52 protein-coding genes, 1 tRNA gene and 1 pseudogene (2 of these 54 cut by a window edge) are annotated in these 57,671 nt (G+C 56.4%); 20 read left to right on the top strand and 34 right to left on the bottom strand.

From position 1 onward, the window contains the following. Positions 1–809 carry the 5' portion of a class I adenylate-forming enzyme family protein gene (locus ACN0VD_RS06745; protein ID WP_417592935.1) on the bottom strand. It extends 901 nt beyond the left edge of the window, so 809 of the gene's 1,710 nt are visible here — the first part of the coding sequence; the start codon lies at positions 807–809; its stop codon lies off the left edge, out of view. A 79-nt stretch (positions 810–888) separates the two neighbouring features. Between ACN0VD_RS06745 and lgt the strand changes: the two genes are divergently transcribed. Next, positions 889–1,755, top strand: a complete 867-nt coding sequence (gene lgt, locus ACN0VD_RS06740; RefSeq protein WP_417592933.1) for a prolipoprotein diacylglyceryl transferase — start codon at positions 889–891, stop codon at positions 1,753–1,755. Next, positions 1,748–2,827, top strand: a complete 1,080-nt coding sequence (locus ACN0VD_RS06735; RefSeq protein ID WP_417592931.1) for a class I SAM-dependent methyltransferase — start codon at positions 1,748–1,750, stop codon at positions 2,825–2,827. The genes lgt and ACN0VD_RS06735 overlap by 8 nt, the downstream gene beginning before the upstream one ends. 45 nt (positions 2,828–2,872) lie before the next feature. On the opposite strand, the gene ACN0VD_RS06730 is transcribed toward ACN0VD_RS06735, so the two are convergent. The 4 genes from ACN0VD_RS06730 to ACN0VD_RS06715 all read right to left on the bottom strand — a co-directional run bounded on the left by ACN0VD_RS06730 (position 2,873) and on the right by ACN0VD_RS06715 (position 6,423). Next, a complete protein-coding gene (locus tag ACN0VD_RS06730) occupies positions 2,873–3,472 on the bottom strand; it encodes an ABC-type transport auxiliary lipoprotein family protein (protein WP_417592929.1) in 600 nt (199 codons plus the stop codon). A 10-nt stretch (positions 3,473–3,482) separates the two neighbouring features. Further along, a complete protein-coding gene (locus ACN0VD_RS06725) occupies positions 3,483–4,430 on the bottom strand; it encodes an MlaD family protein (RefSeq protein ID WP_417592927.1) in 948 nt (315 codons plus the stop codon). A gap of 65 nt (positions 4,431–4,495) precedes the next feature. Further along, positions 4,496–5,311, bottom strand: a complete 816-nt coding sequence (locus ACN0VD_RS06720; protein WP_417592925.1) for an ABC transporter ATP-binding protein — start codon at positions 5,309–5,311, stop codon at positions 4,496–4,498. Then, positions 5,311–6,423 carry an MlaE family lipid ABC transporter permease subunit gene (locus ACN0VD_RS06715; protein WP_417592923.1) on the bottom strand — a complete coding sequence of 371 codons (1,113 nt, stop codon included), beginning with the start codon at positions 6,421–6,423 and terminating at the stop codon, positions 5,311–5,313. The genes ACN0VD_RS06720 and ACN0VD_RS06715 overlap by 1 nt, the downstream gene beginning before the upstream one ends. Before the next feature lie 115 nt (positions 6,424–6,538). Between ACN0VD_RS06715 and ACN0VD_RS06710 the strand changes: the two genes are divergently transcribed. The 4 genes from ACN0VD_RS06710 to ACN0VD_RS06695 all read left to right on the top strand — a co-directional run bounded on the left by ACN0VD_RS06710 (position 6,539) and on the right by ACN0VD_RS06695 (position 8,666). Continuing rightward, positions 6,539–7,210, top strand: a complete 672-nt coding sequence (locus ACN0VD_RS06710; RefSeq protein WP_417592921.1) for an HAD family hydrolase — start codon at positions 6,539–6,541, stop codon at positions 7,208–7,210. Between the two features lie 146 nt (positions 7,211–7,356). Continuing rightward, the gene (locus ACN0VD_RS06705; protein WP_417592919.1) at positions 7,357–7,923 is read left to right on the top strand and encodes a DUF1993 domain-containing protein; all 567 of its coding nucleotides are present in this window, start codon (positions 7,357–7,359) and stop codon (positions 7,921–7,923) included. A gap of 65 nt (positions 7,924–7,988) precedes the next feature. Beyond that, positions 7,989–8,198: a hypothetical protein gene (locus ACN0VD_RS06700; protein WP_417593088.1), complete on the top strand. Its 210-nt coding sequence runs from the start codon at positions 7,989–7,991 to the stop codon at positions 8,196–8,198. A 3-nt stretch (positions 8,199–8,201) separates the two neighbouring features. Next, positions 8,202–8,666, top strand: coding sequence for a GreA/GreB family elongation factor (locus ACN0VD_RS06695; RefSeq protein ID WP_417592917.1), 465 nt, complete (start codon positions 8,202–8,204; stop codon positions 8,664–8,666). Positions 8,667–9,805: 1,139 nt separating this feature from the next. Here the strand turns inward: ACN0VD_RS06695 and ACN0VD_RS06690 are convergent. From ACN0VD_RS06690 to pepN, 4 genes are all read right to left on the bottom strand, one after another. Further along, positions 9,806–11,131, bottom strand: coding sequence for a cystathionine gamma-synthase family protein (locus ACN0VD_RS06690; protein ID WP_417592915.1), 1,326 nt, complete (start codon positions 11,129–11,131; stop codon positions 9,806–9,808). A 49-nt stretch (positions 11,132–11,180) separates the two neighbouring features. After that, positions 11,181–12,587 carry an SLC13 family permease gene (locus ACN0VD_RS06685; protein WP_417592913.1) on the bottom strand — a complete coding sequence of 469 codons (1,407 nt, stop codon included), beginning with the start codon at positions 12,585–12,587 and terminating at the stop codon, positions 11,181–11,183. A 119-nt stretch (positions 12,588–12,706) separates the two neighbouring features. Next, positions 12,707–13,495 (bottom strand): peptidoglycan editing factor PgeF, encoded by a 789-nt coding sequence (gene pgeF, locus ACN0VD_RS06680; protein WP_417592911.1) that lies wholly within the window; start codon positions 13,493–13,495, stop codon positions 12,707–12,709. Continuing rightward, entirely contained in the window at positions 13,461–16,058 is a 2,598-nt protein-coding gene (pepN, locus tag ACN0VD_RS06675; protein WP_417593086.1) for an aminopeptidase N, read from the bottom strand. Before pepN ends, pgeF begins: the two co-directional genes overlap by 35 nt. 103 nt (positions 16,059–16,161) lie before the next feature. Between pepN and ACN0VD_RS06670 the strand changes: the two genes are divergently transcribed. Together ACN0VD_RS06670 and ACN0VD_RS06665 are read left to right on the top strand one after the other, a co-directional pair. Then, positions 16,162–17,457, top strand: coding sequence for a M48 family metallopeptidase (locus ACN0VD_RS06670; RefSeq protein WP_417592909.1), 1,296 nt, complete (start codon positions 16,162–16,164; stop codon positions 17,455–17,457). 15 nt (positions 17,458–17,472) lie between these two features. After that, positions 17,473–18,264 (top strand): SDR family oxidoreductase, encoded by a 792-nt coding sequence (locus ACN0VD_RS06665; protein ID WP_417593084.1) that lies wholly within the window; start codon positions 17,473–17,475, stop codon positions 18,262–18,264. Between the two features lie 3 nt (positions 18,265–18,267). On the opposite strand, the gene ACN0VD_RS06660 is transcribed toward ACN0VD_RS06665, so the two are convergent. The 11 genes from ACN0VD_RS06660 to ACN0VD_RS06610 all read right to left on the bottom strand — a co-directional run bounded on the left by ACN0VD_RS06660 (position 18,268) and on the right by ACN0VD_RS06610 (position 31,541). Next, entirely contained in the window at positions 18,268–19,206 is a 939-nt protein-coding gene (locus ACN0VD_RS06660; RefSeq protein ID WP_417592907.1) for a DMT family transporter, read from the bottom strand. Then, complete coding sequence (locus ACN0VD_RS06655; protein ID WP_417592905.1) at positions 19,203–20,204, bottom strand: threonine aldolase family protein; 1,002 nt, start codon at positions 20,202–20,204, stop codon at positions 19,203–19,205. The genes ACN0VD_RS06660 and ACN0VD_RS06655 overlap by 4 nt, the downstream gene beginning before the upstream one ends. A 73-nt stretch (positions 20,205–20,277) precedes the next feature. Beyond that, the gene (locus tag ACN0VD_RS06650) at positions 20,278–21,486 is read right to left on the bottom strand and encodes a PepSY-associated TM helix domain-containing protein (protein ID WP_417592903.1); all 1,209 of its coding nucleotides are present in this window, start codon (positions 21,484–21,486) and stop codon (positions 20,278–20,280) included. An 11-nt stretch (positions 21,487–21,497) separates the two neighbouring features. After that, positions 21,498–23,507, bottom strand: coding sequence for a TonB-dependent receptor family protein (locus ACN0VD_RS06645; protein ID WP_417592901.1), 2,010 nt, complete (start codon positions 23,505–23,507; stop codon positions 21,498–21,500). Positions 23,508–23,630: 123 nt separating this feature from the next. Beyond that, positions 23,631–24,044 carry a hypothetical protein gene (locus ACN0VD_RS06640; protein WP_417592899.1) on the bottom strand — a complete coding sequence of 138 codons (414 nt, stop codon included), beginning with the start codon at positions 24,042–24,044 and terminating at the stop codon, positions 23,631–23,633. A gap of 82 nt (positions 24,045–24,126) precedes the next feature. Then, the gene (locus ACN0VD_RS06635; RefSeq protein ID WP_417592897.1) at positions 24,127–24,729 is read right to left on the bottom strand and encodes a CDP-alcohol phosphatidyltransferase family protein; all 603 of its coding nucleotides are present in this window, start codon (positions 24,727–24,729) and stop codon (positions 24,127–24,129) included. A gap of 9 nt (positions 24,730–24,738) precedes the next feature. Then, positions 24,739–26,007 carry a NupC/NupG family nucleoside CNT transporter gene (locus ACN0VD_RS06630; protein WP_417592895.1) on the bottom strand — a complete coding sequence of 423 codons (1,269 nt, stop codon included), beginning with the start codon at positions 26,005–26,007 and terminating at the stop codon, positions 24,739–24,741. Continuing rightward, a complete protein-coding gene (locus ACN0VD_RS06625) occupies positions 26,004–28,154 on the bottom strand; it encodes an FAD-dependent oxidoreductase (RefSeq protein ID WP_417592893.1) in 2,151 nt (716 codons plus the stop codon). Before ACN0VD_RS06625 ends, ACN0VD_RS06630 begins: the two co-directional genes overlap by 4 nt. 59 nt (positions 28,155–28,213) lie before the next feature. Beyond that, complete coding sequence (locus ACN0VD_RS06620; protein ID WP_417592891.1) at positions 28,214–29,047, bottom strand: sterol desaturase family protein; 834 nt, start codon at positions 29,045–29,047, stop codon at positions 28,214–28,216. A 196-nt stretch (positions 29,048–29,243) separates the two neighbouring features. Next, complete coding sequence (locus ACN0VD_RS06615) at positions 29,244–30,905, bottom strand: hypothetical protein (RefSeq protein WP_417592889.1); 1,662 nt, start codon at positions 30,903–30,905, stop codon at positions 29,244–29,246. A gap of 234 nt (positions 30,906–31,139) precedes the next feature. Further along, on the bottom strand, positions 31,140–31,541 hold the full coding sequence (locus ACN0VD_RS06610; protein WP_417592887.1) for a c-type cytochrome: 402 nt from the start codon (positions 31,539–31,541) through the stop codon (positions 31,140–31,142). A gap of 2 nt (positions 31,542–31,543) precedes the next feature. Here ACN0VD_RS06610 and ACN0VD_RS06605 point away from each other — a divergent pair, with 2 nt between their 5' ends. Then, positions 31,544–31,714, top strand: coding sequence for a hypothetical protein (locus ACN0VD_RS06605; protein ID WP_417592885.1), 171 nt, complete (start codon positions 31,544–31,546; stop codon positions 31,712–31,714). Positions 31,715–31,968: 254 nt separating this feature from the next. On the opposite strand, the gene ACN0VD_RS06600 is transcribed toward ACN0VD_RS06605, so the two are convergent. Continuing rightward, positions 31,969–32,054: transfer RNA gene (locus ACN0VD_RS06600), tRNA-Tyr, on the bottom strand. Between the two features lie 135 nt (positions 32,055–32,189). On the opposite strand from ACN0VD_RS06600, the gene rlmB reads away from it, so the two are divergent. Further along, positions 32,190–32,936 (top strand): 23S rRNA (guanosine(2251)-2'-O)-methyltransferase RlmB, encoded by a 747-nt coding sequence (rlmB, locus tag ACN0VD_RS06595; protein ID WP_417592883.1) that lies wholly within the window; start codon positions 32,190–32,192, stop codon positions 32,934–32,936. Between the two features lie 2 nt (positions 32,937–32,938). Further along, positions 32,939–33,682, top strand: a complete 744-nt coding sequence (locus ACN0VD_RS06590) for a hypothetical protein (RefSeq protein ID WP_417592881.1) — start codon at positions 32,939–32,941, stop codon at positions 33,680–33,682. 69 nt (positions 33,683–33,751) lie between these two features. Here ACN0VD_RS06590 and ACN0VD_RS06585 read toward each other — a convergent pair whose 3' ends face one another. Then, a complete protein-coding gene (locus tag ACN0VD_RS06585) occupies positions 33,752–34,069 on the bottom strand; it encodes a 2Fe-2S iron-sulfur cluster-binding protein (RefSeq protein ID WP_417592879.1) in 318 nt (105 codons plus the stop codon). Positions 34,070–34,163: 94 nt separating this feature from the next. Between ACN0VD_RS06585 and ACN0VD_RS06580 the strand changes: the two genes are divergently transcribed. Further along, a complete protein-coding gene (locus ACN0VD_RS06580) occupies positions 34,164–34,781 on the top strand; it encodes a DNA-3-methyladenine glycosylase family protein (protein WP_417592877.1) in 618 nt (205 codons plus the stop codon). 5 nt (positions 34,782–34,786) lie between these two features. Here the strand turns inward: ACN0VD_RS06580 and ACN0VD_RS06575 are convergent, their stop codons facing one another. From ACN0VD_RS06575 to ACN0VD_RS06560, 4 genes are read right to left on the bottom strand one after another with little or no spacing between them, the layout of a single operon-like run. Further along, positions 34,787–35,563: an SDR family NAD(P)-dependent oxidoreductase gene (locus ACN0VD_RS06575; RefSeq protein WP_417592875.1), complete on the bottom strand. Its 777-nt coding sequence runs from the start codon at positions 35,561–35,563 to the stop codon at positions 34,787–34,789. Positions 35,564–35,580: 17 nt separating this feature from the next. Then, positions 35,581–36,111 (bottom strand): hypothetical protein, encoded by a 531-nt coding sequence (locus tag ACN0VD_RS06570; RefSeq protein WP_417592873.1) that lies wholly within the window; start codon positions 36,109–36,111, stop codon positions 35,581–35,583. Then, positions 36,108–37,643, bottom strand: a complete 1,536-nt coding sequence (locus tag ACN0VD_RS06565; RefSeq protein ID WP_417592871.1) for an ABC transporter permease/substrate-binding protein — start codon at positions 37,641–37,643, stop codon at positions 36,108–36,110. The genes ACN0VD_RS06570 and ACN0VD_RS06565 overlap by 4 nt, the downstream gene beginning before the upstream one ends. Next, positions 37,640–38,413, bottom strand: coding sequence for an ATP-binding cassette domain-containing protein (locus ACN0VD_RS06560; RefSeq protein ID WP_417592869.1), 774 nt, complete (start codon positions 38,411–38,413; stop codon positions 37,640–37,642). Before ACN0VD_RS06560 ends, ACN0VD_RS06565 begins: the two co-directional genes overlap by 4 nt. Before the next feature lie 109 nt (positions 38,414–38,522). Between ACN0VD_RS06560 and ACN0VD_RS06555 the strand changes: the two genes are divergently transcribed. Continuing rightward, positions 38,523–39,356, top strand: a complete 834-nt coding sequence (locus ACN0VD_RS06555; protein ID WP_417592867.1) for an SDR family oxidoreductase — start codon at positions 38,523–38,525, stop codon at positions 39,354–39,356. A gap of 3 nt (positions 39,357–39,359) precedes the next feature. Here ACN0VD_RS06555 and ACN0VD_RS06550 read toward each other — a convergent pair. Continuing rightward, a pseudogene (locus ACN0VD_RS06550) lies at positions 39,360–39,665 on the bottom strand (4a-hydroxytetrahydrobiopterin dehydratase); the annotation flags it as partial. Between the two features lie 83 nt (positions 39,666–39,748). Between ACN0VD_RS06550 and ccmA the strand changes: the two are divergent. Both ccmA and ACN0VD_RS06540 read left to right on the top strand, forming a co-directional pair. After that, positions 39,749–40,336, top strand: coding sequence for a heme ABC exporter ATP-binding protein CcmA (gene ccmA / locus ACN0VD_RS06545; protein ID WP_417592865.1), 588 nt, complete (start codon positions 39,749–39,751; stop codon positions 40,334–40,336). Further along, the gene (locus tag ACN0VD_RS06540) at positions 40,336–40,983 is read left to right on the top strand and encodes a heme exporter protein CcmB (protein WP_417593082.1); all 648 of its coding nucleotides are present in this window, start codon (positions 40,336–40,338) and stop codon (positions 40,981–40,983) included. The genes ccmA and ACN0VD_RS06540 overlap by 1 nt, the downstream gene beginning before the upstream one ends. A gap of 44 nt (positions 40,984–41,027) precedes the next feature. Here ACN0VD_RS06540 and ACN0VD_RS06535 read toward each other — a convergent pair whose 3' ends face one another. The 7 genes from ACN0VD_RS06535 to ACN0VD_RS06505 form a co-directional block, all read right to left on the bottom strand. Then, positions 41,028–42,500, bottom strand: coding sequence for a methyl-accepting chemotaxis protein (locus ACN0VD_RS06535; RefSeq protein WP_417592863.1), 1,473 nt, complete (start codon positions 42,498–42,500; stop codon positions 41,028–41,030). Between the two features lie 10 nt (positions 42,501–42,510). After that, a complete protein-coding gene (locus tag ACN0VD_RS06530; protein WP_417592861.1) occupies positions 42,511–44,031 on the bottom strand; it encodes a putative bifunctional diguanylate cyclase/phosphodiesterase in 1,521 nt (506 codons plus the stop codon). Positions 44,032–44,134: 103 nt separating this feature from the next. Further along, a complete protein-coding gene (locus ACN0VD_RS06525; protein ID WP_417592859.1) occupies positions 44,135–44,989 on the bottom strand; it encodes a CheR family methyltransferase in 855 nt (284 codons plus the stop codon). After that, entirely contained in the window at positions 44,980–46,086 is a 1,107-nt protein-coding gene (cheB, locus tag ACN0VD_RS06520; protein ID WP_417592857.1) for a chemotaxis-specific protein-glutamate methyltransferase CheB, read from the bottom strand. The genes ACN0VD_RS06525 and cheB overlap by 10 nt, the downstream gene beginning before the upstream one ends. A 10-nt stretch (positions 46,087–46,096) precedes the next feature. Next, on the bottom strand, positions 46,097–46,465 hold the full coding sequence (locus ACN0VD_RS06515; protein ID WP_417592856.1) for a response regulator: 369 nt from the start codon (positions 46,463–46,465) through the stop codon (positions 46,097–46,099). Positions 46,466–46,539: 74 nt separating this feature from the next. Next, entirely contained in the window at positions 46,540–46,962 is a 423-nt protein-coding gene (locus tag ACN0VD_RS06510) for a chemotaxis protein CheW (RefSeq protein ID WP_417592854.1), read from the bottom strand. After that, a complete protein-coding gene (locus ACN0VD_RS06505; RefSeq protein WP_417592852.1) occupies positions 46,959–49,316 on the bottom strand; it encodes a chemotaxis protein CheA in 2,358 nt (785 codons plus the stop codon). Before ACN0VD_RS06505 ends, ACN0VD_RS06510 begins: the two co-directional genes overlap by 4 nt. Before the next feature lie 487 nt (positions 49,317–49,803). On the opposite strand from ACN0VD_RS06505, the gene putA reads away from it, so the two are divergent. The 5 genes from putA to ACN0VD_RS06480 form a co-directional block, all read left to right on the top strand. Then, positions 49,804–53,283: a bifunctional proline dehydrogenase/L-glutamate gamma-semialdehyde dehydrogenase PutA gene (gene putA / locus ACN0VD_RS06500; protein ID WP_417592850.1), complete on the top strand. Its 3,480-nt coding sequence runs from the start codon at positions 49,804–49,806 to the stop codon at positions 53,281–53,283. Positions 53,284–53,818: 535 nt separating this feature from the next. Then, positions 53,819–54,343: a hypothetical protein gene (locus ACN0VD_RS06495; protein ID WP_417592848.1), complete on the top strand. Its 525-nt coding sequence runs from the start codon at positions 53,819–53,821 to the stop codon at positions 54,341–54,343. A 142-nt stretch (positions 54,344–54,485) separates the two neighbouring features. Continuing rightward, on the top strand, positions 54,486–55,238 hold the full coding sequence (locus ACN0VD_RS06490; protein ID WP_417592846.1) for a hypothetical protein: 753 nt from the start codon (positions 54,486–54,488) through the stop codon (positions 55,236–55,238). A 142-nt stretch (positions 55,239–55,380) separates the two neighbouring features. Next, entirely contained in the window at positions 55,381–56,142 is a 762-nt protein-coding gene (locus tag ACN0VD_RS06485; RefSeq protein ID WP_417592844.1) for a molecular chaperone, read from the top strand. After that, on the top strand, positions 56,139–57,671 hold the 5' portion of the coding sequence (locus tag ACN0VD_RS06480) for a hypothetical protein (RefSeq protein ID WP_417592842.1). Its footprint extends 1,140 nt past the window's final position; 1,533 of the gene's 2,673 nt are visible here — the first part of the coding sequence; the start codon lies at positions 56,139–56,141; its stop codon lies beyond the right edge, outside the window. Before ACN0VD_RS06485 ends, ACN0VD_RS06480 begins: the two co-directional genes overlap by 4 nt.

Below are 57,671 nucleotides of genomic sequence, written 5' to 3'. Positions count from 1 at the left end.
GGTACCGAAGCGGTGACATGGAACAGCGGCACACAAACCATTGCGGTCGGCTGTCCTTCCGGCATCGTGCCCGCCGCGGTCATCATCTGGACCAGAACCAGCACCGTGCCGACGTAGCTCATCGCACCCTGCACGACCGAACGATGTTCGGCATAGGCGCCTTTCGAGCGACCGGTGGACCCGGAGGTAAACAATATCGTCGCATTGTCTTCGGGCGATATAGCCGGCATCGGAGTCTCCGCACCGCCACCCTTTTCCAGCATGACTTTCAGCCCTTCCAGAGGCATTTTGTCATGCTCGAAGACCAATAGTTCGGCACCATGGTTGCGTTTCGATTCGACCAGGCGCTGGGCCCGCTGATAATCGGCAAACACGTAGCGACAGCCCACATCTTCGATACCGTCCGCCAGTTCATCGCCCTGCCACCAGCCATTGAGCTTGGTCGAAACACCGCCGGCGATCGTGATCGCCATGTCGAGGATGACCCAGTTTGCCGAATTGCGCGCGGCAATACCAATCCGGTCCCCTTTCTGAACACCATAGCCCTCGACCAGCCCGCCAGCGAGAGTACGAGCGGCAGCATAGGTTTCGCCAAAGGTCAGGCGGATATCGCCATCAACGAGAAATTCCTTGTCGGCGTTCTGCTGACAGAAATAAGCAAGATAATCCGCGACATTCTGTGGCGCATTCTTGAACACCGGCAAATCGACACCGAATTTTTGGATCGTATCGAGTTCCAGCATTTGTCCTGGTTGAGTCAGCGCTGCCATCGTTTTATCGATTGCCAGGTCCAATTCAGAAATCGCCATTCTTCAAGTCTCCCGTTGTTCCCTCTTGGTAAAGGGGAATTTCCCTTTATATGGACAGGAAACCACGCGGGGAAAAGAGTTGATTGATATTATATTGGCCAATGCGGCAGAGTTTACGCGTTTTGAGGCACTTGGCCTGTCTCCCAACGCGCTTGACCTCGGCTTTTTTCAGCTCAAATGGTATTCGCTGGCCTATCTTGCCGGGATATTGATTGGTTACTGGTATTTGAGCAAACTCATTGCGCAGCCCGGATCGCCGATGGCCCGACGCCATGCCGATGACCTGATCTTCTGGGCGACACTAGGGATCATCGTCGGCGGCCGGTTGGGCTATGTATTTTTCTACAGTCCCGAAATCCTGCAGGACCCGATCCGAATATTCGAGGTCTGGAAAGGCGGCATGTCGCTCCATGGCGGCACGATCGGCGTTGTGCTCGCGTTGTGGTGGACCGCACGACGGGAGAAGCTCAGTTTTCTTAGAATGTGCGACTATATTGCCTGCGTCATTCCGTTCGGACTGTTCTTCGGACGGCTCGCCAATTTCGTCAATGGAGAACTGTGGGGCCGCGCCACTGATGTCCCGTGGGCCATCATTTTCCCGATGGGCGGCGAAGTCGCACGCCATCCGAGCCAGCTTTATGAAGCAGGCCTCGAAGGCGTGCTCTATTTCATCATCCTGTCCCTGCTCTTCTGGAAAACCGATGCGCGCTATCAACCCGGCAAGCTGCTCGGCACCGGATTGCTGGTTTACGGCTTCAGCCGGTTCACCGTCGAATTTTTCCGCGAACCGGATGCCCAGCTTACATGGCTGGTCGAGCAATCGGGCTTCAGCATGGGCCAGTGGTTGACGGTCCCGATGATCCTGCTTGGCATCTGGCTGGTTTTCACCGCGAAAGGCAGGCGCGCGCGGATCGAACCGGTGGCCGGAGACAAGAGCGTTGCCTGACGGCAGAAAAACGGATCCACCCAGTGCAGCGCATATAATCGCGGACAGGATTGACCGCGAAGGTCGGATCCCCCTCGGCGACTATATGGCGATCGCCAATGATTTCTATTATGCCAGCAAGGACCCGCTCGGCGAAGACGGTGATTTTGTCACCGCGCCAGAGATCAGCCAGATGTTCGGTGAAATTGTCGGCATCTGGCTGGCCGATCTGTGGCTTCGCAAGGGATCACCCGATCCTTGTCACTATGTCGAACTGGGACCTGGCCGCGGTACATTAGCCAGTGACGCGCTGCGTTCCCTGGCCAGGTTCGGTTGCACCCCGACGGTCCATTTCGTCGAAACCAGCCCGATATTGAAAGCCAAGCAGGCGCAACTGCATCCCAACGCGAAATGGCATGACGATATCGCAAGCCTGCCGGACAAGGGGCCGCTGCTGGTCGTCGCCAATGAATTTTTCGACGCTTTGCCAATCGAGCAATTTGTCGCGACCGCTGGCGGCTGGCGGCGGCAGATGGTCCAGCGTGATCGCAGCAAATTTGCCCCTGTTCCGAGCACGGAAACAGCAGAGGACCGCATCGGTGGCAGCATGAGCGGGTTTCCGGACGGCACGATATTGGAACGTTCCCCGGTCAGCGTCGAACTGGCGGGCAATCTTGCCAGTCATCTCGCCAATCAGGGCGGCGCACTGCTGATTATCGACTATGGCTATGCGCGACCGGGAACCGGCAGCACGTTACAGGCAGTGAAGGACCATATGCCGATCAGCCCGTTCGACAGCCCGGGAACCTCCGACCTCACCGCCCATGTCGATTTTCACACATTGGCGAATATTGCGCGGACGCGCCTGTTGGCTGTGCACGGGCCAGCGGAACAGGGACAGTGGCTGAAGTCACTGGGGATCGACCAGAGGGCCGAAGCACTGATTGCCGCGGCACCGAAACAAGCCGACAATATCCGCGCCGCGCATCAACGTCTCACGCATGTCGACGAGATGGGGCGCCTGTTCCGCGTGATGGCAGCGACCCCTATCGGATGGCCAGAACCCGAAGGATTCAGCTATGGCGAGGAATAGATAAGAGAACGCCAGTAGCGCCCTGAATGCCCGGTGTTGATGCTGTCAACCGACCCATTCGGCGACTTGGGCTGCCACTTCATTTGCTGCCTTGTTCAGACCATCCCCAACCGCCTCCGGTTCGGCGGCAAAAACCCGTCCAGCCGCTTCGAAGCGTTTTTTCTCAACCGTCTTGTCTTTGGTCATTTTGACCGCATCATAGGTGACGGTGACCGTCAGACTGGGACCGTCGAGACCAAAATTGATCAGCTCGCCGGTGATATAGGTTTCCGCATTGCCGCCCGCTTCGGTTGCGGTAAGCACCAGCCGGTTATTTCGGGCAGCGATGGTTTCGCTCAGCAGATTCTGAAACAGCCGGGCGGGCTTGTCGACCCATACCGCATCTTTCAAATAGGCGATGCCCGTACTGCTCGTCTGCACCGGCAGGCGGATGGTGTTCAGTTTCTGCGGAGCGGCGGGCAGCGCAACCACCAATGATCCGGTTTGCAATCCGCTTTGCGTCGCCCCGGCCGACAATTTCTGATCGGGAGACAGCGACAGCAGGGATGGTGGCGGTTCAGCACCGCCGAAGCTGACGCACGCGCCCAGTGCCGTGGTCGCGGCCAGCAGACCGACAGCTTTCAAAAGTTGAAACTTGCTCATCATTTCCACCTCTTCATTGCCCCGGCTCATAGTCCGGCAGCGCCGGTGCTGATAATAATGATCCGGCTCCGCCCTGATCCAGCCGTTCGGCCACATTGGTCATAGATTTGGTCAGGGCCTGCATATCTTCGACCAGCTGATCTACCTCCGGCAGGGTTTTGTTGGAGAAACGCTCTGCCCCGGGTTGTGCATTTTTCAATACGCCTTCCAGAGCAAGAAGGCTCTTGGATGCGGATTCCAATGTCGTGGCCAGATTTTTCGCCACTGGCTCGCCGTTACTGGTGAGAAATTCATTGGTATTATCCGCGACCAGCCCCAGTTTTTCTGCAGTCTGACCGGCATTGCGAATGGCGATCCGCGATTCTTCCATCAGCGCCTCCAGCCCCGGTGCCTGTTTCGCCAGACTTCCAGTCAACTGGTCCGTATTTTTCAATATCCCGGTAATCGATTTCTGATTTTCATCCGATAACAACAGCGTTAGCCGGTCGGTAAGCGTCGCCAGTCGCTCCACGACCAGCGGCGCACTGTTAAGCAATTCGCCAAGCGCGCCTGGCTTGGTCGGGATCACGGGCACCCCTTCGGGGCCGAGGTCGGCAATCGGCGGGGCACCCTTTTTGGCTCCGTCGAGCTGAATATTGGGGGGAGCAGTGAAACTGACGCTTTGGATGGTGGCAGTGGTCCCTTCAAGTATCGGCGTATCTTTGCTGACCGCGATACGAACACGCACAAAATTCGGATCTTTTTTCCACAGCTCTACCTTGAGCACCTGCCCCGATGGCACACCGGCAAACGTGACACCAGTCCCCGCCGCCAGTCCGCCGACCGACTGGGCAAAGAATATGTCATATTGCTTGGTCTCGCCTTCGCCGAAGCGGACGATCCATACCAGAAAGGCGGCCACAAGGGCCAGCATCGCCAAAGTGACAACACCGACAAGTATATGGTTGGAGCGCGTTTCCATCTATTTCACCTCTATGACGAGCGGGGCCTTCACCTGCAAGAAATCTCTGTTGGGGCTGAGCGTTCTCATCCTGTCACCTTTTTCCCGGCGGACGCCATTCGCCCCCGCGGACCATTGAAATATTCCTGAATCCAGGGATGATCGAGCGCGAGCAATTCATCGATTGTCCCGACAGCGATGACATGTTGGTCGGCGAGCACCGCCACACGGTCACAAATCGCGTAAAGCGTATCCAGATCATGGGTGATCAGAAAGACCGTCAGCCCCATTGTCTGTTGTAATTCCTTGGTCAGATTGTCAAAGGCGGCAGCGCCGATCGGATCCAGCCCGGCTGTCGGTTCATCAAGAAACAGCAGTTCCGGATCGAGCGCGAGCGCCCGCGCAATGCCAGCTCGCTTGCGCATGCCGCCCGACAGTTCGGACGGATATTTTGGCGCGGCATCAGGCGGCAACCCGGAAAGGCAGACTTTATACTTGGCGACTTCGCGGCGGAAATCGCGATCCATCTCCGGATAGAATTCGCGGATCGGTACCATCACATTTTCCGCCACGGTCAGCGTCGAGAACAGCGCGCCGCCCTGAAACAATACGCCCCAGCGTTTGCGCATTTCAATCGTCGCGGCATCGGATTCACCCAATATCTGCTGGCCGAACACGCTGATTTCGCCCTCATTGGGCGCTTGCAAACCGATGATCGAGCGCATCAGCACGGATTTACCCGTACCCGATCCGCCGACGACCCCAAGAATCTCGCCGCGGCGCACATCAAGATCAAGATTGTCGTGGACCACCTGATCGCCGAAGCTGTTGCGCAGCCCCTGAACGCTGATCACCGGGCCTTCATAATCGGGGTCGTAGACTGTGGATTGCGAATCGAGCATCAATTCCATCCGATCCAGGTAAAAAAGACCGCGAAAAAGGCATCGAGCACGATAACGAGGAAAATTGCCTGGACGACGGCCGCCGTCGTCCGCTTGCCAACATCCTCGGCATTGCCCTTGACCTGCATCCCTTGATAACAACCGGTGATCGCGATGATCGCTCCGAAGACGGGTGCCTTGACCAGGCCGACATAGACATCGGTCAGGGGAACGACTTCGCGAATGCGGGAGAAGAATGTGGCCGGCGGAATGTCCAGTTCAACCCAGCTCAAAAGACCGCCACCAATGATCGCCACGACCGACGCATAGAATCCGAGCAAAGGAAGCATGATCACGGCGGCGATGAAACGCGGCAGCACCAGCGCTTCAACCGGCGAGACGCCAATTGTGCGCATGGCATCAATTTCTTCGGTCAGCTTCATTGTACCGATTTGCGCCGCAAAGGCCGAGCCGGAGCGACCAGCGACCATGATAGCAGTCATAAGCACGCCAAGCTCTCGCATGGTCAGCCGCCCAACGAGATTGACCGTGAACACCTCTGCTCCGAACTGGCGCAGCTGCACAGCGCCCTGTTGAGCGATCACCAGCCCGATCAGAAAACTCATCAGTCCGATGATTCCGAGTGCACGAACACCGACAACGTCGAATCGCGCAATTACCGCGTTCCATCTGATCCTGCCGGGATGCAGCATCAATCGCCCAAAGCCGACAATGATCGCACCGAAAAATCCGGTCAGTCCGGCCAGCGTGGTGAAGGCTATGACGGTGGCCTCGCCCACTTCATTGAGCACGCGCAACACCGGATTGGGTGCATCCGGCCGGATATCGGTCACCTGATCTGCGTTGGCGACGGCGGCAATCAGTCGCTGAGCGTCGTCATCAGCGCCAATAATTTCGGCCCCGCTGTCCCGTGCCGTGCGGTGAATAAGCCAAGCGCCAACCGTATCGACATAATCCGTGCCAGAAATATCCAGCCGTTGCACATTGCCCAGATAATCCCGCAAACGTTCGGGCATATCCCCCATATTGGCAATCGACAGATCGCCAGAAAAACGAAGCGTAACCGCTCCATCTTCGGTCGTCTCTTCGACAAAATCACTGGGCATTGACATCGTGTCTATAGGTGACCGAAATTGCGACAAAGCTCAAGAGATTAAACCGTTCAAATATTTGGTGCATTTGTCGGGGGGCTGCTATGGAGGCCGTGAACGGACATTTCGGGACGGCATGCAGAAAATATCACTTTACGACATGGACCGGACGATCACCGTGCGCGGGACTTATACGCCATTTCTGTTTTATATGGTCTTTGCCAGAGCGCCATGGCGTCTGATTTTCCTGCCCCTCTTGCCATTTGGCTTTCTGGCTTATGGCCTCCAGCTGATCAGTCGCGGTCAGTTAAAAACCTTTAATCAGAGGATGTTGCTGGGCAGTACTCCCAAAGTTTCGGACTTGCAGCCGCTGATTGAACGCTACGCGGATCACGTGCTGCGCTCCAATCGTCATCTGAAAGCGATCGACCAGATCGAAGAGGATCGCGCTGCCGGTCGGACATTGGTGTTGGTGACGGCATCCTATGAACTTTATGCCGAAGCCATTGCCCGACGCCTTGGCTTTGACCATCTGATCGGAACACAATTGGAGGTCGATGAACAAGGACGCGTGCGACCGCACATCATCGGCGAGAATTGCTATGATGATGCGAAGATTGGCCGGATCGAGGCCCTGTTTGCGGAACAGGGATGGCAGCGTAGCGAAACCCATGTCCGCGCCTATTCCGATCATGTCAGCGATCAGGCAATGCTGGAATTTGCCGACGAAGCCATTGCAACGACCCCGACGCCCAAGTTACGGCATATGGCCGAAGCGCGCGGCTGGAAAATCGTCGACTGGCGCTAGTCGATAGAAGCAGTGCACCTTGGAACAAAAAGCATGAGACTGGTTTCGCAATGCCCGGCAATCTAATTACTATGGACAGCCGGACAACGGCGAATCAAAAGAACGAGATCGCCCACCAGCAAATTCAATTCTGGAGATAAAAAGACATGTCGCTAACGAAGCTCCTCGTCCCGACCTATACACAAATGCTGAAAGCTCTTTCGGGCTGGCTCGAAAAGGCACAGGAACAACTGCCGGAAGCAGAAGTAGCCTCACTGCTTTCCGCCCGTCTCGCACCCGATATGTTTCCCTTGCCCACCCAGATTCGATTCGCCTGCGTACAGGCGCAAGAAGCGGTTTACCGGCTGCAAGGAGAGGCCTTCCCCGCTTCGATCAGTGCGCTTGTAGATGAGGGACGCAATGGAGGAGAAAAGCCCGGGACCTTCGCGGATGCAAAGGCACGGATCGAGCAAACCATCACGTTGCTGAAGGGGCTTGCCTCCGACGCGCTCGACAAAGATCCGAACGAACCCATCGCGCACGAGCTTCCGAACGGCATGGTTTTGGATCTGACCGCAGAACAATATGCCCGCGACTGGACGCTGGGCCAGTTTTATTTCCACCTGATGGCCGCCTACGCGATATTGCGCAGCAAAGGGGTCGAACTCGGCAAAGCAGACTATATACCGCATATGTTTCCCTATATTCGGCCCGATACGATACCGAATGGCTGATGGTCCGGTTGCAGAGTGTCACCGCATGGTTGACAGTCCGGCGCATCCATCGCAAGCGCCTCGGCATGGCTATTATCGCGACCATCATGAACAGCACCACCGGTCAACCGATCCAGAAAATGACCTTTGGCCGTATGCCAAAACCCTGGATATCCTTCAGCCTGGAAACCGGCGAACGGGTCACCGCCGAGCGCATTGACGTCGGCACGCCCGCGCATGGAAAATTTGTCGTGCCGGTCTCTATCTGGGTAACGCCCAAAACGTCTGGAACCTGACCGATGAGCGTTGCGTTCCGAAGAGAAGGTGATGACGAACATCTTGAACCCAAGTTCGAGCTGCCCATTCCGGTCGGCCCCAATCTTGTCACGGCGCGTGGCTTGCAGATGATCAAGGATCGTGTGGCCAAATTACAGGCGGATGTTGCTGCGATCACTGACGAAACCGCGCTCAAAATTGCCAAACGAGACTTGCGTTACTGGAACACACGGCAATCGACAGCGGAGCTGCCGCCAGTGCCGAGCGGGGCAAAGGTAGAATTTGGCACCAGAGTGACGTTCCTGCTCAACGGCACGGAGAAATCGCTGGCCATTGTCGGCGATGACGAAGCGGATCCGGGGCGCGCGCTGGTATCCTTTTCCGCGCCGATCAGCCGCGCCCTCATCGGACTGGAACCGGGCGACTATGCTGACTTTGCAGGTCGCGAGGATGCTATTGAAGTCCTGTCGATTGATGTGCAGCAATAGCAATAAGGCAGATATTTTGGTCAAGACCGAGCCAATGTTGCGGCAGCGCAACTGATGGAACCTGACTCAAAGACGCGGATTTAATTCCGTGACGCTTGCAGCGAACATTCGATTTCCCGTCTGTTCTACCGGCGACAAGACGCTGAGTATGGCCTTTCAAGCGAGTATGAAACCGGGCGCCGCTGATTGCTGCAGTTGAGTTGTGTTCGTTCGGCAAGATGTCTGATCGGCGCTGCTCAAGGAAAGACCGAACTCTTCCGGGGACATCGGCTCTGGGTCGGAAACTTCGCGCCATCGGGAACCTCACAAGGTTGGCAGCGTTACTCGGTCGAAAAGCGACATTCCTGGCAGGAGGAAAAATTGACGGATAGATCGGATGAAAATGATGTATACCAGACGCTGGCTCCTGATGGTCAGGCGGTCCCGGAACCATTTTCAACAGTCACCAGTCATGGTGGATCCAGCAGCAACCCCGCCGCCGAGACGATGGATTCCACCGGTCTGGTCCCGCGATCCGGAAAGGCGATCAAGATAATATATCAGTGTGCCCGTATCAGGCGACAGGGCACATCAAACGGAGCAGGTCGATGGCCTTTACACAGTTGCCGGTATTCGTTGTAGACCGCGGCAATGGCCTTGCACACGGCATAATCGACTATGGTCCTGAACATAATCTAATCTGGGTCACAGCTATTGATGCCACCGGAGAAATCTGGTGCGCACCCAACCCTAAGGTGCGTATGCAGAAGAACTGGAGCATGGGCCGGGAACCTCGGTTCGACACAGCAGGCCAGCAGCGTTCGTCGGCTGACGTCACCCCTATTGGCCCTGGCCTATGAACCCCCAATAGGAAAACCGGCGATCGGGTCGTCCAGATCGTCAATACCGATTTAAATGCGCTTCGCCATTGCTGCGGGCTGCGGACAGTGAGTGACTTTTTGCAGCCTTCCTATCGTCTTTCGCTCCCCGGCAGCCTTTTTGATACGGTTTGGCCTGCTTCATCTGGGTGTCGAAAAATCTTTGCTCCGGCCAAAATCGGTGTCATTTCAACGCTTCTGTTATATCCGGGGGCACCCCGTCACGGAACAAGCATTGCTATGGATCGCACGGTATGTTCCTGCAAACGCACAGCAGAGGCTTCACACAGCCGCCAGCGCCTGATCAAAATCGGCGATCAGGTCGTCCGGGTCCTCGACGCCAATTGATATCCGCACCAGATTATCGGTGATGCCGAGCGCGGCCTTGCGTTCGTCAGGGACCGAGAGGTGAGTCATCGCGGCGGGCAGACTGGCCAGCGTTTCGGTGCCGCCCAGACTGACTGCCAGCTTGGCGATTTTCATGGCGTCGAGGAATCGGAACGCCTCCGCTTCACCGCCCTTGATGAAGACGGAGAAGGTGGATCCGGCGCCGCTGCAATGGCGATTATAGATATCCTTCTGGCCTTCGTCCGCGATAAAGCCGAGATAGCCCAGTCCCTCGACCTTGGGATGGTCGCGCAGAAACGCGCAGACCTTTTCGGCATTTTCGCCGGCGCGGGTCATACGCAGTTCCAATGTCTCGAGACTGCGCATAAGCATCCATGCGGTGTTCGGGTCGCATATCGTTCCAATGACATTCCGGATGGCGCGAATCGGGTCCATATAGGCCTTGCCGCCCAATACGCCGCCGGCAACCAGATCGCTGTGCCCCCCGACATATTTGGTCAGACTGTAAATCACTATATCCGCACCATGTTTGAGCGGTTGCTGCCAAAGCGGCCCCAGAAACGTGTTATCAATCGCTATCGGCGGCGCACCATCATCGCCGAAAACCTGCTTGCGAGCCGTAGCGACACCTTCAATATCGACCAGCGCATTGGTCGGGTTGGCCGGACTTTCGAGATAGATGATCGCCACCTTGCCGCCATTGGCTGCTGCCTGCTGCTTGGCCTGTTCGAGTATCACAGCAACTTCGGAAGGCGTGGCACCCGCCGGAAAGTCAAGGAAAGTTACACCAAAGCGTCCCAATATCTGATTGATCAACGTTTCGGTCGCGGCATAGAGCGGCCCGCTGTGAACGACGACATCGCCCTGATTGACATTGGCCAGCACGACCGTGGCAATCGCCGACATCCCACTGGAAAATACCAGTGCATCCTCGGCTTCGTCCCAGACACTCAACCGGTCTTCCAATATCTCCTGGTTGGGGCCGTTGAAACGTGAATAGACCAGACCGTCCGAACCACCGGGGCGCTTGCCGGTAATCCCTTCAAAAAACCGTTTGCCGGCGGCGGCATTTTCAAAGGCAAAGGTCGAGGTCAGAAAAATTGGTGGCTTGAGCGCGCCTTCCGAAAGTTCCGGATCATAGCCATGCCCCATCATCAACGTCGCCGGCTTCAGCTTGCGTCCGCCAATTTTTTCTATGGGTGCCTTGGGCATCCGGCGGGTGACCGGCACGGCCGCCGTTGGATCATTTTGCTCTGCCATATTCTATCTCTCCACAGCGATGAATGTCGATAAAGTCATGCCTCAAAATCTAACTGGTTACAATGGAAACCAACCATACGCATCCGATTATGATCGGGATGCCCGCGAGATCGAGCAGCAGGCCGGACTTCAGCATTTTCGGCAACTCGATATGACCGGTCGACCAGGCAATCGCATTGGGTCCGGTCCCGCTTGGCAACATGAATCCCCAGCTCGCTGCCATCGCCGCGGGCACCGCCAGCAGCACGGGATCGACGCCGGTCGCGAGGATCAGGCTGGCGACCACCGGCATGATCCCGCTGGCGGTGGCGACATTGGAGGCAAATTCGGTTACCAATATGACCAGCGCGACCAGCGCAATGGCAATAATCAGCACCGGTACGGACTGCAGCGGCTCGAGCGCGCCGCCCAGCCATTCTGCCAGACCGGATTCGATAATTCCCGCGGCCAGCGCGAGACCACCACCGAACATCATGATCACGCCCCAAGGCGCCTTGTCTGCTTCGTCCCAGTTGAGCAGACGCCGACCGGTGCCATCGGGCAGCATGAACAGTAACAGACCGCCGACGATCGCAATGCTGCCGTCATGCAGAGCGCCTTCGGGGAATAATGTCTTGATTTGCGGGAGGAGCAACCAGCCGAGAACAACGATCGCGACGACCGGGACGACGCGCTTCTCCGGTACACTCCATGGCCCCGGCGAACCGATCGCCAGCTTTGCCTTCACACCGTCGAAACTATGCCGCCCAACCTTTTGAACAGCAATGAGAATGATCGCAAGAGCGGGGATGCCGATGATCACGATCGGGATGCCGAATTTCAGCCAGCTGAGAAAATCGAGTTGCATGCCCAATGTCTTGTTGATCAGGCCGGCGGCAATCGCATTGGTGGGACTGCCAACCAGCGTTCCCAGTCCGCCGATCGATGCGGCAAAGGCCACGCCCATGACCAGCGCTCCGGCAAAGCCGTCGGTTTCGCCATCCTTGACGCCGCCCGCAACCAATACCGCCACCGCTATCGGGATCATGATCAGCGTCGACGAGGTGTTGGAGATCAGCATGCTGAGCAAGGCGGTCGCAATCATGAAGGCAAACAAGATGCCCCATGCGCTTTTCCCCGACAGACCGATAATCGCCAGAGCCAGACGCCGATGCAGGCCGACACGTTCAATTGCCAACGCCAGGAACGCTCCACCGAGGATGAGAAACAGAATCGGCGAATAATATTGGCTGGCGGTTTCCCCTGCCGTCATCACATCCATTGTCGGCAGCGCCAGAAAGGGCAGCAAGGCGGTCGCTGTCAGCGGTATCGCCTGTGTCATCCACCAGGTCGCCATCAACAGTGTCAGCGCGGCGACGCGCCAGGCGGTAACCGACATTGACAGAGGAGTGGGCGCGAGCAACATGGCAATAAACACGGCGAGCCCCGCCCATAGACCGATGCGTTTTGCGTTCATGTCCTCTCCTGTTCCCCCGTGATGCCAGCATGGACTGGCAGCATGAACCGAATAGTCTTTCTTGGAGGCCAGATCGGTTCAGGCCCCAGCCTTTGCTGGGGTGACCCCATAAATCAATATTATTCAGTCAGACCGAGTAGCGAAATCTGTCGTCCATATCCCGGTTCATTGCGATGACAAGACCGGCGGTAGCTGAAATAGCGATCTTCCCCGGCGTAGGTATCGAGGTCCGTTTTATCGATTTTGGCAATGCCTGCTTTCTGCAGCCGGGCAGCGACATAATCCTCGATATCAAACTGGAAATGCTCCGGTTTGCCCGCCACGAAGAAACGGTCGTTATCCGGATCGGCTTCGATGAAGCGTGTACGGAAGGCCGCATCCACTTCATAGCTGGCTTGCGCGATACAGGGGCCGATGGCGCAGGCGATATTGGCTCGATCCGAACCGAGCGCTTCCATCGCAGTGAGAACATTGTCGGTCACGCCGGCCAGTGCTCCCTTCCATCCCGCATGGGCCGCCCCGATAACATGGGCTTGCGAATCATGGAACAGCACCGGCACGCAATCGGCGGTCAATATGCCGAGCAAGAGGTTCGGCTGGTCGGTAACCATCGCATCGGCGTGCGGGCGCTGGTCGAGCGGCAAGGGGCCGGTCACCGTCACGACGTCGGCGCTGTGCACCTGATGTACGGTGACCAGTTCGCCGCCCGGCATCAGTCCTTCGACCGCCAGCCGCCGGTTTTCCATGATGGCCTCGCGATCATCGTCGCTGCCGAGACCGACATTCAGTCCGGCATAGACACCCTTCGAAACACCCCCTGCCCGGCCGAGAAAACCGTGTTTCGCGCCATCGAGCAGGGGAGATGTCGTGATATCAAGCAAGGCTTTTGTGGACCTGTTCGGCAACATCCTTCGACAGATCCGGCTGCGCCGCGATTTTTTCTAGCGCCAGCCGCATCAGTTCGGACCGTCCGCGTTCGTAACGCCGCCAGCGTCCCAGAGGCGGGATGAACCGCGCCGCGGTTTGCGGATTTTGCTTGTCGAGAGCGATCACCATATCGGCGATCATGATGTAGCCCTTGCCCGACGGATCGTGGAACCGGACCTGATTGCCGGTGAACGCGCCATAGAGCGCGCGCACGCGGTTGGGATTGGACAGGGTGAAATCGGGATGGCGCGACAGGCCTTGCACCCTTTTCAAGGTATCGCCGCGTTGCGACATCGATTGCAAGCTGAACCATTTATCAAGAACCAGCGGATTGCCTTTGAATTTCTTGTAGAAATTATCAAAAGCAGCGCTGCGTTTGTCGGTGTCGAGATGGGATAATACGGCCAGCGCACCCTGCATGGCGGTCATATTGTCCGCCTCGCAATATTGTCCGAAAGCGACATCTGCTGCATCGTCGGTGTACGAAGCGGCCAGATAGCCCAGAGTGACATTCCGCAATTTGCGCTTCGCCCGTGCTTCGGCATCGAGCGAGAATTCGCCCGGCCAGCAGCTCTTGTAGAGTTTGCGAAACTGCTTTTCGAACTGCACCGCAATTTTCCCGCGCAGTTTTTCGCGTTCGTCATGGATTGCCTGCGGATCGACCTCGGCCATCTGGTCACCGAGAAAGGCTTCACTGGGCAACAGGATCAGTTCGGCGAGAAAGGCCGGATCGATGGTCTTGTCGGCGAGTATTTTCGCGACCGCCTGCAGGATAATATCGCGGTCAACCGGGGTGCCCGACACCTTTGCGGTCAAATAGCCGGTCATCAGGCGTTGCACCGCCTCGAACCGTGCGAATGGATCATCATCATGAGCCGACAGGAAGGCCAGTTCCTCGGCGGTCTGATCGCTTTCCAATATGATCGGCGCGGAAAAACCGCGGTTGATCGACAGGATCGGGTGATCCTTGTAGCCCTCGAGAACAAAGCTTTGGTCTGCCTGATCGAGCAGCAGCAACTGTTCGCCCTGATGCGCGCCGGTTTCCGGATCGAGCAGTGCGGTCCGCAGGGGGATGAGCAGTTCCGAAGGCTTCGGCATTTCCCCTCTCTGGGCAATCTTCTGCTTGAGTTGAAGAGTCGCGGTACCGGTTTGCGGATCATGGGACAGCTTCGCGGTCACCCTTGGCGTGCCCGGCGTTTCATACCATTTGCGGAACTGTTTCAAATCGATTCCGCCGCCATCTTCCATCGCGGTGACAAAATCCTCGCAGGTCGCCGCTTCGCCGTCGTGCCGGTCAAAATAGAGATCGGTGCCCTTGCGGAAATTTTCCGGCCCCATCAGCGTGTTCATCATCCGGATGACTTCCGCGCCCTTGTTATAGATGGTCGCGGTGTAGAAATTGGATATTTCCTGATAGCTTTCCGGCCGGATCGGATGGGCCAATGGACCGGCATCTTCGGGGAATTGCGCGGCGCGCAGGATTCGTACATCCTCGATCCGCTTCAGCGCGGCGGAGCCCATGTCCGCGGAGAAGCTCTGGTCGCGATAGACGGTAAACCCCTCCTTCAGACTGAGCTGAAACCAGTCGCGACAAGTCACTCTGTTTCCGGACCAATTGTGGAAATATTCATGCGCAACCACGCCTTCGATACCGTCATAGTCGGCGTCGGTGGCGACTTCGGGATCGGCGAGAATATAGCGCGAATTGAAGATATTCAGGCCCTTGTTCTCCATCGCCCCCATATTGAAATCATTGACCGCGACGATGTTGAACAGGCCAAGATCATATTCGCGGCCATAGCTTTCCTCGTCCCAGCGCATCGCATCCTTGAGCGCCTGCATGGCGTGACCGGTGCGATCGAGATCGCCGTCGCGTATCCAGATATTGAGTTCGACCGGCTTGCCCGAACGGGTGGTGAAACTGTCAGTATTGGACACCAGATCGCCTGCGACCAGCGCGAAGAGATAGCTCGGCTTGGGCCAAGGATCATTCCACTGCACCCAGTGGCGGCCATTTTCACCCTCACCTTCGGCGACCTTGTCCCCGTTGCACAGCAGCACCGGGAATTTCGCCTTGTCGGCTTCCATCCGCACCTGATAGCGACTGAGCACATCGGGCCGGTCGGGCGCGAACGTGATTCGCCGGAACCCTTCTGCCTCGCATTGCGTACACAGCATGTCATTCGAGGCATAGAGGCCCATCAGCTGGGTGTTGGTCGAGGGATCAAGTTCCACTTCAATCTCTACGATATAGGCCGCACCGGTCAGCGCCAGGACCAAATCTCCCTCGACCAGTTTCCAGTTGGTGAAAGCTACGCCATCCACCTTGACCGCAACCGGCATGATATCATCACCCTGCAATATCAGAGGCTCGTCCGGTTTTGCGCTTTTCGAGCGCCGAACATCCAGTTTCGAACGCACCAATGTCCGCTCCAGATCCAGATCAAAATCGAGTTCGATTTCCGGAATGAACCAGACCGGTGGCCGATAATCCTCGCGGCGGATGGTAGCGGGATCCTTGGCAGCCAAAGCAGCATCGGCCATTTCATCATTCGGGGCTTTTTGAATATCTAACATGGGCCTTGCCATAAGAGCCATTTGCACCCCGCGCAATTGCGTTTATGGCTTGGACAAAAGGGAGTGGGTCATGTTCAGATTATTGCTGTTCTTTATAACCGTCCTGTCGATCGCCGGTCTGCCAGCGGAAATGCTTTTCGCGCAATCCGGCAGCACCGTCTTTGACGTCGAACAAGCCAGTCGCGCCTATATCGACACGTTGCAAGGTGCCGAACTGGAAAAATCCAACAGCTATTTCGAGGGCGGCTATTGGCTGATCCTGTGGGGCGCGCTGGTCGGGATATTCGTCGATCTTTTGATCCTGAAGTCACGCTTCTCCGCCCGCTTCCGGGACTGGGCAGAACGGGTGACCAGACATATATGGCTGCAACCCGCGCTTTATGCCCTGCCCTATGTGCTTGCCGGATTTCTGCTCACCCTTCCCTGGACGATCTACACCGGCTTCTTCCGCGAGCAGCAATATGGCCTGCTGAACCAGAGCTTCGGTGCCTGGTTTGGCGAGCAAATGATCGGTCTCCTGATCTCGCTGATCATAGTTCCGCTGCTGATCATGGCAATTTTTGCCGTCATCCGTCGGGCTCCCAAGACGTGGTGGATTTGGGGAACCGGCGTTATTTCGATCTTCCTGTTCATCGGGATGCTGCTGGGGCCGGTGTTCATTTCTCCATTGTTCAATGACTATAGCGACATGGAAGAAGGGCCTATACGGGACCGGATCGTCGCCATGGCGGCGCAATATGATATTCCTGCAGACCATATCTACGTGTTCGACCAGTCCAAACAGCATAAACGTATATCGGCCAATGTTTCCGGTATCGGACCGACGATCCGGATTTCGCTGAACGACAATCTGCTCGAACGCACCGGTCCCGATGAAGTCGCGGCGGTGATGGGCCATGAACTGGGCCATTATGTTCTGGGCCATTCATGGCGCACGGTTTTCATTCTGGCGTTGATCATGGCGCTTGGACTATTCCTCACCGCCCGCTTCGCCCCGCGGTTGATCAATCGCCATGGCAAAAAATGGGGCGTCAGAAGCATTTCCGATCCCGCCGCCATCCCGATACTCAGTGCGATCCTGACGCTCTATTTCTTCGCCGCGACCCCGGCATTTAATACGCTGATCCGGATCAACGAGAGTGAAGCAGACCGGTTCGGTCTCGATACGGCCAGGGAACCCGACGGCTTTGCCAAGGTGGCTATGCGACTGTCGGAATACCGCAAGATCGAACCAGGGCCGATCGAGGAAATGCTGTTCTTCGATCACCCCTCGGGTGCAACAAGGGTGCGCATGGCGATGCAATGGAAAGCCGACAATGTCGAAAACCCGCAAATGCTGAACCCCGGCGAACTGGAAAAAGAATAAGCTGTGACACGCCACATGCTGATCTTTGGAATGGGCTATACCGCCTCGCGACTGGCCGAGCGGTTGCGCAGCGATGGCTGGAGCGTAACCGGAACGCGCCGAGAAGCGCAGGATGGTTGCCTTGCTTTCGATGACGAGCCCGCTGTTCTGGAGGCGCTGTCGGAGGCCACGCATATACTGTCTTCGGTTCCACCGGCCCATGATGACAGCGAACCGGTGCTCGATCATTATGGTGAAGCGATCCGATCCGCTTCTCAGCAATGGAGCGGTTATCTTTCTTCTACCGGCGTTTATGGCGATGTTGACGGCGCCTGGGTCGACGAAAGCGCACCCATTGGCTCGGGCCGCCGCAGGGCGCGCAGCGAGGCCGATCAGCGCTGGCAGGGTTTACGCGACAATATGCACGTCTTCCGCCTGCCCGGCATATATGGTCCGGGCCGCAGTCCGCTGACCCGGGTGCGCGACGGCAAAGGGAAGCGTGTTGACATGCCGGAACAAGTCTTCAGTCGCATCCATATCGATGACATTGTCAGCGCCATTATCGCTTCGCTCGATGGTCCGGCTGGTGTTTATAATATTGCCGACAATCTTCCGGCCCCGCAGCATCAGGTCATTGCCCATGCCGCACGGCTGTTGGGCATGGATATTCCGCCGTTGCTGTCGCTGGAGGATGCCAATCTGTCGCAAGCTGCGCTGGGATTTTATGAAGAAAACCGGCGGGTGGCCAATGGCAAGGCGAAGCGATTGCTCCGTTGGGAGCCACGATATCCGGATTATAAAGCAGGGCTGCAATCGCTGCTGGACTGAGATTCAGCCAGAAATCCGCGGCGTCTTCGGCTTGCGCGCCCGCAGCGCCACCAGCAGTCCGAGCATCGCCAGAACCGCGCCGCCAGCCGGCAGCCAGGTCCAGACATAATCCTCGAAAATCGTCGACAATATCATCGCCACCACCGGCACCAATACGCTGGAATAGGCCGCCTTGCCCGGACCGATTTCGCGGATCATCGCAAAATAGAGCGGGAAGGTCACGACCGACCCGATAACGCCGAGATAGATTATGCCGCCCCAGTAAGCCGCTCGCATTTCATAGACTGGCGGACCGACCGTGATCCAGGATAGCGCGACGTTGATCAAGGCGCCAAAGAGCATCGCCCAAGCGAGGACCGTGATGATCGGATAGGGTTTTAGCCGTTTTCCTGCCTGCATGACATTGGCAATTGACGCCGACAAAATGCCGCCAAAGGTCAGCGTAGCACCCAGCAACACCTGTTCCAGACTGGCCGGAGACGCACGATATTCATGCCAGAACAGCATCGCGATCCCGGCCGCCGCAATCGCCGATCCCCCGAGAAACGGGGCGGTAATCTTGTGGCCCAGAAAGATCCGGCCAAAAATCGCATTCGGCACCATCAACAGCGCGAATAATACCGCCACCAGTCCCGAGGTGATGAACCGTTCAGCATTATAGACAAAGTTGAAATTGAAGCTGAACTGGAACAGCCCGAGAATGAGGGCGAACAGATAGCCGGTGCGATCGAGCCGGAACGACAGCCGCTTATAGCCCACCAGCACGAACATGGCGGCAGCGGCAACGATAAAGCGGTAACTGACCGACCATCCGGGCGGCACTTCGGAAATCTGATCCTTGATCACCAGCCAGGTCGATCCCCAGATCAGAGAGACCAGCAGAAAGGGGATCAGGATACGGGGCGTGAGCAGACTGACTTCGCCGCGCTCGTCCTCGCTCACAGGGCGGCAATCGCATTGGCGAGCGGACGGATATGCGCCTCGCTCTGGTTCCAGCTCGTCACCAGCCGCGCCTGCCCTGCGCCCCAGTCGTAGAAATCAAATCCGGCAGCACGCAGCTTTGCCGCTTCGTCTGCCGACAATCTGATAAAGACCTCGTTCGCCTCGACCGGATAGATCAATCGGTCGCCAGCGGCCTTGGCAATGATCTGCGCGCCCCTATTGGCGGCGCGGGCATTGTCGAGCCACAGGTCATCCTCGAGCATCGCCAATATCTGCGCTGCAAGAAAACGCCCCTTGGACTGAAGATGCCCGGCGCGTTTGCGGCGATAATGGGTATCGGCGGCCAGCTCACGATCAAAAAATATCAAAGCCTCCGCACTCATCCCGCCATTTTTCACAAAGCCGAAGCTCAGCGCATCGACACCGGCTTTCCAGGTCAGATCGGCGGGCGAGCAGCTGAGCGTTGCCACCGCATTGGCAAAACGCGCGCCGTCCATGTGCAGGCCGAGACCCCGCGCCTTGCAGACTTCGGCGAGGCCAGCAACTTCATCGGGGCGATAGACCATGCCGCATTCGCTGGCATTGGTAATCGAAACGGCAGCAGGCTGGACCTGATGGACATCGTCGCGGATCGCCGCGCAATAGGCCTCGACGCTTTCGGGAGAGAGTTTTGCGCCCTCCCCGTCGAGCAGCATCAGCTTCGCGCCGCCAGTGAAGAAACCCGGCGCACCGGCTTCGTCCTGCTCGATATGGGCTTCGCGGTGACAGATCACGCCCTGATGCGGCTTGCACATCGCGGCGAGCGCCAAAGAATTGGCCGCCGTGCCGGTCGCCACCCACAAAGCCTCGACCTCCGTTTCGAACAGGTCGGAGAAAGCGCCGTTAAGTTGCCCGCTCAGCCTGTCGCCGTCATAGGCGGTGTCTTGCGCATTCGCTTCGACCAGCGATTCCAGCAACCTGGGGTGCACAGACGCAGCATTATCGGAGAAAAATCGCATGGGCTGCGCATGGCTTAGCGCTTCTGGCGCGTCAAGATATGTTGGCGGATCATGGGTCGATAATCCGGTCGCCCTAGGCACCCCCTTTCGCTGCTCTCGATGGCCGTTTCTTCCACCACATTCTGGTGCCGCTCACCGCTATCGTGATCAGCGCGAGTGCGGTCAGCAGCCCGACGAGCTGGTTGATCCAGCCGAACAGCTGCCCCTCGTGCCATGCGATGCCATAGTTGATGATCCGGTCGGCAATATGCTTGTCGGCAAAACCGGTGCGGCTGACGACCGCGCCGCTTTGCGGATCATAGAGAATATTGCGGATCAGGGGCCGGTTTTGTGCCTCGCTGGTCAGTTTCCAGACATCACCATTGGGCGGCCCGAAACGGGACGGCGCGCCGGGTGGCTGGACCAGAGCCGGGAAGGCCATATCCTCTTTGCCCGCCAGATGCACGATGTCGCCAAGCGTCATGGCATTTTCCGGTGCTGGTACAGGTCCGCTCTGTTGTTGTGCGTCGAGCATCGCCTGATGGTCATGGCCCTGATGCTGGACAGCCGGGGCATCATCCCCGCCTTGCCAATCCTGCGGCTTGCTGTCGACCCAGCCCATTTCGCTGCGGACCGATTTGATCACCGAACCCCAGTTGTCGGTCCACGGCAGGCCGCTGAACAGCAAAAGCAGCGCCAATCCTGCCACCCAGAAGCCGGTCACCGCATGCAGATCGCGCCAGAATTGCCTGGCACCCCCTTTAAGGCGAGGCCAGAAACGCCCCGAAGATGGCCTGCTCGCGCCGGTAGAGCGTGGCCACCACAGGAATAATCCGGAAAGGATCATCATGATGGCGAGCGTGGCGGCAATCTCGACCAGGGTCGATCCGAATTTGCCCATCAGCAATGTGCCGTGAAAACGCCTTACGGTGGCGCTGATCATCGCTTCGGGATCGACAATCGCCAGCAGTTGCCCGGATGGCGCGACATAAATGTCCCGCACCTCCTTGCCGCCCGCCAGCCCGACATGGATGACCGCAGCGTCGTCTTTGGCCTGCGGGAGACGATAGCTGTGGAATGTGGCGCCGGGCACCGCCGCCATTGCCGTCGCCAGTTGCGCGTCCGGTGACACCGCCTGCGTCACCGAAAGGCCGCGCCAATCGCTTTCCTGCCACTTGTCGAGCTGCGGCTTGAACAGGAAGATCGAGCCGGTGATCGAAAGGATCAGAATGAACGGGATGACGAACAGTCCCGCCCACATGTGCAGGCGCCAGATGAAGCGATAGAGCGCGGCCTTGGTCATTTTCTATCCCCCTAGAAACGGGCACGGACGCCGCCGAAAACGGCGCGTCGTTCGACCGGGTTGTAGATGACGGAAGCCGGCGTTGCGCTGATCACCGCACTAATGTCGCCAATAGCGTTCTTGTCGGTCAGGTTTCGTGCATCGAGAAACAGGTCGACGCCGTCTGTCACATTATAGCCTGCGGTAAGACCGATCATCGCATAGCCGGACACGCGCAGGCTGTTGCTATAATCGGCAAAGGCCCCTTCCGGCACCCATTCGATACTCGGCGCAATATGCATGGCATCGGTGCCGAGCCGGATCTCGCCGCGATAGGCATGGCGCGGGACAACCGGCAGGCGGTTGTCGCCGAATTGCGCGTCATCGCGGAAGGCAAAATCACTATATTGGTAGGTCTGACGAATGCGCAGCCATTCGGTCGGTTCAAAGGTCAGTCCCGCCTCGATGCCCTGATGCCGTGTGCGACCCGCATTGAACGTCGATGCGGGAATGTCCGGGCCAATATTGAATTGCAGCAATTCTCCGTTCAGATCGGCGCGATAGATGGCGAGATCCCAGCTGAACGCACCTGCCGTTCCTCTTGTTCCGATTTCTGCCGTCCACGCCGTTTGCGCCTCGACCGGAACAAACTGGCTGATCTGCGCCAGCTCGATGAAGCCCGGGAATTCCGCCGAGCGGCTATAATTGGCGAAAAACTGGAGATCCTCATTGGCTTCGTAGAGCAGTCCGAATTTGGGCGAAAATGCATCGAACTCCGCGCGCGCGAATATGTCGCGTGGCCCGCCGGCGAAGCTGTTGAAATTCTCCTGCTGCTGGCGATAGCCGTCGGCATAAATCCCCCCAGCAACAAGACTGAGACGGTCGGTCGCCTTCAGCCGCAACTCGGCATAGAGATTGGCGGTCCGGGCCTTCTGGTCCGCATCAAAGGCAAGCGCCCCCCGCTCGCCATCTATATTGACGAACCGCTTTGATTTGACGGTGCCAAAGCGCATCTCTCCGCCTACCGTCAATTCGAACGGGCCGGACATATAATCGAGACGGAAGAAGCCTCCCCGATCAACTGAATCCTGATCCACAACCTGGAAAATCGGGTGGTAAAGTGATTTCACGTTCAGGAAGACGCCTGCTTCCAGTTTCGCTGCACCGAAATCAAAACTGGTCCGGTTCTGAAGACGCAGCGATTCGATATCGCGGGCCTGATCATTGACGAAATTGCCCTTCGTCGGATCGTTCAGCGCGTCCTCAAAATTCAATGCACCAGGGATTTCCTGATCTATATTATTATAGCTGGCGTAGAAGCGCGTCTTTACCGTCGGCGAGATTTCGAGACCGACATTGCCGTGAAAGCGCAAGCTGTCCCGCTTGGCATGATCGCGGTCGCCATCCGATGTATCGGTGCTGATCGCCGCCCAGACATCTCCGGCCCCCTTGCTGGCGCCGAAGGATAATAATCCGCGATAGCTGTCGAAACTGCCGATATCACCACGCAGATATACTCCCTCTGCCGTCCTGCCGGTAGGAGTCACCCCGTTGATCGCACCGCCCAATGTACCGGATCCGAAGCGCAGGGCGTTGGCACCGCGATAGACCTCGAGATGGTCGAAGAAGGACGGCTCGAGTTCCTGAAAGTCGCCATTGTCATCGGCCAGATTGATCGGAATGCCATCCTGCAACAAGGTCAGGCCGCGCATGTGGAAGCCGCGGCTCAGACCGGAACCGCGAATGGAAATGCGCACTTCCTGACCATAGCGCGGTTGCAGATAGATACCGGGAGAAAAGGCCAAAGCATCGCGCAACGACACCAGTGACTTGTCGACATAATCTTCGTGGCTGACAATATCCGTGCCGCCCGGCGTCTTGTTGGCGGCGGCCTGCGCTTCATCCGCGACACGCGTGCCTGTCACGATGATGGTATTTGTACCGCGATCGCTCTCGCTTGCGGCATCATCGGCCATGGCGGGAACGGAAAGAGTAGTAAGAGCGCACGCCAGAGCGATGCGCGAAACAGAGATTTTGGTCATATTGATAAGCCTGAATTTGCCCGGCCCACGCCAAAGAATGACGCATCCGATACATATTGAACAGAAGAATATTGATTGGGGAGCGCCATGACCCGCACGGGTCAACGAACAGCTCCGGATTTGTCAGGCTATGACAGGAGGGCCACGAAGCGGCGGCCGCAGGCGATCGGCGACACCGGGCAACGGCATTTGCAGCAGTTGCAATCCGGCGAGCAGAATGAACAATATCGCAAGAACAAGCTGGATCGGGTCGGCGCCCGTGGCGACCAGTTGCGAGAATCCGGCGAAGGAACATGTCGTACCCGACGGATCGCCCGCGCCATCATGCTTTTCCTTCCCGGCGGTCTTCGGCCCGAACGGAATTTCGATTGTCGTTTCCGCGTTGCCGATGCCGTTGCATATTTTCACGGTGAAGGTCTTTGTATCCTGGTTGACCATATAGCCGGGCGGCACCAGTATTTTCATCGCCAGTGCAGCAAAGCAGACCAGTGCCAACAGGCACGGATAGGCTCTGAATAGGCGGCGAAAAGCGATCATAGCGGGCTGTTAGTTTGCGAAGATCAAAAAGACAAGATCGATTCGCGCGCCCCTCATCCGGACCAGGCAACGCACGGACTTTTCAGGGAAAGTCCACTTTCGCAGCTATGGTCCGCTGGATTACAGTGATCACGCACATCGCCGAATAGATCGCAGCGATAACGGCAAAATATTGGGGCAACAGGCACATCAGGACAAAGGCGGCGATAGTCTCTGTGCCTTCGGCGAGGCCTGTATTGTAGAAGAAGCTCTTCTTGCCGTGGGCTTCGGTTTCACGGCCCGCTTTGGCCGCCATCACCGCATAAGCGAGAAAGCTGATACCGGTCAGGGTGAAGCTGGCGATCAATATCATCGCAAGGGGAAGATTGGCTGAGACGGCAAAACCGAAGCCGAGCGGCACCGCGACGTAGAAAGCAAAATCGGCGACGATATCAAGATAGCCGCCGAAATCAGACTGCTTCGTCGCGCGCGCGACCGCACCATCGAGTCCGTCAAGCACCCGGCTCAAGAGCACCAGCGCCAGACCGAGCAGATAATAGCGGAAGCCGATGGCCACGCCTGCCCCGATGCCGATCATCGCGCCAGCCAGGGTGACTTGGTTGGCGGTGATGCCGGATCGGGCCAGCGCCTTGCCAACGGCATTGAGCGGCGGATCAATCAGCGGCCTTATCCTGGAATCAAGCATAGTTCCCCCTCACCCAAAGCTCACCAGACCGATGACAGCTCCGGTCATGGCGGTGGCGCAATTGCCGGCGATCCAGCTTTTCACGCCGAGTCCTGCGACCTCCGCCCGTCGTGATGGCGCGAGCGTCCCGATGGTCGAGACCAGCAAGCCGACGCTGGCAAGATTGGCAAAACCGCAAAGCGCGTAGACGACGATCAACTGGCTGCGCGGATCAAATGTCCCCTCGGGGATAGCCGCCAGATCAAGATAAGCGACATATTCGTTGAGGATCGTCTTGGTCCCCATCAAAGCGCCAGCGGCAGGCGCCTGATCCCACGGCACGCCGAGCGTCCACATCAGCGGCGCGAACAGCCAGCCGAAGGCGCGTTTGATCGTCACCGCCTGACCATCAACATAAGGCAAGACCGTCAATATCTGGTCGGCCAGAGCGACCAGCGCGAACACCACCAGGATGATCCCGATAACCGCCAGAAACACCTGCACGCCTTCCATGGTTCCGCGGACAAGCGCGTCGATGCTGCCGTCATATTTCAGCCCCGGCTGCTTGTCGCTGGCCTCGGTCCTGCCGTTGCCCGGTACCATCAGGCGGGCGACCAGTATCGCGGCGGGTAGCGAAATCAGCGATGCGGAGATCATATGGCCGACCGCGTTGGGAACCGCCTGCGACAGGGTCGAGGCGTAGAGAATGAGAATCGCACCCGAGATGGTCGCCATCGGCAGCACCATCACCATGAACAGTTCGCCACGGCTCATCTTCTCGAAATAGGCGCGCAAGACCAGCGGTGATTCGACCACGCCGAGGAAGATATTTGCCCCGCCGCTAAGGCCAACCACACCGCTGACACCCATGGTCTTGCGCAGCGCCCAGGACAGGCCGCGGACAATCCACGCGAGCACGCCCCAGTGCCACAGCAAAGCCGACAGCGCCGAGAACACGATGACCAGAGGCAGAATCTGGAAGGCAATGATCAGCGGCGGCTGCGCGCCCTCTTTCAGCACGAAGGGCAATTCCGCCCCGCCGACATAGCCGAACATATAGGATGATCCGACTAGGCTCGCTTTTTCAATCGCCATCACACCCTGGTTGGCGAGGCCAATGATGTCCCATACAAAGGGCACCCGGACGATAACCAGCGCGATGGTCAGCTGGAGCAACAGCGCCCCGCCGATCCATTTCCAGCTTGGCCGGTCCTTGCGGTTTTCCGATATCGCCCAGACGAACAGCAGGATCAGCGTCAGACCGATCAGTCCCTGTCCCTGCTGCAATATGGCGATCATCCGCGCATCCAGCTGTGATAGCGCTCGACCAGACGAAGCAAGCCCTGCGGAGCATGCGCCCGCTTCCATTCGCCCGCCGCATATTTATTGGCTTCCGCCATGGTCGGATAAGTGTGGATCGTTCCCAATATCTTGTTGAGGCCGAGCTTATATTTCATCGCCAGAACATATTCAGCGAGCAACTCTCCGGCATGATCGCCGACAATGGTGACGCCGAGGATCTTGTCCTTGCCCGGAGGAGTCAGCACTTTAACAAAGCCCTGGGTCGCGCTTTCCGCGATCGCCCGGTCGAGTTCGTCCATCTGGTAGACGGTCACCTCGTGTGCGATATCCTGCTCTCTGGCTTCCTGTTCGTTCAGACCGACGCGGGCAATTTCCGGATCGATGAAGGTCGTCCACGGAATGACCCGATAATCAGCCTTGAACGTGCGGAACTGCCCGAACAGGGCGTTGACCGAAGCATACCAGGCCTGATGCGAAGCAACATGGGTGAACTGATAAGGTCCGGCGACGTCACCTGCGGCAAATATATTGGGATAAGAGGTGGCGAGAATGTCGTCGGTGACGATGGTCCTGCCGGTCTCGATGCCCAGTTCTTCCAGACCAAAGCCGGAGAGCCGCGCCGAGCGACCGACAGCGATAACCAGAGCGTCAAAAACGATCGCCTGCTCCTTGTCGTCAGCGCTGACGATCAGCCGCTTTTCACCGTTCACCAGCTCACAGCGGAGCGCTTCATGATCCGTCCGCACGTCGACGCCCGACGCTTGCTGCGCGGCCTTGGCAAGCGCGGAGACATCTTCATCCTCGCGCGACAGCAAGCGGCTTCCGCGTTCGATTTGCGTGACTTGCGATCCCAAGCGCGCGAAGGCCTGACTCAATTCGGAACCGATCGGGCCTCCGCCGAGGATGATCATCCGCTTCGGAATATCGTCGAGCTTGGCGAATTCTTCCCACAACGTATCGCTGGTGACATAGCCGACATCATCGAGACCGGGCAGCGGCGGAACAAAAGGCGCGCCGCCGGTTGCGACGATGATCGAACGGGTGGTCAGCCGCTGGGTCTCGCCATCATTGCGCTTTATCTCGACCGTCCACGGATCGATGATCTTGGCATAGCCCTTGACGACATCGACCCCCAGTTCGGTATAGCGCTCGACGCTGTCATGCGGGGCAATGTCCGCGATAACATTGTGGATACGCTGCATCACCGCCTTGAAACTATATTGCGGATCGGTCTTTTGCAGCCCGTAGGCGTCGGCATGGCGCATCTGCTGTGCAACCTTGGCGCTCTTGATCAGCGCCTTGCTCGGCACGCAGCCATAGTTCAAGCAATCTCCGCCCATCTCGCCGGCTTCCACCAAGGTCACCTTGGCTTTGACGGTCGCGGCAATATAGGAGGACACCAGCCCGGCTGCACCGGCACCGATGACGACCAGATTGCGGTCATATTTCTTCGGCTTGGTGTAACCGGCATAGACTTTCCGGCGCTTGATCCGGGCCACGATCCACTTGCCGATCCAAGGCGTTATGCCGAGCGCAGCGAAGGACAGCAGCAAACCCGGCGATCCGATATCGCCGACCTGCTCGATATTGGCGAGCTGGGTACCGGCGTTTACATAGACCAATGTCCCGAGCAACATGCCGATCTGGCTGACAATATAGAAGGTGCGCGCCTTGATCGCGGTCAGCCCCATCAGCAGGTTGATCAGGAAGAAGGGGAAGACCGGCACCAGACGAAGGGTCAGCAAATAGAAGGGCCCGTCCTTCTCGACCCCGTTGTCGATCGCCTTCAACCGGTCGCCGAAGCGGGATTTGACCGCATCACGGAACAGATAGCGGGATGAGAGAAAGGCGATGGTCGCGCCGATGGAGGAAGCGAAGGACACAATGATCGTACCGGTAACGACGCCGAACAGCGCGCCGGCCGCAAGGGTCAGAATCAGCGCTCCGGGCAGGGAAGCCGCCGTCGTTACGACATAGACAAGGAAGAATATCGCGATAACCAGAAAGGGCGCCGCCCGATATTGCCCGTCAAAAGCGGCCTGCTGTTCCTTCAGATTGGCCAGTGTCAGCTGCGACCCCAAATCAAAATAGAAGAAGCTCGCTACGGCGATGGTAAAAAGAACAAGGATCAGTATTTTTTTCATGTGAGACTTTCTGCCCGATTGGGGCTTCGATGCAACAACTGCTTTTACCGGCCAGTTGTTTAATCTGGTTTTTGGGTGGCTTCGGGAACGCTCTGCGATCCCCTGGAACCGCGAAACGGAAGCGCCAGGCTCCACCAAGTTTCTGCGGGATGGTCCGATTGATATTCGGCCAGACCGATGATCATGTCATCATGTCCTGCGGCTGGTTGCGCGGTATAGGTACCAAAGAGCCGGTCCCACAGAGCGATACTGAAACCGAAATTGCTGTCGGTTTCTTTCACCACGGTAGAATGGTGCACGCGGTGCATGTCGGGCGTGACAACAAACAGCCGCAGGAACCTGTCAAACGACGGCGGCAACCGCAAATTGGCGTGATTGAACATCGCAAACAGGTTGAGCAACAGCGCGAAAACAAACACGGCGAACGGCGTAGGACCCAACAGGAGGACCAGAACCGACTTGTAGAGCATAGACAATATGATTTCGACCGGATGGAACCGAACCGCCGTCGTCACGTCAATATCGCGATCGGCGTGATGGACTTTGTGCAGCGCCCAAAGCACCGGAATCCGGTGGGTCAGCACATGCTGCGCATAAATCGCCAGATCCAGCAATATCAGGGCAAGCGTAAATTCCAGCCAGAGCGGAAAGTCGATCCGGTTGAACAGGCCGAAATCGGCCTGCTCGGCAAAGCTGGCGGCGGCGATTGCCGCAATCGGCCCCATCAGTCTCAGAGCAAGCGTGTCGACAAGGATGATAATCCCGTTCGTGCGCCAACGCCTGCCACGCGGCATCGTCCGCTTCTTCCGGGGGAAAACAGCCTCGAGAACCGCCAGAATGACGAACAACAGCACGGACAGCGCCAGGCCGGACGAGGCGAGACTATCGGTCATTACGGATATTCTGATGCGCCATTGGAACTTTCGTGTTGCCGGTGGTTCGATTCTTCAAGTGTTCGGTCGTGACGATGATCCGGTTACAGTCGGAATAGGATAGCTTCAACTTTGGTGCGATCCGCTCGATAATAGGCGTTGCTCGGAAATGCACAATTTACATGTACACACCCTTGCTCAGCGCAAGACCTACGCATTAGCGGATGTTAGGCGAAGGTTGATCTGGAATTCTATTGGTCAGGGCGCCGATCAGTCTGTTGGTGCTAATCCCGCCCACAGCCCCAGCCTTCACCTCAACATACATCCCGAATTCCGGCTTTTTGGCTATATTGCCGTTTACAGCATCGACCGTGTTGTGCCCGACATACAGGTGATCAATTAATGCAATATTTTGCTCAATCTGAAGTCCGGCATTCTTGTCATTGCCAATGGACCTGCGGCTGCTGTCATCAGCCATTGCTCCAATATAATTTTGAGTCACAATCCCGCGTTGAAGCGCAAATTGAGATCCTCCCAATCGATCACTAACCAGGGCAAGTCCTGTCTGAAAATAGCCAGCGATATCATTTGCCCGTATCTGAAAATCGGTGACCCCTCTGACGTTAATACCAATATAGCACCCACGAACCTTGTTGTTGAAAATCACTGCTCTGGCGGCTGTACCGACAGATATGGTTGGAACCACCGATATCCCGTTAATCACGTCACCTGAATTCTGGGCTGCGCTCTCGTAAATTTTATTGTCGAACCATTTGACGTTCATTCGTTCCGTTTTGATATGTGCTGCCGAGTTGTTGCGTGGCGAACAGTTGTAGAACCTTCCTCCCGACACTTCGGATTCATCGGAAAGCGCGCCGCCATATCTACCCCCTATATGCAGTCCCCTTCGCAAGAAAGCGAAGGTCCTTTTGGGCGTGCCAGATAATTTAATATCAAGCACACTGGAGGCATAAGCGCAGTAATAGAGCGCATTCCTACTATCATAATCCTCAAACCCACTTGCAGATGCGCGATAGACCATCAGATTCCGATAGTAACCGTCAACCTTCTGACCTTTTCCGATACAGGCATGGGAGCGGGTAATGCATATTGCCGCTGACTGATTGGATATCACGCCATCGTCAGTTCCTGTACGCAGAAACGTCCCATTGATAATGCGGGTCTGCGTTGATGCGTAAACGCATAGAGCCGTTCCATGGTCCGTTATGATTGTTGCGCGTGATAAATCGATTGTCAGGTCATTTGCTCCGTCAATCATCACAGCATAATATGTCGGGAGATCAAAGACAGGATCTCCCTTGCTCACCGCATGTTCCGATATTGTTTGCTTACCCGCAGGCAAATAATAATGACCATCTGCCTTTATTTCGCGGATATCATTGGCTTTCGCATAGTCTATCCAAGCCGATATCGTAGGTGATGCCGACTTAGATGTTCCATCACCGACACTACCGAAATATTCCGGTATGAGATCGCTGAACTGGCGTACCCATGCACCTGCGGCCCCAGTAACATCACTGGAGGATGCGATATAGACTCCTTGTGCTGGGTCAGTTTTTACTTTGGCTGATAAATTGGATTTCGAAAAAACAAAAACACCTTCCCGCCCACGCTCGGTTAGCAATGCAACATCAGAATCGGCCGCCGTACGACCTGCAGCGGCAAGTAGCGGCAACGTAGAATAGCTTCTTTTCGCGAAGTAGGATTTGGTTTCCTTGCCGTCAGAAGCCGACGTCAGCTGCCCCTGAAACAGAAAAGAGAGGATATTCCCTTTCCGCATAGTCAAGGCGCTCATAGCGGATACGAGACCGTATACAAAAAGGTCGCGCCGGGCAGCCACTCTCCAAAGACGTTTCATAGATCTAAACGCCGCCGTCCCTAAAATACCAGACACCCGTTTCGATACTTTTCTGTCGCATTAAACAAACATAGCTGGATTACACGCCCATACAATGTCGATTTCGTCAATCGCAATCTATAATTGCGGCTGCAGAGGAGAGAGAGCGTTCTCTATTTTCCGACGCGCTTCATGCTTGCCAAATAACTCTCGCGGGGAAAAACAGTGCTGCAATAGGCTGGTCAGATAGCAATATTATTGAATCGCGGGCCTGTAATCCGGGCTTCTGAGCGTCAGCATATATGCCGCAAGATCATCAATCCGTTTCGCATCAATCTCAAAATCCATCTGTCCGGGATAATTGTGAGAATCGCGAAGCCAGGCCTTCAGGGTGTCGTCGGTCAGCCCTCTTGTATTGGCTATTGCTTCGAAACGGGGCGCACTGGCGTTCGGCGAGGCTTGTCCATCCATCACGTTGTGGCAACCGGCGCAGCGTGCCTGGGCAAATGCCAGCCCGTCGACTGCTGCATTGGCGTCTGAGCGGAATTCGGAACTATCGACGGTGGCATTGCTGTTCCCGCCGGTCTGCTTTGCGGGGGCTGTCGCACACCCGGCCATGCCAAGCGGAAGAATGGCGGCCAGAAAGAATAGTCGCATCGATGATTTTCCTAACAAGTGAGTTGTGCGAGCTTAAACAGATGCTGATGCTTGGCAATACGGAAATGACCGCATCGCGCTTTCCGGCAAGAAACCCTGTTGACGCTTTTGCCGCCGATTTCTGGTTGCTTAAGGATTGGCTGGGAGAGGACTTTGCCCGCCACGCCCTCTAAATAGGTCCTCATAGCATCGGGAAAATCCAAATGAGACAGTAGATCTTAAGTAATTTTTTGCCAACTGGCCTTAACCAGGGACTTGGCAAGATTGGGGGTTGGGTGCGACCCCCCTTCTACCCAATCTTGCTTTTTACCCTGCGCGCGTAACAAACGCAAAAATTCGGGCCCAGTGGTCAGAGCTGACATGATTTTCGAGACGTCCAGAAAGATCTGGAATCGCAAGCGCACCAAGGCGCTGACTATTGTGGGGATGGTGGACAGGATAGGATTCGAACCTATGTACGCTTACGCGGGCAGATTTACAGTCTGCTGCCTTTAACCACTCGGCCACCTGTCCATTTGGGTACCCAAGGCCGCCATCGGCGACAAGAGCGGCTCAATGACGAAGGGATGACAAACTGTCAATGCCTGCCCATTGAAATTTGCAGAAAAAAAGGCTGTCGGCAGCAGCCATAGCGTCTAGAGAGCAAATATGGCACGCAAGAACAGATCTATAAAGAAAACCGGCGGCGGTCTCAAATTCTGGGGACGGCATGCGGTAGAAGCCGCGCTCGACAATCCCAGACGGGTAATCAAGAAAATCTCGATCACGCGCGAGGCACTGGCAACGCTAGAGATTCCCGACGATATAGCCGTGGTAATCAGCGATGTCGCCGACCTCGGCCGGGTCATTCCGCGCGATGCCCCGCATCAGGGCATGGTTGCCGATGTCGATCCCCTGCCCGATATCTGGCTGGGCGATATTCTCGACGAGCCGACCAATCGACCGTTATTGCTCCTTGATCAAGTCACAGACCCACATAATGTCGGGGCAATATTGCGATCCGCAGCGGCTTTTGATGCCGCCGCAATCATCACCCAGGACCGCCATGCTCCACCCGAATCGGGAGTCCTGGCAAAATCGGCATCCGGAGCGCTTGAAATCGTTCCTTGGGTGCGGGTGGTCAACCTGTCCCGCGCACTAGAGGAAATCGCCGAAGCGGGCTATTGGCGGATCGGAATGGACGGCGATGCCGAGGATAATCTGGAAACCGCCATGGGTACCGGCAAGCTTGCCCTGGTCATGGGCGCAGAAGGCGAAGGGTTGAGGCAGAATGTCTCGGCCCATTGCGACGTGCTGGCGCGCTTGCCGATGAGCAGCAGGATGGAAAGCCTGAACGTATCCAACGCGGCGGCAATTGCTCTATATGCGGAATATACCAGAAAAGGGAGAGAATAGCCGTGGGAACAAATTGGAAATGGGCGCTGGCACTGGTCGCGCCCTTGCTATTGGCAGGCTGCCTGCTGATTCCGGGAAAGTTCGAGTCTCAATTGCGGTTGATGAACGACGGAACCTATAGTTTTACCTATAATGGGCAGATGCAATTGGCCGACGACAATGACAAGTCAATGCCATCCGAATCTGCGGACCCAGACAGTGAGTCGGGTGACATCGGACAAAAGCAATCTGACCCGAAAATGGCTGCAATGAACGAAATTTTTGGAGGCGCAGTGCCGGGCGACGACGCAGGCCTGAAAAAATTCGCCGCACAGCTCGCGAAATATGATGGTTGGAACAGGGTCGAATATGTCGGGGATAATCTATTCGAGGTCGAATATGCGATGAGCGGCACTTTCGACCAGATGTTCGCCTTTCCCACGATCCCGGGTGCCATCATGCAATTTCCATTCGTTCAGATCGTGCGGCGGAGCGGCGGTGAACTCGAAGTGCTGACACCGGCGATGGCCGGGCAGGCTTCACTGGCTGGTGCGATGGCACCCATGGTGATGGGCAGCAAAGCGCAGGACAAAAAACCTCAGCCAATTGACGGGACGTTCACCATCGTGACCGATGGCGAAGTGCTGGTGAACAACACCCAGGACGGACTGACCGTCACCGGTTCGACGAAAAATATGCGCTGGAAGGTGGATGGCACCACTGGCCCCGACGGTAGCCCGCGCGCGATCATCAAGTTGAAGCAATAAAAGCCGACGCATAAAAAAAAGGAGAGCCCGTAATGGGGCTCCCCTTTTTTTATAATATTTCGGAGAGAATCAGTCTTCTTCGGCGATCCGAACTTTCAGGCCATCGAGATCATCAGACAGTTCGATCTGGCAGCTAAGCCGTGAATATTCGTCACGGTGGTCGCTGCTTTCCAGCAGATCATCTTCGTCTTCGCTCATTTCCGGCAATTTGGCTTTCCACTCGGCGTCGATATGGACATGGCAGGTCGCGCAGGAGCAGCAGCCACCGCACAGCGCCAGCAGTTCATCAAAACCATTGTCGCGAATCGCCTCCATGACGCTGACTCCGCTATCGACGGAAACCGCTTTTTCTTCGCCATCGCGGCCGGTTACATGAATCGTTGGCATAGTTACCCCTTGGACTGACTGTTAATTGCAATTGGCGCACGCTATGTCTCGACCATCGAAAAGAATCAAGGGCCGAAACGAAGGCAGAAAACCGATGGGCCTATCAAAAGCAATGATCAAAGCCGGGCTGGATCATGTCAGCGCAATCGAACCGCGGCTGGCGGCGGCTGTCGCACAGTCCGGCTATCCCGAGCCCCGGATCCGGCCGGAGGGCTATGAGACGTTGCTGCGCACCATAGTCGGCCAGCAGGTTAGCGTGGCATCGGCGGCAGCGGTCTGGAACAAGCTGGAAGCGCTTCTGGGCGACAGCTGTCCTCCCGAAGCCCTGATTGCCACCGAATTTGAAGAATTGCGCGCCTGCGGATTGTCGCGCCAGAAACAGGGCTATGCCAGAAGCCTGGCCGAGCTGATCCTCTCCGGTGCTCTGGATCTGTCGAACCTGCCCGAGGACAATGAAGAGGCAATAGCGCTATTGACCAGGGTCAAGGGCATCGGCCGCTGGTCAGCGGAAATCTATCTGCTGTTTGCGCAGGGCCGCCCCGATATCTGGCCCGCCGGAGATCTGGCGATTCAGATCGGCGTTGGCAATTTCCTGGAACTCGCCGGGCGTCCGTCCGAAAAAGAGGTGCGCAAATATGCTGAATCCTGGTCGCCCCACCGGGGGGCCGTGGCGATTTTCACATGGCACCATTATCATGTGATGGTGATGTAGCAGCGCTAGATATCCAGCGGGTGGTTCCACCAGGCGGAATCGGTAAAGGCGCGCATATCGAGTTCGAACGTCCAGGCGGAACGATGCTGGTGCGCGATATGGAAATAGGTGTCGGCAATCGCGCTGGGCTCCATGATCTCGTCCTTGCCGTTGGCCTTGGCTTCCCGCAATTTTGCAAAGCGTTCCGGACCAAGCAGCTTGCCCAGCGTGTCCGGCGCATTGACCGAGCTGTCGATCACTATATGCGCGACATGGATATTCTTCGGCGCGAATTCGGCGTTGAGCGTCTGGCAGAGCATCCGGCGACCGCCCATGGCGGCGGCGTGGCTATGTTGCCCGGCATTGCCGCGCATCGCCGAGGTCGCTGAGGTCACGAGCAGCACCCCTCCCCCGCGTTCGACCATCTTCGGGAACAGCTTTTGCGCGACCCGGAATACACCGAGAGTGCCCATTCGCCAGCCCAGTTCAAAGGTCTTCTGCGGCGTGTCGGCCAGCGCCCGGTTGCCGATCTGCGCCCCGAGATTATAGACCACCACATTGATCGGGCCGATATCGGCCTCGATATCATCAATCAGTTTCTCGATCGCGCCCTCGTCCACCGCGTTGAGCAAATGGCCCGAGGCCTTGCCGCCGGCGGCTTCGATTTCGACCACCATCCGGTCGAGACCGTCCTGATCGCTGCGACGGCACAGGGCGACATGATAGCCGTCCTGTGCGAAACGCTTGCCGACATGACCGCCAATGCCGGCACCTGCCCCGATGATCATGCAAACGTCCGTCATAGCGCGCGCCTCTTTTGTTATTTCAGAAAGGGATTGAGCTTCATGACCTCTTCCATGAAGGATCGGGGTTTCTTCCAGTTGGCTGTTTTCAAATTGGTCTTGAGGTCCAGCGTCTTGATCACGTCGTTGATGAAATGCACGCAGTTGCGCTTGTTGAGACTATAGCTTTTCTGGGGAATATTCTGCCATTTTTTTACTACAGCCATTAGCCTCCGATATCTCGCATCGTCGACCTTGACGGTAAAATGCGAGTTGCTGGTGGCGATATATTTGGCCGATGGCGCCTTTACATGCCCCTTTACCGATCCGAATAATATGCCCGGCGATACGTTGATAGCGGTAAAGCCAAAACCGCTGTCGACCTTCGTACCATCCGCAAGTTCCCCCTTGGCAACAAAAAAAGCATGCGGGAAATTCTTGCCGAAATCATGCGAATAAAAAGTAACGTCCACGTCGGCGCGCGCCGCGACGGAAAAACTTGCCATTACGAACAATGCCGCCAAAGCAGCCATTCTCATCAGAGCTACAAAACCAGATTTCACGTTCATTCCTTCAACTTCCCGTTCAGCCAGCTTGCCGCCTGCCTTGGTGTTTTCTTGTCGTCCTTGCGATCGACCATATAATTGGCTTCCCGCATAACTTCCACTGTGATCGCACCGGTCAGCGGATTAAGTGCCGCGACAAATTTGTTATCGTTACCGCGCTTCGGGGCCAGCAGCATGATCGCTTCGTAGGAAGGCACTGCCCCTTTGGGATCTTCCAGTACAACAAAATTGTTCGCCGCTATCCTGCCGTCGGAGGAAAAGGCCGAAATGACGTCGACTTCACCGCTGGCCAGCGCCGGATACATGAAGGTCGGGCTAAACGACCGGGCGGCCTTAAAGCGAATCGGATAGGCATCCTGCACCATCTGCCACTCGGGCCGTTCGAGGAACTCGACATCGGTGCCGAAATTGAAATCGCTCGATACCCGGGCAAGGTCGTTAAGTGTTCTCAGCGTTTTTTCCCGCGCGTCTTCGCTCCTCACAGCAAAAGCATAAGTGTTTTCAAATCCCAGCGCGCCCAACATTTTGACATCATGATTGCTACTGGTCCACCGCGCGATCGTGTCGAGCATTGCCGTTTTCGGCTGGCTGTCGCTACGCTCCATCTGGTTGGTCCAGAGTGTGCCCGAATAGTCGACATAGACGTCAATATCGCCTTCCGACAGGGCTTGATAAACGACGGCGGACCCGAGGCCATCGCGGTAACGAACCGAATATCCCGCGTCTTTCAGCCGTGATCCGATCAACCGGGCGAGGATATATTGTTCGGAAAATCCCTTCGCTCCGATCACCACAATATTGTCGCGTGCGATCATCAGCGGCAGTGTCGCGATCAGCAAACCAGCGGCAATCAGGGCCATCCCCGCCCATGCCAATATCTTTCGCCGTTCACGGATGCCCCGCTCGATCAGTCCGAGCAATAGATCAACCGAAATCGCCAGAGCAGCGGAAAATAGACAACCAGTTAGCACCAGCGTCCAGTTCTGTGTCTGCAGGCCGGCAAAAATCAGATCGCCGAGACTGGGCTGGCCAACCGTGGTGGACAATGTCGCCGCACCGATGGTCCAAACCGCTGCGGTGCGAATACCGGCCATGATCGTCGGGGCGGCCAGTGGCGCTTCGACGAGATAGAGTTTCTGCCCCTTGGTCATGCCGAGACCGTCCGCCGCTTCGGCAACCGCCGGATCGACGCCCGATAATCCGGTGACCGCATTGCGCAAAATCGGTAGCAAGGCATAAAGCGTCAACGCGAGCAGCGCGGGCAGAAAACCGAAAGCCGATATCCCGCCGCCCAACAAGGCCGAAAGACCAAGGAGCAGCGGATAGAATAACGCCAGCAGGGCGAGACCCGGGATCGTCTGGACAAGACTGGCCACGGTCAGTGCCACTGCAGCAACTCTCGGTGACCGTGCTGCCCATATCGCCAGCGGCAGACAAATGATCATCGCGAGGAACAGCGCGGACACGCTAATCTGGACATGGGCGGCAAGCAGTTCCGGCACACGGGCAAATGCCTGTTTCCACGCTTCGTTCATGACGATTTTCCCAGCGCGATCAGATGTGCCGCCTGCGCGCGCGGAATGGCAACGAGCGCTTCGGCTTCTTCACCGACATTGCCGGATAGCAATTCGGCAGGGGTAGCATCCGCCCTGATCTGACCGCCTTCCATCACGAGAATGCGATCTGCCAGATAGAGCGCCTCGGCCATGTCATGGGTGACAAGGATCGTGGTCAGGCCCAGCTTTTCATGCAGCGCCTTGTACTGATCGGTGAGATTATCGCGAGTCACAGGATCCAGTGCGCCGAAGGGCTCGTCCATCAGCATCAGGCCGGGCCGCGTCGCCAGCGCCCTGGCGACACCGACGCGCTGCTGCTGGCCACCACTCAGCTGATCGGGCATGCGGGAAGCCATGTCCCGCGGCAATTCGACGAGATCGAGCAGTTCGCCCACCCGGGCTGCCCTGCCCTCCGCCTCGCCTGCAAGCTCCAGCCCGATCACAATATTGCGCGCAATCGTCATATGCGGGAACAGACCGATATTCTGAAAAACATAGCCGATCCGACGCCGCAGGATATGGGCATCGATCGAATCGACAGCGGCATCGCCGATCCGGATTGTACCGCTGGTCGGTTCGACAAGCCGGTTGATCATCTTGAGCAGGGTCGATTTCCCGGACCCCGACAACCCGACCAAAGCCACCAGACTGCCCGCCGCAATTTCCAGCGAGACCGAATCAACCGCACGGACCGTACCGTAATCGCGACTTACCTTGTCGAGACTAATAGAAGGACCGGAGACACGCATCGGGTTATATAGTGACGCCCTTTCATCTGCTTGTCCAACTTCGCTTGACGTCCGCGTCAAAAACCGCTCGAATGAACATCAATGTTAATAACGAGGTGGGAGCGGATTCATGGGCTATCAACGCGGACAAAAGACAATTTTCATCACCGGCGGGGCATCGGGGCTGGGCCGTGAAGTTGGCCGCTATTTTGCCGATAAGGGCTGGTTCATCGGTATCGCCGACGTCAATGAAGCGGGCATGGCCGAAACCGCGGCGCTTCTGCCGGAGGGCCAGAGCTCGATCCACAAGCTCGACGTAACTGATCGCGCCCAATGGAAACAGGCAGTCACCGATTTCGGTGCGGTCACCGGTGGCGCAATGCATGTTCTGTTCAACAACGCCGGCATTGGCGAAGGTGGGCCTATTCACGAAATGGACGACGCTGATATTGACCTGATGATCGCAATCAACCTCACCGGCGTTATCAGCGGCACGCGCGCCTGTTTCGAAATGCTGAAAAACACGCCGGACAGCTGCATCCTCTACACGGCCTCAGCGGCAGGTATTTACGGCGTAGCGGATCTCAGCGTCTACAGCGCAACCAAATTCGCGGTGCGCGGACTTGCCGAATCGCATGATATCGAGCTGCGCAAATTTGGTATCAAGTCACGTTCGCTGATGCCGGGCTTCATCGATACCAATATCATTTCCAATGTTGTGGAAGGTACCAATCAGAGCGGCAAGGAGCGTCTGGAAGAGGCGGGCGTCATGGTCAGCCCGGTTTCGATCATCGGTCCGGCGGCCTGGAACGCCGTACATGGTGATAAGGTCCACACACCGGTCAATAAAATGGCGAAGCAACTGGCTTTCGCGGCGCGCTGGATGCCCGGCCGCGTACGCAAGCAGTCTGTCAGTCTTGCCAGTAATCTGGGCGACGTACTGGCCGGATCAGAAGACCAATAGAGTCTAGGTGCAGCGCTCGATTAGTTCCGCCAGAGCCAAATCGCGCTGCGATAATCCGCCCTTTTCCCCCGCGTCGTGGGTGGTGAGCGTGATATCCACGCGGTTGTAGACATTGAACCATTCCGGGTGATGATCGGCCTTTTCCGCATGCAGGGCTACGCGGGTCATGAACGCAAAAGCTTCCGTGAAATCGGAAAATTTGAACGACCGGCTGATCGCATCACGCTTTGCGTCATATTCCCAGTCCGGGAGCTTCGCGAGAGCCACCTTGCGTTCATCATCGTTCAGTTGTGCCACCATATTTATTGCTCCTTGCTTGGCTTTCGCGCCAAATCATGTCTTAAGTCTGTGCGATGAACGATGGACAGTCAACCGGAAGCAAGGAACGGCTCTTGGCCGAAGCGATAAGTTGTAAGCGCGGCGGTCGGACATTGTTCCGCGACCTGACCTTTTCTCTTGAGCCGGGACAGGCAGGATTGCTCACCGGCCCCAATGGTGTTGGCAAATCCAGCCTGTTGCGTTTGCTCGCCGGTCTGCTCCAGCCCTCGGCAGGATCTTGTTCCGTGCCGGTGACCAAAGCTTTATGTGACGACAGGCTGGCGCTGGATGAACAACTGCCGCTGGAACAGGCATTGCGCTTCTGGGCCAGACTGGACGGTTGCGGACAGGACGATGTTGCATCAGCCATGGTACGAGCAGGCTTGGGCCATCTCGCAGAAGTGCCGGTGCGCTATTTCTCGACCGGGCAGAGACAGCGGGCCCGGCTTGCCCGAACTTATCTCACAGAGGCAAGATTGTGGCTGCTCGACGAGCCTGCCAATGGACTCGACAGCGACTCGGTCGATCAATTAGGGACGGTGCTGCAAAGCCATCTGGATGATGGCGGGATCATTCTTGCCGCCAGTCACATAGCCTTGCCAATCACCTTTGATTTCAACCTGAAGCTCGCGCCATTGGAAGATATGGAAGCATGTTTGTGATCGGCAGCATCGCCACGATCATCTGGCGTGACCTGCGGCAAAGCTATGCCAGCGGGGGGACCTGGTTACCGGTAATATTTTACCTCTCTGCTGCGACATTATTCCCCTTTGCCGTGGGACCGGACCGTGCGCTGCTATTGCAGACCGGCGGTGGGATTTTGTGGATCGCGGCATTATTGGCGACCTTGCTACCGCTGGACCGGCTCATCCAGCCCGATCTCGAAAACGGGGTTTATGATCAGATGATTGTACGCGGTTTGTCTGATGAAATAATCGCGGCAGCGAGAATGGTGTCGCACTGGCTCTCCTTTGGTCCCCCGCTGCTGCTTGCAGCCTTTCTCGCCAGCGGGCTGATGGGACTGGAAGGTCCGGCTCTTTGCACGCTGCTGGCAAGCCTGACGATTGCGACACCGGCTCTCGCGGGTCTCGCGGTAATGATCGCGGCGCTGACCGCTGGCCTTAAAGGGGCTGGTGCGCTGGGCGGATTGTTACTGGTTCCACTGGCTATTCCGCTGCTGATATTCGGGGCCGGGAGCCTTTCTACCCCGGGGAACAGCGCCTTGCTTTTCCTAGCCGCGATTTCGCTATTGCTCGTCGCCATCACCCCCTTCGCCGCCGGAGCGGCGCTGAGCGCGGTAAGGGAATAATATTATTGCACGCCGGGGTGCCTTAGCATCCTTGGCCAGGCCGGTTAATCGGTTGTGCCGTTCGACGGCGAGAAGAAATCCCACTCGCGGACGTAACCGAGGAACTGATCGACATGCTGGTTGAGTTTGGCGGCCTGTTTTTCCAGTTCCGTTGCAGACCCCAGTACCTGGGTGGCCGATTCACCGGTTGCACGCGACGTTTCTCTCACTTGGGCAATATTGTTTGAGACTTCCTCTGTTCCCTGTGCGGTCGCGTCAATGCTGCGCGCCAGATCCTGTCCTGCGACGGCCTGTTGGTCCACTGCGGCGGCTATCGAAACGGCTGTTGTTTCGAGTTTCTGGATTTGCGAACCGATGGATCGAAGCGCTTCCACGCTGGCACTGGTCGATTCCTGCATGGTGCCGATCTGATGAGCGACATCCTGGGTGGCCTTGCTGGTCTGTGAGGCCAGTTCCTTGACCTCGGAGGCGACGACCGCGAAACCACGTCCTGCTTCTCCGCCACGCGCCGCTTCGATTGAGGCATTGAGCGCCAGCAAATTGGTCCGGTGAGCAATGGTCTGGATGAGTTCCACAATCTGGCCGACCTGTTCGGCGGAGACTGCAAGCGCCGTCATCGTCATGTCGGCCTCTCCGGCGGCGTCTGCCGCCTTGCGCGCCAACTCGGCGGAACTGGACGCCTGGCGGCTGATCTCGCCAATAGACATGGCAAATTCATCGCTGGCCGCGGCGGCGGCGGTGACACCCTTGGACGCGTCTTCCATTGCCTTTGCAACATTGCGGGTCTGGGTAGAGGAAAGTTCCGCAGAGGACGCCATCGACGTCGCGGTTGACTGCAACTGGGCCGATGCAGCGGCTACGCTGCTGACCACATCGCTGATCGTATTTTCGAACTTGTCGGCCATGATCCGGATTTTTTTGCTTTGTGCGTCCCGCAGACGGTCCTGCTTCGCTTCATTTTCCTTTTCCCGTTCATAGGCTTGCTCACGCTCGCTGCGAACCTTCTGGAGCTGTACGGATGCACGGCGGAACACTTCAATCGAGCGCGCCATGTCTCCAATATCGTCTTTGCGTTCGACATAGGGGATTTCCATATCCATCTTGCCCTCGATAACATCCCACAACATGGGCACGAGCTTTTTGATGGCACCGGAGATATCTCTGCTAACGCGAACAATTGCAAAGATACCCCAACCCATGGTCAAGACCAAAATCAGGCCGAACATCATTTCAGCACGATCAACAATGGCCGAGATAGACGGCGCGTTGATGCCCTGCTTCACCAAATCCGCCTGAATCGCGTTCAGCGACAACCAGCCAACACCGAGCAACGCGACACCGAAAAGCGAATTCACGCCATGATAGATATTGAGCTTGGTCGCGACCGAACAATCAAGATATTTGTTCCAAAGGGAATTCGCTCGCTGGCTCGACAGCGACAACAGCATCTCGTTGGTTTCATTATGGGCCGACCTAAGATCTGGCTTTTCCGTTGAAGCGGTCGAAGCTGCGGTCATCTTATCTATCCTATCCGATTAACTTTGTTTGATCGTTTTGCGCATTTTGCTGATTAAGGTGATGGGTAATTTCATCGGGCGGCATTGCCTTAAAAAATAGCCAGCCCTGAATATGGTCGCAGCCGGCGATTCTAGCCAAATCCGCCTGCTGCTGGGTTTCAACGCCCTCGGCGGTAACCGCCATATTGAGCGCGCGCGCGACGCTGATGCTGGAGATCATCATTGCACGGGAGCCTTCATCTTCTCCCGCATCGACCACCAGAGAACGATCCAGTTTCAGTTTTTCAAAACGGAACATCCGCAGAAAACCGATGGAAGCATAGCCTGTGCCAAAATCATCCAGCGCGATATTGACACCAAAGCCCCTGATGACGTCGAGGGTACGTTCGGCCAGTACCGGATCCAGCACGAGACAGGTTTCGGTTATTTCCAGTTCCAGCCGCTCGGCCGGAAAGCCGGTTTCCTCCAGAATCTGTCCAAGCTGGATCGGAAATTCGACATCACGCAACTGCGCCGGGGAAATATTCACCGAGAGCGTGATATCGTCCCAGGCCAGCGCATCATTGCAAGCCTGGCGCAAAACCTTCAATCCTATGGGATTGATCAAACCGGATTCTTCAGCAATCGGAATAAAAACATCGGGGCCCATTGACTGACCGTCCGGACGCGCCCAGCGCAACAAGGATTCCACTGCAACAATTTTGGAGGTCTTGGCACAGACAAGAGGTTGATAATGCACGTAAAACTCGTCATTGGACAAGGCTCGACGCATCTCGCCGTCAATTTTCTGAGCGACCTCGCGGTTGCGGTCGAATTCAGGTTGATACCAGGTGCATCGCATCTTACCGTTGCGCTTGGACGTATACATCGCGACATCTGAACGGCGGAGGAGTTCCGAGGAATTTTGCCGGTCTTCGCCCCTGCTGCATGAAATGCCGATACTTGCCCCGATCACAATGCGGCGATCATCCACGATGATCGGTTTTTTAAACAGATCGATAAAGCTGCGCGAGATGCCTTCGACGATCGTACCGGCGAGCGATCCGGTCATCGCAATCGCAAATTCGTCGCCACCCAGGCGATAGCAACGGGCGTCATCGCCGCATAAATCTGCGAGCATGGCTGCACAATTTTTGATCACCTGATCGCCAACATTATGACCATATTGGTCATTAACCAGCTTGAAACCGTCAAGATCGATCAGCGCAATGGCCAATTCCGAATCTTTTGTACCATGGCGTTGAACATCAATATGTAACGCGCGCCGGTTCGGTAAGAGACTTAAACTGTCGGTCATCACAAGGCGTTCAAGATGGCCGACATAGACAGCGCCCAAGCGCGCGAAAACCAGCGCTGCAATGACAAAGGCCAAGGTGCCGCCCAAGATCAGCGGCGACGTCAACGGTATTGAAATCGCATCGTTAATTACAAGCAACAGAGCCAATGCGCCAAAGATCAACGTAAGCACGATCAGCGGCGTAAAAACCAGGCTTTGGGTGCTCCCACCCAATTGCTTCAGGTATTTCCTCACTCCAATATCCTCTTTAAGGGATAGTTGACAGTGCTTTACATCGTTATAGCTAAGGATTGATTAATGTTATTTTACATTCATTTACAATATTTCCGGTCCACTGCTAACGAACGCAAACTTCATATTGGTCTGCCAAATCGGACTTGACCGGGCGATAGAGTCCGATCCCTCCCTTGACCAACGCCAGTTCATCGGTGTGACCGATAATCGTTTCGCCGGCACCAAGCATGATCCAGCCATCAGGATGCAAAACCTCCATCAGCCGTGCAAAGGCGCGCTGACGGGTCTCTGAATCAAAATACAGGAGCACGTTCCGGCACAAGATGAGATCGAACGGTCTGATTGTAGACATCGGATCAAGCAGATTATGGACCCGGAACCGCATCAGCGCCCGCAAATCTTCATTGGCTTCCCAACCCATCGGCGTTTCATTGAAATGGGCCAGCATTTGCGAGACGGGCAGACCTCGTTGTATCTCGAATTGCGAATAGGTGCTGGCGCGGGCGGTCGCTATGGCTTCGTGGGATATATCTATTCCGGTGATGTCCAGTTTCCAACCGGCCCAGCGCGTCTTTTGTTCCAGCAACATCATGCCCAGTGACAGCGCTTCTTGTCCTGTCGAACATCCCGCACATAATATAGATAACGTTCTCTCGTCTTTGCGCTGCTTCGCAATCTGCGGCAGCACGTGGCGGGACAGTTGGTCAAACATCGCCCGATCACGAAAAAAATAGGTCTCGTTATTAAGCAGGGCTTCCACCACTTGTTGGGCCAAGTTCGAATAAGCAGGCTGGTCGAGCAGGCACACCAACTGATCGACATTGGATATGCCGATTTGCCGGAAAATACCTGAGAGCGCAGTACCGATTCGCCAGCTACGGTCTTCCGTAAGCTGCTGCCCCGTTCGGGCAGCCAGCAGATCGGCAATGATTTTTTGTGATCCGGCGTTCATGCCCATTTGGCAGCCACCCGACTGGAAAGAATACGGATTGCGAGTTCTTCGGGAGAAAGCATCGCCGACGCCAATCCGGCTTCGGCCACGGCACGCGGCATCCCCCAAACAGACGAAGTTTCTCTATTCTGCACCAAGATCGTTCCGCCCGCATCGACAACGCACCGGGCGCCGAGCACACCATCGCGCCCCATGCCAGACAGAATGATGCCGAGAACGGCCCCTTCGAAACATTTCGCCAGCGATTCCAGCATCGGATCGACCGACGGACAACAGCCGTTGGGCACCTGATACCGCGCGATACGTACGACCGGTTTCCCCTGCTTCAATTCAACGATGAGGTGCCCGTCACCGGGTGCAATCAGAATCTCGCCCGCAGTCACCGGCATGCCGTCTTTTGCAATTCGTGCTGTCCGGGAAGATGCGATTTCGATCTGGCGTGCGAAGACGGGAATAAAGCTGCTCGGCAGATGTTGGGAGATGAATATCGGCTGGTCGATATATTTGGGGAGATCAGTCAGCATCTGATTCATCGAATGGATGCCACCGGTAGACGCGCCAATGGCAATTGCTCTTGCCGGCTTTGACATCCTGTTGACTTTTGCGCGCACCTCATCGCTGCGAACGGCGCCGGGCCGGTTAATCTCGGACGACGAGATGCCGATAGCGCGGACACGTGCGGCAAGTTCACTGCGATAATCGGCCGTAAATTCGCTCGGCCGCGGCTTGAGAATAGTGTCGGCAGCGCCCATGGAAAGAGCCGCCACGGTAGCTTCTGCCCCCGTTGTCGTAAGCGAAGAAATGACAATCACCCGCGCGCCACCAGCGCGCGCCAGAATTTCCGGCAATGCAGCCAGACCACCCATGCCCGGCATTTCCAGGTCAAGCAGAATGACATCAACCTCGACCTGCGACAGTTTTTCAATCGCCTCCTCTGCGCAATTTGCCATTGCTGAAAGGACAAGATCGCCGGTTTGTTCGATCATCTTGTGCAGTACCGTGCGAGCAATCAGCGAGTCATCCACAATCATGACACGAATCATTCCTGCCTGTTTGTGATCGCCCTGCCCTTTACCAGCTTGATTGATGTCGGCCCCTGTCATGTCCTGGCCCTTAGTCAAACCCGACGATTTGAAGCTTTATTTGCAAGGTTTCGTGATCAAAGGGTTTCATGACATATTCATCCGCACCGGCAGTCATCGCCTCACGAATGTGACTGACATCGCTTTCGGTCGTACAAAAAACAATCTTGGGAATATGGCCTTTTGGCCGGGAACGCAGTTCCTTGATGAATTCAATGCCCGTCATAACCGGCATGTTCCAGTCCAGCAGGATCAGATCATAGACCGTCTCTTGACATTTTTCGAGACCGACAAGGCCATTTTCAGCATCGCTAACCTCGAAACCGAGCGACTCCAAAATATGGCGAGAGACCTTCCGGATCACACTCGCATCATCTACGATCAAACAGGTTTTAGTCATTTCGCTTCTCTCAATTATCGTAACAAGTTATCCACTAAGCCTGACCAAAGCCTTAATGCCTTTTTAAATGTAAATTATTGCAGATTATTGATGACCGCATCAATGTCGATCAGCATTGCCGGACCGATATCCGTTTCGATCAAGCCATCGGAAATTTTCGACCATATTTCTCCCGCTCCGCCTGGAACCGGCAGCGGCTCGACGAAGGCTTCCACGACATCTTCAACGGAATCGACAAGCAGTGCATAATCATGGCCCTCGAAATTGAGCACCGCAGCGGTCTTTTTGCCGTTGCGATAGATATCATTTTCCTCAATCACCTTTGCACAGTCGATTACCGTCAATGGCCGGCTGCGCAACGAACTGATTCCGACAATATGGGAAGGCGCTCCCGGAACGGGTGTGATCTTGTCCAGTTCGATAACCGAGTCGACTTCAAGCGCAGGCATCGCGATACGTTGCCCTGCAAGCTGGACCAGCAAAACCGACATGTTCATGAGGCTTTCCTCCGCGTTTCGTTCAAGGAAGCCAACAGGGTGCCGCGATCATAGCGATAGATGACGCCACCCTTGTGATCGGCTGCTTCTGGATCGTTGGTAAGAGTAATCACCTGACCGGCGTGCCGGGCTGCGGACGGTTGCGCACTCATGGTTATCGCGACATCGACAGCCTCGTTGCTATCTGCGCCCACTATTGTGTAACCCGCCGCCTCGACCATCGGCCGCAGGATCGACCGCACCCACGGATCATCGTCATCAATTTGGCAGGTTTTCGATATTGTCTTGTGGCTATGGCCCGCATGCTGTGCGAACAGCCAATGACAATCCAGCACTTCTACCGCCTCGCCATCATATAAGGTAACACCTTCAATTTCGCCTTTTTTCTCTTCCGGCATCACCGCGTTGGCAATGTGAATTGTATCAATGACATTCTGTATGGCGTAGGCGATCTGGTTTGTGCCATCACTGAATATCAACAGATTGGTCTCACCTTCGCCAAGGGCTCCACGGCTCGTCCCGGCGAGCGGATAGATTTCTCCGTCAATGACCACACGGGCACTGTCGTCTGAAATACGAATCGCGTCGCTGTCGACCGTTTCAATCCGGCTAACCGGGTCCATCCGGACGATATAACGTTTCCCGTCCAGCCCCAGAATGAGCAATGCGGAGACCGCTTCTGCTTCAACGGTTTTCTGTCGCTCCGCCAGTGCTGACCTTCGACTGCTCTTGCTGACGTCGCTGACCAGACCCTCCCGGTCGGCAATCGCACCAATATAAAGCATCAACACCAAACTTCCGTCATCAAGCAAAGAGCTGCCTGTATATAGCTTGGTTGCGGTAATCGCGGGTGGTAAAGGCTTGATCACCAGTTCCTGATGGTCGATCACCTCATCCACTGCCAGTCCGAACAAGTCGCCACCGGCCAGTCTGATCATCAACAACACGGAATTCTGTGGATCATCACATGTTTCAATATCCAGAATCCGCGCGAGAGAACAGCATCGCAAACGCTGTCCGAGAAATGTCACCAGCAGAGTGTCGCCCGCCTGATCAAATTCCAGAGACTGCGATTTGACACTGACAATCTCTTCCACATAGGAGCGCGGAATACCGAAGTTCTGATCGCCGACTTTTACGGTCAGGGCTGGAATGATACTGAGTGTCGCGGGCAGCAGCACGACCAGTCGTGTTCCTTCGCCCGGCTTGCTGCTGACGCGAATACTGCCGCCCAGACTTTCAATATTGGCGCGCACGACATCCATCCCGACGCCGCGGCCGGAAATTGACGTGACATTTTCTGCCGTTGAAATGCCCGGCTGAAAGATTAGCCCGATGCGATCATCTTCCGCCATGCTCGCGCATTCTTCAGCCGTGGCTATGCCAGCAGCGACAGCCCGACCGGACAGTTTCTCCGTATCTATACCCGCGCCATCATCGGTAATTGATATAAAGATGCTATTGCCAGTCTGACGTGCCGTCACATGGATCATACCATGTTTGTTTTTCCCTGCGGCAAGCCGCTCGGCGGGCGTTTCGATTCCATGATCGATCGCGTTGCGCAAAATATGCATCAACGGGTCGCGCAGCAACTCGATCAGTTCGCGATCGAGCTCCACCTGCCCCCCCTCAACGTCGATCATCACCTGTTTGCCCAGTTCCGCCGAAAGATCGCGAACAAGACGAGGCAGGGTAGCGAAGAGATTTTCCAGCCGCTGCATGCGCATCCTGGAAATATCCTCGCGCGCATCATCGACTATTGTGGAGAGTCGTTCGAACGTAGTGCTGACAATCGGATCGACATCCGTGTCGCGAAGAGCGCGGGCCAGTTCATTGCGGACGAGAACAATGTCAGATATCCCCGACATCACCCGATCGAGCAACGACACCGGCAGACGGATCGACCGGGCTGGCCTGACCGCGTTTTTCTTTTTGTCATCGATTAGCTGTGCCGCGACCAGGACATCTGCATCGATGCTTTTTTCTCCGTCCGGTTCAAGGGCCTGAATAAATTCTTCATCGCCATCAGCCGGGAACTCTTCACCAGCATCAATCGCATCAACCATCGCGACAATCCGGTCGATGGCTGCCAGGACGGCATTGATCAGACGGTCATCGGGTGTGCGCTGGCCGGCGCGAACCTGCGCCAGCGCGCCTTCGGCGGCATGGCCGAGCTTTTCAATGCGTGGCAGGTCAAAAAAGCCGCTGCTCCCTTTGACAGTATGGACGAAGCGGAAAATAGTATCCAGTCGGGCGCGGTCCGTGGGATCAGCCTCCCAGGTAACCAGTTCGCCTTGCATGGCTTCCAGCATTTCTCGCGTTTCCGCTATGAATTCTGCCAGCAAATCGTCCATATTCCCCCACCTCGAAGATATACTGCCACCAATTGCACGATGATGGTTGATGAACGGTTAAGATAAACAGCGACGGCCCTGCCTGATTGGCCAGCGGGACATGATCCGTGACCGTCTCCGATGACCCTGTCTATTATGGATATTGCTTCGGGTATGTGAAAATATATCTAGAATGGATGAGCCGCGGCATACAGAATCGGTAGCACCGGACATATGATTTCTCGCGAAGCAGATTCTGTTGGCGACGATTGCAGTGAGGCAAATCCGTTTCCTGCAACAGCATTGCGTCCCGATAATATATGAAAACCTAATCCTTCAAAATGATGCCAAATTCGGCAAGCAAATTGCGTCTTTGCGTTCCCCAGAATCTGGCGTTGCGTGTCATTGACCCAAGACGATAAATCGGCATAACCGAAAGAGCCGGAACGATAGCCTTTGCCACCCGTTTGTTCGTTTCCTCACACCCCTAATGTAGAAAAACCCGCTCATGAACGCACTGATCAACCACCGCGACAGAATCCGTGACCAACACCGCGCTGATGAAACGGAAACGCTCAATTATCTTATTGCCGAATATGCTCCCAGCGATGAAATGCGGGTCCGTATCAGGGAACGCGCCATTCAGGTTGTCAAGGAGGTTCGCAGTAAATCCGGCCCGACACTGACCGAAAGTTTTCTGAGCGAATACGGGCTGTCGACCGATGAGGGCCTTGCCTTGATGACATTGGCCGAGGCTCTCTTGCGGGTGCCGGACAATGAAACGATCGACGATCTGATCGAAGACAAGATTGGATCATCGAACTGGCGCGACCATATCCGTAAATCGGACAGCGCGCTGGTCAACGCTTCGACCTATGCGCTCAATATGACCCACAGCGTGATCCACGAGCCGGAAACGCGCGGGCCATTGGAAGCCATTCGCGGTGCCATCAAGCGGCTTGGCGAACCGGTTATCCGAGCGGCTGTCCGCCGGGCGATGAAAGAATTGGGCAACCAGTTTGTACTGGGTGAAAATATGGAACTGGCGCTCAAACGGGCCGACAAATGGAAGGCCCAAGGCGCGACATTCTCCTATGACATGCTCGGCGAAGCAGCGATTACACAGGAGGATTCCGATCGTTATTTTGCCGCCTATTCCGATGCAATCGATACCATCGCGAAAGTTGCCAAACCCGGAGACATGCGTGACAATCCGGGGCTATCTATCAAATTGTCGGCGCTCTATCCCCGCTATGAAATGAGCCAGCAGGCCAAGGCGATACCGGCTCTGGCCGATCGCGTCGGTGAACTCGCGCGAGCGGCTCGCGATGCCAATATCGGACTCAATATCGATGCCGAAGAAGCCTATCGCCTTGGCCTGTCGCTCGATATGATCGAAATGGTCCTGAGCGACCCGCGGCTGGCAGGATGGGACGGTTTCGGAGTGGTCGTGCAAGCGTTCGGGAAACGCGCCAGCAATGTCATCGACTGGCTCTATACGCTGGCCAACCAGCTCGATCGCAAGATCATGGTGCGGTTGGTCAAGGGCGCCTATTGGGACAGCGAGATCAAGCGCGCACAGATGGACGGAGTGCCCGATTTTCCCGTATTCACCACCAAATCGGCGACCGATATCAGCTATATCTGCTGTGCGGCGCAATTGTTGAAAATGACCGACCGCATCTATCCGCAATTTGCCACTCACAACGCCCATAGCGTTGCCGCGATACTGGAGATGGCGGGCAACGCGCAGGATTATGAATTCCAGCGCCTTCACGGCATGGGCGAGACGCTCCACGAAGCGCTTCTCCGCAAGGAGCAAGTGCGTTCGAGAATCTATGCGCCGGTCGGAAAACATCGCGAATTGCTGGCCTATCTGGTGCGCCGTCTGCTCGAAAATGGCGCAAACTCATCATTTGTGAACCAGTTGGCCAATCATGCGGTTGCGGCGGAGGATATCGCAACCGATCCCTTTGATGCCTTGGCCGCCGATCAGGCAGCAAACCGGGAAAAAATCCGTAACCCGATCAAGCTTTACGCACCGGAGCGCGTAAACTCACGCGGATGGGATTTGGCCAATCGTCAGGATTTGAACGACTATACGTCGCAGCGTGCGCCGTTTGCCGAGAAATTATGGCGATCATCGGCACTGACCGTGCGCGAGATTATCAGCGGTGAATCGCACAAGATCTTCAACCCGGCGATCATTGAGAATCAGGTGGGCGAAGTTATCGAGGCAGATGCCGCTCAGGCCGTGGCTGCAATCGAAGATGCGCAGATATGGGACGCGCCAGCGAAAAAGCGCGCGGACGTCCTGCGCCGCGCATCCGACCTGTTTGAAAACCATCATGGTGAAATTTTCGCACTATTGGCACGCGAAGCGGGCAAGACCCAGTTTGATACGATTGCCGAATTGCGCGAAGCGGTCGATTTCCTGCGCTACTACGCGGTGCAATCTGAACAATATGGCGACGCAAGACCACGCGGCATCATCACCTGCATTTCGCCCTGGAACTTCCCGCTGGCCATCTTCACCGGGCAGGTCGCCGCGGCTCTGGCTGCGGGCAACGCGGTACTCGCAAAACCCGCCGACCCGACACCGCTGATTGCGGCACTGGCGACCAATTTGCTGCACGAGGCAGGCGTACCTGTCTCTGCACTCCAGTTGCTCCCGGGCGCAGGCGCAACCGTAGGCGCCGCGCTGACCAGCGATCCCCGGATCAGCGGCGTTTGTTTTACCGGCTCGACGGCAACAGCACAGGCGATCAATCGGGCGATGGCGGAAAAGGGCCAGCCCGATGCGATGATGATCGCCGAAACAGGCGGCCTCAACTGTATGATCGTCGATTCAACCGCTCTCCCCGAACAATCAGTGCGTGATATTGTGACTTCGGCATTCCAGTCCGCGGGGCAGCGCTGCTCCGCATTGCGCATGCTCTATATACATGAGGATATTGCCGAACCGTTCCTGAAAATGCTGGGCGGTGCGATGGATGCGCTCGAACTGGGCAGCCCGTGGTGGCTATCGACCGATATTGGTCCCGTTATTGATCAAGCCGCGCATGACAAAATTAGCGCGCATATCGACAAAGCCCGGCTGGACGGCCGGTTGGTCAAGCAGCTCGGGGTACCGGACGGCGGCTATTTTGTCGGACCAGCGGTGATCAAGGTCAAGGGCATCAATGATCTCGAGGAAGAGATTTTCGGCCCCGTCCTGCACGTCGCGACGTTCAGCAATGATGATTTGCCACAGATTGTGCATGATATTAACGGGCGCGGCTATGGCCTGACCTTTGGTCTCCAAACCCGGATCGAACGCCGGATCGACAAACTCACCGCCGCGCTGCACGTTGGCAATATCTATGTGAACCGCAACCAGGTCGGGGCGGTAGTCGGGTCCCAACCCTTTGGCGGAGAAGGACTGTCCGGGACGGGCCCGAAGGCCGGCGGCCCCCATTATCTGCCGCGTTTTTATGCCAGCGACAATCCCTCGTCGCCGATCGCGAGCGGCACGTATCTGACAAATGGTGACGTGCAATCGGCCCTGGACGCATTGCCTGCGGTCGGCAGCGCAGCGCTCTCGGCGACCGAAATGCCGGGACCCACGGGCGAGTCCAATATATTGTCAACTTTCCCCCGGGGCGTTGTCCTGTGTCTCGGCCCCAGTGCGGCCGAAGCGCGGCAGCAGGCAGAGGTGGCACGCAAATCGGGTTGTCAGCCCCTTGTTGTCGCGCCGCTTGCTTCGGGCGAACAGGCACTGGACGGATGGTTGCCTCGTGAGCAGCTGGGCGAATTGCAGGGATTCGATGCCGTGGTGTGCTGGAGCGATAGCGAAGACCAACGGGCAATTCGCAAAGCCCTCGCCGCGCGTGATGGAGCGCTGATCCCGTTGATTTCCGAACGGGATTTTGCGGACCGTTGCGTAATCGAACGCCATGTCTGCATCGATACAACCGCCGCCGGCGGGAATGTTTCGCTGCTGGCATGATCTGATCGGCTTGGCGGGGGCCGGAGCGCTTTACGCGTTTTGCCCCGGTAGCCAACGGGCGCGCTATTGCTTCTGCCGCGAACCATGTTCGGCGGAAAGAACCCATTTATAATATCGCAAGAAGTGATTCTGATCGCCTACAGGCCGTCACACAACGAAAAATGGCCCCAAAATGGTGTATTTTCCGGCGGAGAATGCTCGATATGGTTAAGAAAACCGGTAAGATTTGGCATCTCCGCGTCCCAATTATAGACACTGCATTGGATCGGAACGTGGCTTGAAATGCCGCCGTTTACCATCGGAAGCGTGAGAAAATAACGGCTTACAGAGGGCAAGCGCTTATTTTACAAGTGAAAATATTGTGATATTCGTAACTTTCCCATTTGTCAGGCGCGGAAGCAAAGTGTATTAACTCCTTATTAACGAAATCGGGAGTGAGTCGGGTCGCGGCTTCCAGAACGAGAACGCAACATGTCAACGGATTTCTAGGGGTTAGAAATCCGTTCGCGCAGGTTGGGTTTTTAGGGGCAAGATTATGCGAGTCATATTTTCCATATTAGCTGCAATGGCATTGGCCACGCCTGCTGGCGCCCATGAAATCGACAACGCAAAATCCATCGATATCGCCGTCAGCGGTTCGATCAAAGAATATTGTTCCATGGGCGGCATCGCGAACATGGATTTCGGCAATCTCGAACGACGCGGCCTAAACCGCACAGCGCAAGTCGCCTTCAATTGCAACCTGCCATTCACAATGACCATCAACGGCGAGCGGGGTGCGTTGACCCACAGCACGATGCCAGGTGGTCAGGGCCCCTTTAGCGGCCAGCTTCCCTATTCCCTTGTTGTTGAGATGCCCGTGCGCCACCCGGCCACGCAAATGCTCAGCCAAACTTTTTCAAGCCGTCAGCTTATGGCTGGTGGCGTGATTTCCAGCAACGGCGGCATCGCCACGGACGGTATGGTTCTGGGCGTCGAGCTCGGCATACCTTCGGGTGAGGCCGGATTGCTGGCTGGAGATTATTCGGAGATGATCACGATCACGGTTTCTCCGATCTGAGCTTCGTTTGCGGCGTGGGCCGCGGACGGATTTACGCCGGGAGAGCAGGCATCGATGCTCCTCTGGTTCATGACCCAACCGATGCGAACTTGAGACCGTATTCCGCTTAATGGGGGACGGTTTAACAAAAGGAAGTATGATTATGAAAAATATCCTTTGCGGCGCAGCTGCCGCTCTCGCTCTTGCCGTCGCTGCGGCACCTGCTTCGGCACAGACAAGTGAACGTCACTATGCCGGTACGGCTTTTGGTGGCTACACCATCACCAATCCTGGCTTTTTCGGCACTCTCGCTGGTGAACTCGGCGTAGCTACGCAGGTTGGCACACGCTATCGCGCTCAAGCTGATGCACCTAGCGACACCGAAACCGCGACACCAGTCGTTGATGTCGTGTTCACGCTGAGTGGCTCGGTCAACAAGGATTGCTCCTTCTACTCGGGCAACAACTCAAACGCACGTAACATCGACTTTGGTGTTATCGGCGTTCGCACCGGCGACAACGAAAACGTCAACAATGCATTCGAAATGGTCGGCCCTGCAGTCGCCAACATCGATACGTTGACCGCTGGCTGCAACTTCAACAACAATGTTGAAATCGCCAAGGACGACATTCGTGGTCTCGTAAACACTGCTCCAGGTGGCTATGACACGAACGAATTCCAGGCAAACATTCCTTACGAAGTTGCTGCAAGCTGGACCGGCGTTGCGCTTAACGCTCAGGTTGCTGGATCGCCTCAGTCGCTGACCGTCGGAACCTCTGCAAATGCTGGTACGAAACAGCAGGGTGCATGGCGTTCGCGTATGGACATCGACATCACTGCTCCAGTCGTAACCGGCAAAGGCCTGGTCGCTGGCGATTATAGCGGTACCACGACCCTGACGCTTCGTGCGCTCTAAATCGTAAATGAACTGATCGAGAAAGGGGGAGGAGTAATCTTTCCCCTTTCTTTACTATATTATGCGTAATGTCTGATTGTATGAGTTGAGGGGGCAAAATATGACGCTTTTAAAGATGTTGAGGCGAAGTGGATACGCTCTGTTGGCATTATTTGCCGCACTGACGGCCTTGACTGCACCAGCCCTTGCAATGCGCGTCTCCCCGATGGTGGTCGAGATGGAAACACGTGGCACCAATGCCACCGCCCGCATCGAGGTCCAGAATATAAACCCTGGCAATCTGGCATTTGAAACCCGCGTTTTCCGCATGGAAATTGATGCGGAAGGAACAATTACCGAAACGCCCGCTGACGAAGATTTTCTGATGTTCCCGCCACAGGGCATATTACCCGCAGGCGGCCGTCAGGTGGTGCGCCTGCAATGGCTCGGCGCTGCCGAACCGGATACATCACAGGCATATTATGTGTCTGTGGAACAATTGCCCGTTCAACTGGAGCCCGGTGCCGCTGATGCCATTGGCGCTCAGGTCCAGGTGCTCTACAATATGCGGGCACTGGTCGTAGTGGCCCCTCCCGGCGCGAAGCCCGATGTCAAGGCGACGGTCGTAGAACCAACATTTTTCCGGCCTCCCCCTCTGCCCGGCGCGGCCGAAGAACCACCCATGGTGGAAGGGCTGGCCATCACGCTGACCAACGAAGGTCGTCGCCATGCGATGATGGCGAATTTCACCTGGCAACTGGTGGGCACCGACACAGAAGGCAACTTCTTGCGGGTGGATATTTCCCCCGATGAACTGAACCGTGCGATCGGCACAGGCTATGTCCCTGCCCAGGGTTCGCGCATTTTCCGAGTGGCGGTCCCCGGCTTTGGCCCCGGTCCAATCAAACTGTCGTTCAAACAGTGAAAACAAGGGTCCTTCTCTGCTCCGTTGCGCCGATGACCATGTTGTCGAGCGCCGCTGATGCCCAGACATCAATCCCCTTGTGGTCGGCCGGTCTGCTTGCGCAGGTATCGATCCCGTTGCCGAAAAGGCCTGATGCTCCGCCGCAGACAGCACCGGGCAGCCCGCCCGTAACCATACCGCTGCCCGATACAGGCCCGCAAGACCCGAAACCGGCCGATCCTGCAACGCCGGCGCAGCCGCAATATCCTGTCGGGCCTCATGGTCGTCCCGATATCAACCCTTATGACCGCGACATCGAAATGACGGTGCCTCTGACCTTCCAGAACCGCAGTCTGGGCGATGTGCCATTAATTTTGACAGCAGACGACCGGTTCCAGATCGAATCGGAATCATTCCTTTCCCTGATGTCGCCCATCCTCAATGAGGAAGCCCATGGAGATCTTTCATCCAAATTGAGCGCAATGCCTTATTTTGGACCTGAAGACCTCGAAATGACGGGCGTAAAGCTAACCTATGATCCAAGCAGCTTGGCCGTGGTGGTCGTCGACGTCTCGCCGGAACAACGGGCGGTAGAAGATTTGTTTGCGCCGCCGCGTGATGACACCAATGATATTACTATGGATCCCGCCGGTTTTTCCGCTTATCTGAACCTGAGTGCGTCCGGAACCTATATCTGGGAAGGCAGCCAGATGGATCCACCGACCATCAATTTTGACGGAGCGGTGCGTGTCGGTCCGGTGGTGTTCGAAGGCGATGCACAACTCGGCCAAAGTTTTGGCATCGGGGAGGATTCCTACGAATTCTCGCGCAATTATGCGCGTCTGGTTTATGACCAACCCGAGCAGTTTCGCCGGTGGTTTTTGGGCGATCTGGACCCGGAAACACGGGGTCAGCAGTCGTTCGTGTCGATGGGTGGTATCGGCGTTGTGCGGCAAAAACGGCGCTTCAACTCCTTTCGGTCAGCGATACTGCAATCAAACCGGCAGTTGATCATCCAGCGCGATTCGACCGTCCGCTTCCTGCGCAACGGTTCGCTCTACCGGGAACTCCGGTTGCAGCCCGGCAGCTATGATTTCAGTTCGCTGCCGCTGATCGCCGGCAGCAATGACATCGATATTCAGGTCATCGACAATAGCGGCGCGATTCAGAATCTTTCCTATCAGCAATATCTCGATCCCATTGATCTTGATCCCGGTGATTTTGAATATGGTGGCTATTTCGGTATCCAGAGCGAGACCTTTGGGCGTGCGCCCGATTATCGGGGTGATGCCGCCTTTACCGGTTTTTTCCGCAAGGCTTTCATAAACGCTCCGGCCGTCGGAATTGGGCTTCAGGCGAGCAAGGATGTACAAACGCTGACGGGCCAGACTCAGTTCGTACTGGGCAACGGTGGACGCATATTGCTGGATGCCGGTGGGAGCCATTCCAAGATAGCCGGGGAAGGATTTGCGGGCGGCATCAGCTATGAGCATTTCTTTGACCGCAGCGGGTTGTCCGACAGTTTTACCCTCCGGGCGGATTATATATCA

The organism is Parasphingorhabdus sp. (assembly GCF_048267785.1).
Taxonomy (GTDB): Bacteria; Pseudomonadota; Alphaproteobacteria; order Sphingomonadales; family Sphingomonadaceae; genus Parasphingorhabdus.
Note: the sequence above shows the minus strand (reverse complement) of the source record. Positions and strands in the feature narration are given on the sequence as shown.

Excerpts from the sequence above, each read along its gene's own strand:
- ACN0VD_RS06730 (WP_417592929.1), bottom strand. The coding sequence starts at position 3,472 with ATGATGAGCAAGTTTCAACTTTTGAAAGCTGTCGGTCTGCTGGCCGCG.
- ACN0VD_RS06725 (WP_417592927.1), bottom strand. The coding sequence starts at position 4,430 with ATGGAAACGCGCTCCAACCATATACTTGTCGGTGTTGTCACTTTGGCG.
- ACN0VD_RS06720 (WP_417592925.1), bottom strand. The coding sequence starts at position 5,311 with ATGCTCGATTCGCAATCCACAGTCTACGACCCCGATTATGAAGGCCCG.
- ACN0VD_RS06715 (WP_417592923.1), bottom strand. The coding sequence starts at position 6,423 with ATGTCAATGCCCAGTGATTTTGTCGAAGAGACGACCGAAGATGGAGCG.
- ACN0VD_RS06710 (WP_417592921.1), top strand. The coding sequence starts at position 6,539 with ATGCAGAAAATATCACTTTACGACATGGACCGGACGATCACCGTGCGC.
- ACN0VD_RS06705 (WP_417592919.1), top strand. The coding sequence starts at position 7,357 with ATGTCGCTAACGAAGCTCCTCGTCCCGACCTATACACAAATGCTGAAA.
- ACN0VD_RS06700 (WP_417593088.1), top strand. The coding sequence starts at position 7,989 with ATGGCTATTATCGCGACCATCATGAACAGCACCACCGGTCAACCGATC.
- ACN0VD_RS06695 (WP_417592917.1), top strand. The coding sequence starts at position 8,202 with ATGAGCGTTGCGTTCCGAAGAGAAGGTGATGACGAACATCTTGAACCC.
- ACN0VD_RS06690 (WP_417592915.1), bottom strand. The coding sequence starts at position 11,131 with ATGGCAGAGCAAAATGATCCAACGGCGGCCGTGCCGGTCACCCGCCGG.
- ACN0VD_RS06685 (WP_417592913.1), bottom strand. The coding sequence starts at position 12,587 with ATGAACGCAAAACGCATCGGTCTATGGGCGGGGCTCGCCGTGTTTATT.
- pgeF (WP_417592911.1), bottom strand. The coding sequence starts at position 13,495 with ATGTTGCCGAACAGGTCCACAAAAGCCTTGCTTGATATCACGACATCT.
- pepN (WP_417593086.1), bottom strand. The coding sequence starts at position 16,058 with ATGGCCGATGCTGCTTTGGCTGCCAAGGATCCCGCTACCATCCGCCGC.
- ACN0VD_RS06670 (WP_417592909.1), top strand. The coding sequence starts at position 16,162 with ATGTTCAGATTATTGCTGTTCTTTATAACCGTCCTGTCGATCGCCGGT.
- ACN0VD_RS06665 (WP_417593084.1), top strand. The coding sequence starts at position 17,473 with ATGCTGATCTTTGGAATGGGCTATACCGCCTCGCGACTGGCCGAGCGG.
- ACN0VD_RS06655 (WP_417592905.1), bottom strand. The coding sequence starts at position 20,204 with ATGCGATTTTTCTCCGATAATGCTGCGTCTGTGCACCCCAGGTTGCTG.
- ACN0VD_RS06650 (WP_417592903.1), bottom strand. The coding sequence starts at position 21,486 with ATGACCAAGGCCGCGCTCTATCGCTTCATCTGGCGCCTGCACATGTGG.
- ACN0VD_RS06645 (WP_417592901.1), bottom strand. The coding sequence starts at position 23,507 with ATGACCAAAATCTCTGTTTCGCGCATCGCTCTGGCGTGCGCTCTTACT.
- ACN0VD_RS06640 (WP_417592899.1), bottom strand. The coding sequence starts at position 24,044 with ATGATCGCTTTTCGCCGCCTATTCAGAGCCTATCCGTGCCTGTTGGCA.
- ACN0VD_RS06635 (WP_417592897.1), bottom strand. The coding sequence starts at position 24,729 with ATGCTTGATTCCAGGATAAGGCCGCTGATTGATCCGCCGCTCAATGCC.
- ACN0VD_RS06630 (WP_417592895.1), bottom strand. The coding sequence starts at position 26,007 with ATGATCGCCATATTGCAGCAGGGACAGGGACTGATCGGTCTGACGCTG.
- ACN0VD_RS06625 (WP_417592893.1), bottom strand. The coding sequence starts at position 28,154 with ATGAAAAAAATACTGATCCTTGTTCTTTTTACCATCGCCGTAGCGAGC.
- ACN0VD_RS06620 (WP_417592891.1), bottom strand. The coding sequence starts at position 29,047 with ATGACCGATAGTCTCGCCTCGTCCGGCCTGGCGCTGTCCGTGCTGTTG.
- ACN0VD_RS06615 (WP_417592889.1), bottom strand. The coding sequence starts at position 30,905 with ATGAAACGTCTTTGGAGAGTGGCTGCCCGGCGCGACCTTTTTGTATAC.
- ACN0VD_RS06610 (WP_417592887.1), bottom strand. The coding sequence starts at position 31,541 with ATGCGACTATTCTTTCTGGCCGCCATTCTTCCGCTTGGCATGGCCGGG.
- ACN0VD_RS06605 (WP_417592885.1), top strand. The coding sequence starts at position 31,544 with ATGATTTTCCTAACAAGTGAGTTGTGCGAGCTTAAACAGATGCTGATG.
- rlmB (WP_417592883.1), top strand. The coding sequence starts at position 32,190 with ATGGCACGCAAGAACAGATCTATAAAGAAAACCGGCGGCGGTCTCAAA.
- ACN0VD_RS06585 (WP_417592879.1), bottom strand. The coding sequence starts at position 34,069 with ATGCCAACGATTCATGTAACCGGCCGCGATGGCGAAGAAAAAGCGGTT.
- ACN0VD_RS06580 (WP_417592877.1), top strand. The coding sequence starts at position 34,164 with ATGGGCCTATCAAAAGCAATGATCAAAGCCGGGCTGGATCATGTCAGC.
- ACN0VD_RS06575 (WP_417592875.1), bottom strand. The coding sequence starts at position 35,563 with ATGACGGACGTTTGCATGATCATCGGGGCAGGTGCCGGCATTGGCGGT.
- ACN0VD_RS06570 (WP_417592873.1), bottom strand. The coding sequence starts at position 36,111 with ATGAACGTGAAATCTGGTTTTGTAGCTCTGATGAGAATGGCTGCTTTG.
- ACN0VD_RS06565 (WP_417592871.1), bottom strand. The coding sequence starts at position 37,643 with ATGAACGAAGCGTGGAAACAGGCATTTGCCCGTGTGCCGGAACTGCTT.
- ACN0VD_RS06560 (WP_417592869.1), bottom strand. The coding sequence starts at position 38,413 with ATGCGTGTCTCCGGTCCTTCTATTAGTCTCGACAAGGTAAGTCGCGAT.
- ACN0VD_RS06555 (WP_417592867.1), top strand. The coding sequence starts at position 38,523 with ATGGGCTATCAACGCGGACAAAAGACAATTTTCATCACCGGCGGGGCA.
- ACN0VD_RS06535 (WP_417592863.1), bottom strand. The coding sequence starts at position 42,500 with ATGACCGCAGCTTCGACCGCTTCAACGGAAAAGCCAGATCTTAGGTCG.
- ACN0VD_RS06525 (WP_417592859.1), bottom strand. The coding sequence starts at position 44,989 with ATGGGCATGAACGCCGGATCACAAAAAATCATTGCCGATCTGCTGGCT.
- cheB (WP_417592857.1), bottom strand. The coding sequence starts at position 46,086 with ATGACAGGGGCCGACATCAATCAAGCTGGTAAAGGGCAGGGCGATCAC.
- ACN0VD_RS06515 (WP_417592856.1), bottom strand. The coding sequence starts at position 46,465 with ATGACTAAAACCTGTTTGATCGTAGATGATGCGAGTGTGATCCGGAAG.
- ACN0VD_RS06510 (WP_417592854.1), bottom strand. The coding sequence starts at position 46,962 with ATGAACATGTCGGTTTTGCTGGTCCAGCTTGCAGGGCAACGTATCGCG.
- ACN0VD_RS06505 (WP_417592852.1), bottom strand. The coding sequence starts at position 49,316 with ATGGACGATTTGCTGGCAGAATTCATAGCGGAAACGCGAGAAATGCTG.
- putA (WP_417592850.1), top strand. The coding sequence starts at position 49,804 with ATGAACGCACTGATCAACCACCGCGACAGAATCCGTGACCAACACCGC.
- ACN0VD_RS06495 (WP_417592848.1), top strand. The coding sequence starts at position 53,819 with ATGCGAGTCATATTTTCCATATTAGCTGCAATGGCATTGGCCACGCCT.
- ACN0VD_RS06490 (WP_417592846.1), top strand. The coding sequence starts at position 54,486 with ATGAAAAATATCCTTTGCGGCGCAGCTGCCGCTCTCGCTCTTGCCGTC.